General features: G+C 61.3%; 45 protein-coding genes, 1 pseudogene and 4 riboswitches. Of the genes and pseudogenes, 26 read left to right on the top strand and 20 right to left on the bottom strand.

All coding sequences use genetic code 11. The features are described from left to right. Positions 1–109: 109 nt before the first annotated feature. The 6 genes from EG244_RS15750 to EG244_RS15730 form a co-directional block, all read right to left on the bottom strand. Positions 110–1333 carry a type II toxin-antitoxin system HipA family toxin gene (locus EG244_RS15750; protein ID WP_124966136.1) on the bottom strand — a complete coding sequence of 408 codons (1224 nt, stop codon included), beginning with the start codon at positions 1331–1333 and terminating at the stop codon, positions 110–112. Then, the gene (locus EG244_RS15745) at positions 1326–1922 is read right to left on the bottom strand and encodes a helix-turn-helix domain-containing protein (protein WP_124966135.1); all 597 of its coding nucleotides are present in this window, start codon (positions 1920–1922) and stop codon (positions 1326–1328) included. The genes EG244_RS15750 and EG244_RS15745 overlap by 8 nt, the downstream gene beginning before the upstream one ends. A gap of 144 nt (positions 1923–2066) precedes the next feature. Then, the gene (locus EG244_RS15740) at positions 2067–4019 is read right to left on the bottom strand and encodes a type IV secretory system conjugative DNA transfer family protein (protein WP_124966134.1); all 1953 of its coding nucleotides are present in this window, start codon (positions 4017–4019) and stop codon (positions 2067–2069) included. Then, on the bottom strand, positions 4012–5181 hold the full coding sequence (locus EG244_RS21030) for a hypothetical protein (RefSeq protein WP_233589039.1): 1170 nt from the start codon (positions 5179–5181) through the stop codon (positions 4012–4014). Before EG244_RS21030 ends, EG244_RS15740 begins: the two co-directional genes overlap by 8 nt. A 61-nt stretch (positions 5182–5242) precedes the next feature. Beyond that, a complete protein-coding gene (locus EG244_RS21025) occupies positions 5243–6325 on the bottom strand; it encodes a relaxase/mobilization nuclease domain-containing protein (protein ID WP_233589038.1) in 1083 nt (360 codons plus the stop codon). After that, positions 6315–6902 (bottom strand): helix-turn-helix domain-containing protein, encoded by a 588-nt coding sequence (locus EG244_RS15730; RefSeq protein ID WP_124966133.1) that lies wholly within the window; start codon positions 6900–6902, stop codon positions 6315–6317. Before EG244_RS15730 ends, EG244_RS21025 begins: the two co-directional genes overlap by 11 nt. A 447-nt stretch (positions 6903–7349) precedes the next feature. Here EG244_RS15730 and EG244_RS15720 point away from each other — a divergent pair, with 447 nt between their 5' ends. Together EG244_RS15720 and EG244_RS15715 are read left to right on the top strand one after the other, a co-directional pair. Continuing rightward, the gene (locus tag EG244_RS15720; RefSeq protein ID WP_124966131.1) at positions 7350–8069 is read left to right on the top strand and encodes a ParA family protein; all 720 of its coding nucleotides are present in this window, start codon (positions 7350–7352) and stop codon (positions 8067–8069) included. Positions 8070–8076: 7 nt separating this feature from the next. Beyond that, entirely contained in the window at positions 8077–8652 is a 576-nt protein-coding gene (locus EG244_RS15715; RefSeq protein WP_124966130.1) for a hypothetical protein, read from the top strand. 2 nt (positions 8653–8654) lie between these two features. Here the strand turns inward: EG244_RS15715 and EG244_RS15710 are convergent, their stop codons facing one another. The 3 genes from EG244_RS15710 to cobO all read right to left on the bottom strand — a co-directional run bounded on the left by EG244_RS15710 (position 8655) and on the right by cobO (position 12037). Continuing rightward, positions 8655–9341 (bottom strand): helix-turn-helix transcriptional regulator, encoded by a 687-nt coding sequence (locus EG244_RS15710; RefSeq protein ID WP_158617327.1) that lies wholly within the window; start codon positions 9339–9341, stop codon positions 8655–8657. Between the two features lie 609 nt (positions 9342–9950). Then, positions 9951–11411 (bottom strand): cobyric acid synthase, encoded by a 1461-nt coding sequence (locus tag EG244_RS15705; protein WP_124966128.1) that lies wholly within the window; start codon positions 11409–11411, stop codon positions 9951–9953. Next, complete coding sequence (cobO, locus tag EG244_RS15700) at positions 11411–12037, bottom strand: cob(I)yrinic acid a,c-diamide adenosyltransferase (protein WP_124966127.1); 627 nt, start codon at positions 12035–12037, stop codon at positions 11411–11413. The genes EG244_RS15705 and cobO overlap by 1 nt, the downstream gene beginning before the upstream one ends. Before the next feature lie 35 nt (positions 12038–12072). Next, a riboswitch (cobalamin riboswitch) is annotated at positions 12073–12295 on the top strand. A 128-nt stretch (positions 12296–12423) separates the two neighbouring features. On the opposite strand from cobO, the gene EG244_RS15695 reads away from it, so the two are divergent. Genes EG244_RS15695 through cobJ form a run of 7 tightly spaced genes read left to right on the top strand, consistent with a single transcriptional unit; the run spans position 12424 to position 20153 of the window. After that, a complete protein-coding gene (locus EG244_RS15695; protein ID WP_124966126.1) occupies positions 12424–12774 on the top strand; it encodes a DUF1636 family protein in 351 nt (116 codons plus the stop codon). Between the two features lies 1 nt (position 12775). Further along, a complete protein-coding gene (gene cobW, locus EG244_RS15690) occupies positions 12776–13792 on the top strand; it encodes a cobalamin biosynthesis protein CobW (protein WP_124966125.1) in 1017 nt (338 codons plus the stop codon). Further along, positions 13792–16980: a cobaltochelatase subunit CobN gene (cobN, locus tag EG244_RS15685; protein WP_124966124.1), complete on the top strand. Its 3189-nt coding sequence runs from the start codon at positions 13792–13794 to the stop codon at positions 16978–16980. Before cobW ends, cobN begins: the two co-directional genes overlap by 1 nt. After that, the gene (locus EG244_RS15680) at positions 16977–18089 is read left to right on the top strand and encodes a hypothetical protein (protein ID WP_124966123.1); all 1113 of its coding nucleotides are present in this window, start codon (positions 16977–16979) and stop codon (positions 18087–18089) included. Before cobN ends, EG244_RS15680 begins: the two co-directional genes overlap by 4 nt. After that, positions 18073–18702 carry a precorrin-8X methylmutase gene (locus EG244_RS15675; RefSeq protein WP_124966122.1) on the top strand — a complete coding sequence of 210 codons (630 nt, stop codon included), beginning with the start codon at positions 18073–18075 and terminating at the stop codon, positions 18700–18702. Before EG244_RS15680 ends, EG244_RS15675 begins: the two co-directional genes overlap by 17 nt. Before the next feature lie 3 nt (positions 18703–18705). After that, positions 18706–19422 (top strand): precorrin-2 C(20)-methyltransferase, encoded by a 717-nt coding sequence (gene cobI / locus EG244_RS15670; protein ID WP_124966121.1) that lies wholly within the window; start codon positions 18706–18708, stop codon positions 19420–19422. After that, a complete protein-coding gene (cobJ, locus tag EG244_RS15665; RefSeq protein ID WP_124966120.1) occupies positions 19419–20153 on the top strand; it encodes a precorrin-3B C(17)-methyltransferase in 735 nt (244 codons plus the stop codon). The genes cobI and cobJ overlap by 4 nt, the downstream gene beginning before the upstream one ends. Here the strand turns inward: cobJ and EG244_RS15660 are convergent. Next, positions 20132–20875, bottom strand: a complete 744-nt coding sequence (locus EG244_RS15660) for a cobalt-precorrin-6A reductase (protein ID WP_124966119.1) — start codon at positions 20873–20875, stop codon at positions 20132–20134. The two genes, cobJ and EG244_RS15660, sit on opposite strands and share 22 nt — an antisense overlap. On the opposite strand from EG244_RS15660, the gene cbiE reads away from it, so the two are divergent. From cbiE to cobA, 5 genes are read left to right on the top strand one after another with little or no spacing between them, the layout of a single operon-like run. Beyond that, a complete protein-coding gene (gene cbiE, locus EG244_RS15655; protein WP_124966118.1) occupies positions 20874–22052 on the top strand; it encodes a precorrin-6y C5,15-methyltransferase (decarboxylating) subunit CbiE in 1179 nt (392 codons plus the stop codon). The two genes, EG244_RS15660 and cbiE, sit on opposite strands and share 2 nt — an antisense overlap. Beyond that, on the top strand, positions 22049–22441 hold the full coding sequence (locus EG244_RS15650) for a cobalamin biosynthesis protein (protein WP_124966117.1): 393 nt from the start codon (positions 22049–22051) through the stop codon (positions 22439–22441). The genes cbiE and EG244_RS15650 overlap by 4 nt, the downstream gene beginning before the upstream one ends. Beyond that, positions 22438–23211, top strand: coding sequence for a precorrin-4 C(11)-methyltransferase (gene cobM, locus EG244_RS15645; RefSeq protein WP_124966116.1), 774 nt, complete (start codon positions 22438–22440; stop codon positions 23209–23211). The genes EG244_RS15650 and cobM overlap by 4 nt, the downstream gene beginning before the upstream one ends. Continuing rightward, positions 23208–24515 carry a cobyrinate a,c-diamide synthase gene (locus EG244_RS15640; protein ID WP_124966115.1) on the top strand — a complete coding sequence of 436 codons (1308 nt, stop codon included), beginning with the start codon at positions 23208–23210 and terminating at the stop codon, positions 24513–24515. Before cobM ends, EG244_RS15640 begins: the two co-directional genes overlap by 4 nt. After that, positions 24512–25243, top strand: a complete 732-nt coding sequence (cobA, locus tag EG244_RS15635; RefSeq protein ID WP_407644053.1) for a uroporphyrinogen-III C-methyltransferase — start codon at positions 24512–24514, stop codon at positions 25241–25243. The genes EG244_RS15640 and cobA overlap by 4 nt, the downstream gene beginning before the upstream one ends. Here cobA and cobF read toward each other — a convergent pair. Then, positions 25219–25977 carry a precorrin-6A synthase (deacetylating) gene (gene cobF, locus EG244_RS15630; protein ID WP_124966114.1) on the bottom strand — a complete coding sequence of 253 codons (759 nt, stop codon included), beginning with the start codon at positions 25975–25977 and terminating at the stop codon, positions 25219–25221. The genes cobA and cobF overlap by 25 nt on opposite strands. A 144-nt stretch (positions 25978–26121) precedes the next feature. Then, positions 26122–26322, top strand: a riboswitch (cobalamin riboswitch). Between the two features lie 128 nt (positions 26323–26450). On the opposite strand from cobF, the gene EG244_RS15625 reads away from it, so the two are divergent. Genes EG244_RS15625 through EG244_RS20455 form a run of 5 tightly spaced genes read left to right on the top strand, consistent with a single transcriptional unit; the run spans position 26451 to position 31800 of the window. Then, on the top strand, positions 26451–28322 hold the full coding sequence (locus EG244_RS15625; RefSeq protein WP_158617326.1) for a TonB-dependent receptor plug domain-containing protein: 1872 nt from the start codon (positions 26451–26453) through the stop codon (positions 28320–28322). Positions 28323–28324: 2 nt separating this feature from the next. Continuing rightward, a complete protein-coding gene (locus EG244_RS15620; RefSeq protein ID WP_233589037.1) occupies positions 28325–29164 on the top strand; it encodes an ABC transporter substrate-binding protein in 840 nt (279 codons plus the stop codon). Beyond that, on the top strand, positions 29161–30141 hold the full coding sequence (locus EG244_RS15615; protein ID WP_124966111.1) for a FecCD family ABC transporter permease: 981 nt from the start codon (positions 29161–29163) through the stop codon (positions 30139–30141). The genes EG244_RS15620 and EG244_RS15615 overlap by 4 nt, the downstream gene beginning before the upstream one ends. Further along, positions 30138–30854: an ABC transporter ATP-binding protein gene (locus EG244_RS15610; protein ID WP_124966110.1), complete on the top strand. Its 717-nt coding sequence runs from the start codon at positions 30138–30140 to the stop codon at positions 30852–30854. Before EG244_RS15615 ends, EG244_RS15610 begins: the two co-directional genes overlap by 4 nt. 4 nt (positions 30855–30858) lie before the next feature. Then, positions 30859–31800, top strand: coding sequence for a DUF6925 family protein (locus EG244_RS20455; RefSeq protein WP_158617325.1), 942 nt, complete (start codon positions 30859–30861; stop codon positions 31798–31800). Here the strand turns inward: EG244_RS20455 and cobD are convergent. Both cobD and EG244_RS15595 read right to left on the bottom strand, forming a co-directional pair. After that, entirely contained in the window at positions 31774–32745 is a 972-nt protein-coding gene (cobD, locus tag EG244_RS15600; protein ID WP_124966108.1) for a threonine-phosphate decarboxylase CobD, read from the bottom strand. The two genes, EG244_RS20455 and cobD, sit on opposite strands and share 27 nt — an antisense overlap. Then, a complete protein-coding gene (locus tag EG244_RS15595; RefSeq protein WP_124966105.1) occupies positions 32738–33532 on the bottom strand; it encodes a propanediol utilization protein in 795 nt (264 codons plus the stop codon). The genes cobD and EG244_RS15595 overlap by 8 nt, the downstream gene beginning before the upstream one ends. A gap of 347 nt (positions 33533–33879) precedes the next feature. Between EG244_RS15595 and cbiB the strand changes: the two genes are divergently transcribed. Then, a complete protein-coding gene (cbiB, locus tag EG244_RS15590) occupies positions 33880–34848 on the top strand; it encodes an adenosylcobinamide-phosphate synthase CbiB (RefSeq protein WP_124966104.1) in 969 nt (322 codons plus the stop codon). Here cbiB and EG244_RS20280 read toward each other — a convergent pair. The 4 genes from EG244_RS20280 to repA all read right to left on the bottom strand — a co-directional run bounded on the left by EG244_RS20280 (position 34772) and on the right by repA (position 39161). After that, complete coding sequence (locus EG244_RS20280) at positions 34772–35179, bottom strand: hypothetical protein (protein ID WP_148097636.1); 408 nt, start codon at positions 35177–35179, stop codon at positions 34772–34774. The two genes, cbiB and EG244_RS20280, sit on opposite strands and share 77 nt — an antisense overlap. 314 nt (positions 35180–35493) lie before the next feature. Continuing rightward, a riboswitch (cobalamin riboswitch) is annotated at positions 35494–35691 on the bottom strand. Further along, positions 35685–36800, bottom strand: a complete 1116-nt coding sequence (locus tag EG244_RS15585) for a helix-turn-helix domain-containing protein (RefSeq protein WP_124966102.1) — start codon at positions 36798–36800, stop codon at positions 35685–35687. Its footprint overlaps the riboswitch before it by 7 nt. 211 nt (positions 36801–37011) lie before the next feature. Continuing rightward, the gene (repB, locus tag EG244_RS15580) at positions 37012–37962 is read right to left on the bottom strand and encodes a plasmid partitioning protein RepB (RefSeq protein WP_124966100.1); all 951 of its coding nucleotides are present in this window, start codon (positions 37960–37962) and stop codon (positions 37012–37014) included. After that, entirely contained in the window at positions 37962–39161 is a 1200-nt protein-coding gene (gene repA, locus EG244_RS15575) for a plasmid partitioning protein RepA (RefSeq protein WP_124966098.1), read from the bottom strand. Before repA ends, repB begins: the two co-directional genes overlap by 1 nt. Before the next feature lie 475 nt (positions 39162–39636). After that, positions 39637–39833: riboswitch (cobalamin riboswitch) on the top strand. Between the two features lie 120 nt (positions 39834–39953). On the opposite strand from repA, the gene EG244_RS15570 reads away from it, so the two are divergent. The 5 genes from EG244_RS15570 to EG244_RS15550 all read left to right on the top strand — a co-directional run bounded on the left by EG244_RS15570 (position 39954) and on the right by EG244_RS15550 (position 43998). Next, positions 39954–40964 (top strand): ABC transporter substrate-binding protein, encoded by a 1011-nt coding sequence (locus EG244_RS15570; protein ID WP_124966096.1) that lies wholly within the window; start codon positions 39954–39956, stop codon positions 40962–40964. Next, the gene (locus EG244_RS15565) at positions 40965–42023 is read left to right on the top strand and encodes a FecCD family ABC transporter permease (RefSeq protein WP_124966093.1); all 1059 of its coding nucleotides are present in this window, start codon (positions 40965–40967) and stop codon (positions 42021–42023) included. It abuts the gene before it with no gap. Beyond that, a complete protein-coding gene (locus EG244_RS15560; RefSeq protein ID WP_124966091.1) occupies positions 42020–42799 on the top strand; it encodes an ABC transporter ATP-binding protein in 780 nt (259 codons plus the stop codon). The genes EG244_RS15565 and EG244_RS15560 overlap by 4 nt, the downstream gene beginning before the upstream one ends. Before the next feature lie 72 nt (positions 42800–42871). Continuing rightward, complete coding sequence (locus EG244_RS15555) at positions 42872–43225, top strand: pseudoazurin (protein WP_325050394.1); 354 nt, start codon at positions 42872–42874, stop codon at positions 43223–43225. Next, positions 43222–43998: a class I SAM-dependent methyltransferase gene (locus tag EG244_RS15550; protein ID WP_124966087.1), complete on the top strand. Its 777-nt coding sequence runs from the start codon at positions 43222–43224 to the stop codon at positions 43996–43998. The genes EG244_RS15555 and EG244_RS15550 overlap by 4 nt, the downstream gene beginning before the upstream one ends. Before the next feature lie 168 nt (positions 43999–44166). Here the strand turns inward: EG244_RS15550 and EG244_RS15545 are convergent. Then, a pseudogene (locus EG244_RS15545) lies at positions 44167–45311 on the bottom strand (IS3 family transposase). 124 nt (positions 45312–45435) lie between these two features. Next, positions 45436–47451, bottom strand: a complete 2016-nt coding sequence (locus EG244_RS15540; RefSeq protein WP_124966086.1) for a TonB-dependent receptor domain-containing protein — start codon at positions 47449–47451, stop codon at positions 45436–45438. Positions 47452–47658: 207 nt separating this feature from the next. Here EG244_RS15540 and EG244_RS15535 point away from each other — a divergent pair, with 207 nt between their 5' ends. After that, on the top strand, positions 47659–48597 hold the full coding sequence (locus EG244_RS15535) for a helix-turn-helix transcriptional regulator (protein WP_124966084.1): 939 nt from the start codon (positions 47659–47661) through the stop codon (positions 48595–48597). A 23-nt stretch (positions 48598–48620) separates the two neighbouring features. Here the strand turns inward: EG244_RS15535 and EG244_RS21020 are convergent. Continuing rightward, positions 48621–48938 (bottom strand): hypothetical protein (locus EG244_RS21020; RefSeq protein ID WP_233589036.1); only part of this gene is annotated, 318 nt, incomplete at its 5' end.

The raw sequence follows: 48938 nt of genomic DNA, 5'->3' as shown, positions 1-48938 counted from the left end.
TTCCACACAGCCTCGGCCGGCAACAGCCCCTGCACACTGCATATCCTCTCTGTCATCCTGCTTACAACGCTGTTTCGCCGCGCGGAGCTTAGCTTCCTCCAGCCGGGCGCTAACGGCCTTCCGCAATCGGCAAGGTCTCCAGATGAGCATCAATAGTCTCGGCCACATCTTTTGACATTGGAAGATCTGCTTTTGTCGATCTCCAGGCCTGAAAGAAGAGCTCGACGGTCTCTTGCGCCGCATCCAGGACAAGGCGGCGCGGCAAAGAAGCCTTCGCCGCAAGGTGCTCGAGTTCATCCACAGTATAGTCCGCGAAATCCTTGGACCGGCTAAAGTTCAGGGCCGATCTGTCGCCTGGGATGTAGGGGATTGTTGATACAAAATCATAGGCGGGCGCCAGCCGGGCGCGTTTGCCGTCCGGATAGATGAGGGACCAATTTTTCAGGTGCATATCGCCGTTGCCGATCAGCGTGTTAAAGGTGAGGCGGCGGATAAACTCAGCGATATCGGCGCCCTCGGTCTCGGCCGCGATGACACGCGCAATATTCGCGGCACTGGCCCGCTTATACTTGTCCTCCGCGAAGACCCCAAAGATCTGCGCAAAATCTTCGATATGAACCCGCTCGCCATCCGCCGCGCGATCAAAGCGCTCAATGGTGAAGGCCTTGTCACCCAATCGTTCAATTCCGGCCGGCAGGTTCGCGATTTGATCGACGTCGACCAGGCCGATCGCTGGCACATCGATCCCCACCTGCCTTGCCAGCGCCATCATAGAATATTCATTCTCCGGCACACCGCGGTATTCGGCAGAAGGCAGCTTAACGATGTGATCGCCGCCGACACCGTGAGCCGGAATGGTCAGTCCTCCGGCTTTGTCGCCCACGGCAGAGAACTTGAGTTGAACGCCCGCAAGAGAAAAACGTAAAACGTCACCATAATCTGGCGCCTGCTGATCGGGTGCAGGCGGCAGAAGCGGCCAGGCATCTCCCTCAGCCGGCTCGATCCGGACAGCACCCGGCAGATCACGCCCAAGCACCCACATCAGGAAAAACTCCCGATCCGGATGAATATCAACCGTTCGCGCGAGGTACCGGCGAAGATGTCCCTCGGGCAGCAGGTTTGAGAAAAACGGCATCAACTTCATTTTATAAGGCCGATGGTCGGTGATCAGATCACCATGAATGTCCTTGAAGCTCAGGCTCAGGACGGACCGGTCAGCATTGTTGATGTAGTCTTCTGTGAAGCTGAAGACGCTCTTCTCCCCCCCCAGCCAGGTGAGTGTCCCGACGTTCTCATTGCCCAGGCTGACTTTCAGCACGGAGACCTCAGGCATCGTCTTCCCCATCCAGTGTCCAGGCAGCACGCGGCTTATGATCCGGGTCAGCACCTTCAGGCATCACCCTGTCAGATTTAGCTGCCTTTTCCAGCTCATGCAGAGCTTTTTCAAAAGCCTCATGCAGCTGGCCTGCATCTTCTACCTTCTTCAGTGCTCTGCCTGCGCGTTGCAGCGCATCAACAGCCGTCGCCGCCCCCCCCTGCTGCGCCAGTTCGGACAAAGCTTTTCTCAAGCGTTGATTCAAAGGAACCTCAGGAAACCTGCGCTGCAAATCCCGCAGGGTCTCTTCCAGCCTTCGGCGCAGTTTCGCCTGACGTCCGTTCAACTCAGAATGCGCCCCGGAGATTTGCCGGCTCAGAGATTTAACTGCTGGCAAAGCCTTACGTGGCACCAGTTCCAGCTCAAGGTCGAGCGCATGAGCGAGTGTAGTCAAGGTGCTGAGGCGTGGATCCACAGTGCCAGCTTCAATTCGCGAGATCTGCGCCTGAACAAGTCCTGTTATCTCACTCAGCTCGCGCTGAGAGAGCCCCTTGGCAAGGCGCGCCTGCTTCAGGCGATCGGACAGGTTTTGAAGGACGAAGGCCATCTTGATGCTTTATAAGCAATTACGTTGATATTTTTATACACGCAAATATATCAAAGTAAATTCATAAATTTAATGTATCATCATATATCAAATCACATATTGATGCATATTAACATATCGAAACTGTCATAGGTTACAGCGACATCATCCCCGTGCATGCTGCGCCAGGATCTCTGACGTTTTCAGCACGGCCCCCTTCAGCGCCAGCAGATCTGCGTCTTTCCCTGAGCCTTTGGGCAGTTCTAACCGGATCGGGACCGGCACATTTGCCAGCCCTTCCCTGCGCGCAGGGAGACGCGGCCTCCTCGCTGGAGCCGCCTCCTGCGCGGGCACCGGTGCTGCAGGCACGCCCCTCATCCCGCCGGCGCGACGCAGCTCGCTTAAATCGCGGGCCAGCCGTGTGACCTGAGCCTCGGTGTCCTTCAGCCGCCTCTCAACCTGCAGCTGCTGCGCATCCGGCCAGGGCAGCGGCCCGCTTTGCGCCGCATGCAGGGCGCTCAGCTTTGGGTCCTCATAGTATTTGATCCGCCGCGCCCGAACCGGCATCTGCGCATCGACCACAAGGATGACCTCATCAAGACTGAGGCGGCGGGCCTCATCTTCGCTGAGCAGCGGGGTCTCCTCTGTCCGTTCCGAGACGCTGCGCCCCTCGAACGGATTGCGCCCGACTGCGCGTGACCGGGTCACCACGCGCCTCGTGGTTTTGCCCACCGCCTGTGAGAGTTCTTCGATGGTCTTTTGATCTGAGGGCGTGAGGTAGAGCTTCACCCCTGCGCCGCCCTGCAGCGAGCGGCGGGTGTTCTCCCCGTAGATCTCATCGAGCGCCGGAATGGTCTGAGTGACGATCGCCAGATTACCGCCAAAGGAGCGCAGGGTTTTGATGCTTTCCGCCACGATCGGCATTTTGCCCAGCCGGTCGAACTCATCGAGCATGATCATCACCGGCCAGGGCTCATCGGCCCCCGGCTCCGCCGCCTGCAGCGAGGCAATCAGATCCGAGAAGAAGAGCCGGATCAGCGGTGCCAATGGCCGGATCATCTCACTCTCCACCACCAGATAGATCGCATGCGGCAGCCGGCGAATGTCGCGGAAGGAGAAGTCTGAGCGTGCGGTTGCCGCATCAATCGCCCGGTTGTCCCAGGTATCGAGCCCCGAGGTCATCAGCAGCGACAGATAGGAGGTCAGGGTGTCATTATTGGTCGAAGCCATCCGCTCAAAGATCAGCTTTGCGGAAGGGTTCTTCACCTCTTCAGCCCGGAGCAGATATTCCTTCTGCTTGTCGCCGCCTGAAGCCGTGATGCGGTAGATCTCGCCGATCGTCGGCACGCCGCGCTCAAAGGCCAGGAGCCCTGCCGCAACAAAGAGATCAATTCCACCGGCTAAAAGCCCGCTCAGCTTTTCATTGTCGGTCTGCAGAAACAGCTTGGCGGTGAGTTTCAACTCCATCTGCTGACGGTCGGGGTTTTGGATCTCAGCAATGCGCTGCAACGGGTTGTAGCGGTGGGTTGGCTTGTCCCAATCCGTGGGAGCAAAGCGGAACACCCGATCGCCCATGGTCTGGCGATGCCGCGCGGTTTCGCGGAAATTCTCGCCCTTCACATCCAGCACCACCGCCGAGCCGCGATAGGTCAGCAGATTGGGGATTACAAAGCCCACGCCCTTACCGCGCCCGGTCGGCGCTACCACCAGCGCATGCGGGAAACTCCTCGAGACGATGAAGGCGCGCCGAGATTTCGGCGTGCCCATCTTCCCCAGCAAAAAGCCCGACCCCACCGCTGCAAAGAACCCATTGCCGCGCATCTCCGCCCGGCTTTGCCAGTGGGTGGTGCCAAAGCGCGTCAGCGCATCGCCAAGCATGGTCGCACTCAGCAAGAGCGCGATCAGCGCGCCGCCTCCGATCAGGCTGAAGCCCCAGAGCTGTTCGCCGGGGCTGCCGGACAGCAAAATCTGCCCATAGTGCAATGCCAGCCAGAGATCCGCATCGGCCATCGCAATGCCCTGCCGGATGGCAAAGGCCCCGGTGGCGAGCACGAAGCCAATGAGCGCGCCGAGGAGCGTCAGGCTGGTGCCGGCGAGCAGCAGACGCAGCTTATCCATGCCGCGGGCCTTTCGAGCTGTGCTCCTGCCTCACGCTCTGCGCTTCCACATGCCGCAGCTCAGTGAGCTCATTCAGTACCCGGTCCAGTGCGCCAGGCTCCGCATCGCCCGGGTTGGCCTGCAGATAGCTCTTCGCAAGTGCCAGTTGCTCGCGCGGATGATCGGTGATGGCAAAAAGCGCATCCGGATCCCCGGCCCGCAGGTTCTGCAGGCTGGTGGCGCCAATCCGCGCCTCAATCTGCCCGGTCAGCCGCGCGTCTTCCGCGCGCGTCAGGGGCTGGCCCGGGCCCTCCCAGGCTTCACGCAGCACCTGCGCGAGCTCAGGGGCATCGCGTTCAAGCATCACGGCCTCGGCCCAGGCGGCGCGGACACCCTCCTCGATCTCAGAGCTGCGCTCGCTGATCCAGGCCCGTGAGGCGCCTTCGGCCCGCAACTCGTTGATCTCTGTTGTCACTGCCGCCTTCAGGAGATCCGCGGGCATTTCAGTTTTCAGCTTCTCAAGATCCCGACGTTCCTCCGTAATCGGGCCCAGCTCCTCAGTCGGGTGCCGCAGCGCCAGCGCCAGATCCCCGGCATGGAGCGCGCGATCTTCCGGCTGCACGGCCGCTTTCGGCGCCGAGATCAGATCCGTCGAGCGTTCCCAAAGCAGTGAAGCGAGATCCGCGTGCTGCGGCGAGCGGGCCGCCAATGTGTCAAAGGCAGCTCTCGCCTCCCCAACCTGCACCTCACCTGCTCTGCGCACCTCCGGGTCATCGGAGAAGGGGTAGTTGAAGTCAGTGCGTTCCAGCCTTTGCGCGAAGTCGCGCAGCTCTGCGCGTTCTTCCGGGCTGTAAACATCGGCAGCCGCTTCCGCTACGGTCCCGGCACTCCGCTCTGAAGCTTCGCTCCCGTCGCTGAGCTTAAACAGTTGCGCCTCGCTCAGCACCTCGCCCAGCCGGTCATGCACAGCCTCAAGCTTTCCGAGCGCAGCCTCACGTCCCGCAGGCTCCCGCAGATTGAACCCGCTGTGATCGGCGATGGCTTTGAGATCCTGCGACAGCCATTGCTCTTCCAGCGCCGCTGAGCCCGCCCCTTCCTGCACCCGCGCCAGCACCGCCTCAGAATCAATCCCGCTGCCCTGCAGCGCAGCGCTCAGTTTTTCCCGCAACTCCGGTGCTTCCATCTCTTCACGGACCGTCTCCGCCAAATTGGGCGCGGCATAAATACCATCCCGCGAGGGCGCCTCATGCAGGCGGTCTGAGCGATCGCCAAGGGGGCAGATGCGAAACCTCGCGCAGCACTTCCGAGAGCTTGCGTTCAATCACCGGCCGCTCACCAACAGACGCACGCTCAATCGCCGCCTCGATGCCACGGATGTTTTCGCTGAAAGACGCAAGCAACTCATCAAAGGCGGTCTCATGCTCACTCATATAAAGAACTCCGTCGGGGACCACCTGGCCCCCGTTTGTCAAAAGAACGGCCGCCCGGCTCAGAGCCTCGGCCACATCGGTGAAGTTTGAGGCAGAGGCTTCGGCAGCGAGGCCCTGATAAATCCGCGCGTGTCCGGCGATCTCAGCCAGCGCCCGGGCCCGATCAGCGCCCTGACGGTCGCGCTCGGCCGGCTCTGCCTTCGCCGCTCGTGCCGCGCGATACGCGCCATCGCTGCCCTGCCGCGTCATCACTCCACGCTCGAGCCGCCGGGTCGCCTCCAGCCGCAGCCCGTGGCGGTCGGCGGCCTCCACCATCGCGGTCCGGAAGGCCTCATAGCTGAAGTGGTGATCGCGGCTCAGACGAAACATCTCGCCGTCCGGGCTGCGGCGGTTCACCACGATATGCGCATGCGGATGGGCGCGGTCTTCATGGATGGCGGCGATATAATCAAAACGCGCGCCCTCCCCCTCGAAGAAGCGCTCACAGACCTCTTCGGTGATGGCCTGCACTTCGGCACTGCGCGTCCCGATCGGGAACGCCATCAACAGATGACAGGTATGGCCAAGCTTCGGGCTGTGACGCGCGTTCCAGCCATTCTCAAAGCGCCGCGCCAGCCGATCGATCTCACCCGGGCTCAGCACACGCTTACCGTCATGTGTCCCGCGGCTGTCGAGGATCAGGCTGGATTTGCTGGTGAGATAGCTCAGCTGTGCCCGGAGCTGCGCACCGGTGTGACAGCCACCCTGACGGATCGCCTTGAAGATCGCCGGCGTCGCCCCCCGCGCCGCACGAATCTTCTGGCCATGCCGCCCGAGCGTCCCCGTGGATCCGCCGATCCGGCTCCAGCCACGCTCAAAGAACGGTGCTGCGGGCAGCGCCCGTCCGTTACCGCGCATCCTGGTCGCCCGCGTTCAGCAGCGGCTGCAGAGCGTCATCAAGCTCGAGATCGAGCCGCAGGCGGCGACCAGGCATCAGCGCACGGAACTGATCGGCAGTCTCAAAGAACAGACCTGCAAGCGCGCGCAGTGCCGCCCGATCGGAGAGATCGAGAGTGCTCACCTCCCCTCGCAGCCGCGCCTCATTCAGCCGCCGGGCGATCTGGTTCACATTGCTGCCCAGCCGATTCAGCGCAGCACTCTGGCGGCTCAGCGCAGCACTCAGTTCCGGATCCGGCGCCAGCAGACCCGCGGCGGCACCCATCATCCGCCGGAGTGCCGCAGAGCGATGGGCAATCTGCAGCCGTCCGAGCAGCGCATCGAATGCGAAAAGCTCGTCGCGGCTGACCCGCAGCGTCAACACTTCGCTGCGGCTGCCGTTCGCGACACGGGTCGCCCTGCCCTGGCGCAGCACATTGCAGATCGTCCGCTCCGAGACCCCGAGACGCGCGGCAATGCTGCGCACCGACTGGCCAGCGGCACGGTCACGCGGGATCCGGAGGCGTTCGGCATCACTCAATCGGCGGGTCACTGGCATGTGAAGTATACGTTCCTATTTCTTGCCAGTTTCGTAGAGACCCGCCGTCTCCCCCTGCAAGGCGGAGACGGCTCAAAGGGTCTCTACTCCTTATGAAACCGCCCCCCGGGGGCGGTTTCCACGCGCTCTGCCAAATGCGCCACGTCCTTTGGCGAATGCGTCCCGCCCTCTGCCTTCCGCACCAGGTCTTCTGCACCCTGCAGCACGCTGTCTGCGCAATGCCTAACGCCGCCTGCCTCCTGCTTGCCGCGTTCCGCCTCACGTGCCCTGTGACATGTGGCCTGTCCTTTGGGATCTGCATTCTGCCAAGTGACGCCCGTCTGTTGTCTTCTGGCCCCTGCCATCTGCGCAACGCCCTCTGTTATCCGTCAACTGTTTGACGCCCTCGCAGGAAGCCGGTAGCAGCCGTTGGTATGATCAGACATTTCTACACTTTTGAAATCATTCATGCCGAACAGTAAACTGCGCGTTCTCGGGCTGATGGCCCGCAAAGGCGGCTCAGGCAAAACCACGCTCTGCCGCGCTCTGACCAGCGCCGCCGTTGCGGCAGGGCGGCGCGTGCTGCTGATTGATACGGACCCGACCGCTGCACTCAGCGGCTGGCACCTGCGCGCGGAAATGAAAGGCTTTGGATCCGCCCTGCTCGCCCTGCGCCCGGCGGAAACCGTTGCGCAGGTGGCAGAGGTCATCGATGAAGCCTGGAGCGAGGACAGCGCCGATCTGATCTTCGTCGACACCGCTGGCGGCGGAGCAGAGTGGTCAGACGCGGTTGCCGTACTCTGCGATCACCTCATCACATCGGTGATGCTCTCAGAGACTGACTTTGACGTCGGCACCCAAACAGTGATTTGGTACCAGGACCTCCGCAAGCGGGTCGATGATCCTGACAGCCTGCCCCGGCATCGTGTGGTGCTGACCATGGTCGAACCGCGGCCCACAAGGGCCGATGCACAGCAGATCGCTGAGGCCATGAGCCGTTTCCCCGTCGTAGAAACGATGATGATGCGTCGTAACATTTATAAAGAGATGGACCGCCTTGGACTGCTGCAACCGATCGGTCTTGCGCGTCAGACTGATCCCAATCCGCTCCTGAAGCCTCATGTCCGGCCGGTATTTGAAGCGCTGGAAGAGGCCATGGATATCCTCAACGACATCCTGACGAGCTGAGACAGTTATGCGTAAACGTATCCCGCAAATTACCCGCAGTGACGCCGCATGGTCGAGCGGTCTGAGCATAAGAGAGATGGCGGGTGCCGGGATCAAGCCACCATCGGCTCCGACAACTGATACGGCGCATGGCTGTTCCTCCGGAGTGCAGCCAACTGATACACCAATATCTGCAGGCCCGGCATCTCACGAGCGGCAAAGCCCCATCACACACACGATCCAGATCGACATCCGCGTCACCGCACTGGCTCGCCAGCATGCCGCGATAACAGCAAGTGGCATAGCGCCCCCACAGATCATTCGCGCCGCCTTGCGCAAAGCCGCGAAGAGCTGGCGCCCCCAGGCACTTTACGTCGCGCCAATGGCAGCAGAGCGATGCCGCGAGCGCGCTTGGATGATCCGCACAAGCCTTGCTGTACCTGAAGCGGTGTTTGACCGTATTCAAGCGAAACAGGATCCATTGGGCGTCTGCAGCCGCTGGTCACTTTTGCGCGGACAGCTTGAGCCGCTGGTCTGGCAGGAGATCGACTGGCTGCTGAAACGCATTGACGGCGTCCAAGACCCACATGACGGCCGCGCCTGAGCTCAGCCCTCCGGCGTCTCATCCGGCCCGGGCATGCGGTCTGGCAAAGAGAGGATCAAACCTCTGCGCTGAGCGAGAGAGACCGCGTGTGTCGAGTTCCTCGCCCCGAGCTGGATGCGGATTTTTTCGAGGCGCTTTTTGATCGTCTCACGGCTCAGAGAGAGAGCAACGGCGATCTCCTTTTGCGAGTACCCTCGCGCCAGATCTGACAGGACCCGCACGTCTTCAGCACTCAGAGCAGGCTGCGCCTCAACCGCACTGAGGATGATATCAAGGCTCTCCTCGATAACATCCAGCTCTTCACCAAGAAGCTCGCGATCTGCGCGCGCGCAAAAGAGAAAGCTGAAGGTACCCCGGCTCTCGGGTTCACTCCGGGAAACCCCGCCTCCATAGACCAATCCATAATCAGCTCCACGTCTGAGGATGAATTGCTGAACCGGCGTCAGGCCTTCCGAGCGGATCTCACTCCAGCGGATGCGGCCGCTGTTCAGGCGCGCCCAGATACTGACGGGATCGAACACTGCATATTGGCGCTCCGAATAAAGAGCGACCCAATGTTCGGGAAAAGTTGAGATATGATGCTCCGGCGTCAACCCGCGGACATTCACGACCAGAGAGTAGCCCGCGGTGCCGATTTCCCGCAGACGGGCATCGATCTGCTGCAGGTTTGGAACAATCTTCCAAAGCATTCCACCTCCGTCAGCCGACAGGCACAGAACCACCAAAAGCATACCCAAAAGGGTATCGGCATAGCTCTCGGGTGCCGATTGTGAAAAAGGTGACGGCAGGTTGCATCAAAAGCAACGGTAAAGATTTAAGCGCGGTCGGGTGTCATTTCCGACCACGACACGACCCAGGACGATTAAGATGAATTGCCCCGTAAGATTGCCCGATCAAGGCAGCGCGAACGAAGCGACCCGTGAACTCCTCGAAGCCCGACCCGTTGCCCGGATCAGGGACGAACACACGGGAAAGACGATCGGCCATATCTATGAATGGAATACAGGCAAGCAAGTCAGGATCCTGCTCTAACATCAATGCGGCGACTGGAGAGTGAGCGGCCATATATCTGAATACATACCTCGGCGAAGCGGGCCATTCTGATCTTCTTAAGCGGCAACATGCAGGCCCCTGACCCTCCACGCGCAGGATCCGATCGGGCCCGCCGCTGCCATCCGCAAAGCGCTGCAATCCGCAGATACGGACAAGCTCTGCCCGGGCAAAAACTGCGGCCATGCGCCTCTGTCGAGCCGCCTGGCCCACAGCCGAACTGATGCTCATCACGGCCTTCCGGGAACCTAAGCCTTTGATGTACCCCGCTCCGCCATCTGCAAAAGTGCGTTCATATCAAGATGGGTTTCCAGATGCGCGGCCAGTTCATTAAGCACGGTCTCAACAGTGTCATGATAAGAATAGCCTCGGATCCCGGCGCCGAAGTCCGAGAGCCATGCGGCACGGAAAGCATCGGCGGTAAAAAGCCCGTGAAGATAACTCCCCTGCACCCTTCCATCGGCCGAGCGGGCCCCTTCGGGTAAGCCGTCAACCCTGGCAAAAGGGCGGGCGCAATCGGGGCCGGTGGTGCGACCCAGATGGATCTCATAGCCCTCGACCCTCAGCCCCGTGGTTTCGTGCAGCGCGGTCACGCGCGCGAGGCGCTTGTCCGGCGACATGACGGTTTCCACGTCGAGATACCCCAGGCCTTCCGTACGCCCTGGTGCACCTTCCAACCCCTCCGGGTCATGGATGCTTTTGCCAAGCATCTGATAACCGCCGCATATCCCCAGGATCCGCCCGGCCCGCCGGTGATGCGCCTGCAGATCAATATCCCACCCCTGCGCGCGCAAGAATGCCAGATCGCCGCAGGTTGATTTCGTCCCCGGCAGGATCACCAGATCGGCATCCCCCGGAATGGGTTGCCCGGGCCGGACCATCTCCAGCCGAACCGACGGGTCCATCTTCAACGGGTCCAGATCATCAAAATTGGCAATCCGCGACAGTGCAAGGCAAGCAACTTTCACATTGCCAGTGCCAAAGGCACGCAGATCCAGCGCATCCTCAGCCGGGAGCAGAGCTGCACGGGTAAACCAGGGCACAACCCCCAAACCCTGCCAGCCGGTGCGGTCCGCGATCAGGCGATAGCCGTCGTCAAAGAGGCTCGGATCGCCGCGAAAGCGGTTGACGATAAAGCCGCGGATGCGCGCGCTGTCCTGTGCATCCATCACCACCTGGCTGCCGACCAGCTGTGCAATCACCCCGCCTCGGTCGATATCGCCCACCAGCACCACCGGCACATCCGCGGCGGCGGCAAAGCCCATATTGGCAATGTCATTGGCGCGCAGATTGACCTCAGCCGGGCTGCCCGCGCCTTCGACGATGACCAGATCACACTGGGATTTCAGCCGATTGAAACTCTCCAGCACCGGGGCCAACAGCTGCGGCTTCAACCGCGCATAGTCACGCGCTTTCACCGTGGCCAGTCGTCGCCCCTGCACAATCACCTGCGATCCGACATCGGTTTCCGGCTTCAACAACACCGGATTCATATCAGTATGAGGCGCCACCCCACAGGCCAGGGCCTGAAGCGCCTGGGCGCGGCCGATCTCGCCGCCATCTTCCGTCACCGCAGCATTGTTGGACATATTCTGCGGCTTGAAGGGCCGCACCGAAAGGCCGCGCAGCTTTGCGGCCCGGCAGATCCCTGCCACCAGCAGCGATTTGCCAACATTTGAGCCGGTGCCCTGGATCATCAGCCCAGCCATCAGAATTCGATCCCGGCCTGCGCCTTAACCCCCGCGCGGAATGGGTGCTTTACCACCGTCATCTCGGTGACCAGATCGGCCAGCTCAATCACTTCTGGCTTTGCATTGCGGCCGGTTAACAGCACGTGGGTCATCGGCGGTTTGTGATCACGCAGGAAGCTGACCACCTCGGCCACATCCAGATAATCATAGCGCAGCGCGATGTTGATCTCATCCAGAAGCACCAGGCGGTTCAGCGGATCAAGGATCATCTCTTTGGCCATTTCCCATCCCCGGCGGGCGGCGGCGATGTCACGGGCAAGGTCCTGGGTTTCCCAGGTGAAGCCCTCCCCCATAGTATGAAACCGGCAAAGATCCGGAAAATGCTGCAACAAAAAATCGCGCTCGCCAGTGGCCATGGCACCTTTGATAAACTGCACCACGGCAACCGGCATACCATGCGAAATCGCCCGCATGACCATGCCAAAAGCTGAAGAAGACTTGCCCTTTCCCGGGCCGGTCAGCACCAGGATCAGGCCTTTCTCGCCGGTTTTCTCTGCCATCATCCGGTCCCGCGCGGCTTTGATTTTCGCCTTTTTTTCGGCGTGGCGGCTCAGGTCTTCTGCGGCGGGCAGATCATCCGTCATCACACATTCCCTTGACAAAATAAGCCTTCTCGTGGCTTGCCTGACGCATCGTTGGTTCCTGCCTATGGCAGGCTAAGAGGGAATGCGAGAGCTGATTTTCGGATCAGAACGCCGCAGCCGCCCCCGCGACCGTGACCGGAGAGGTCATCCGAATTGCCACTGAAGCCGCTTTTGGCTTTGGGAAGGCCGGATGCCCGCTGGGGGGTAAAACCCCCGACATCCGCAAGCCGGGAGACCTGCCAGCGTGTGGAAGCGAGCCTTCGCTTTCACGGACGAATGCGGTCGGGGTGAACCGTGTGCCAGCCATGTCAGGGCAGGTCGCGCCCCGTCATGTCTTCGCACATCTATGCACCTCTCCCGTGTGATCAGGCATGCCGGGAGGGCATATGGCCGAACAAAATCATCTGGTGGTCTGTACCACCTGCCGCCGTGAAGGGGCCGACCCCGAAGCCCTGCGCGACGGTGCACGCCTGTCTCAGGCGCTGACCGTGCGCGGCATTGCCCACGACACCCAGGAATGCTTTTCAGCCTGTAAAGGCAGCTGCGTGGTGGCCCTGCGCGGCAAAGGCCGCTGGACCTATGTGCAGGGCGCGCTGGACCCTGATCAGCATCTGGATGACCTCATTGAAATGACCCGCGCCTATAGCGCCAGCGCGGACGGCATCGTCCCCTGGCGGTCGCGTCCCGAAATCATCCGCAAAAACACCATTGCCCGCATTCCGCCGCTGGAGATCTGATATGTCGCTTGCAAAAACCCCTGTCACCGTCATCACCGGCTTTTTGGGCGCTGGCAAAACCACGCTGATCCGGCATCTGCTGCAAAACCCCGAAGGCCGCCGTCTGGCCGTTCTGGTGAATGAATTCGGCGATGTCGGCGTTGACGGCGATCTGATCCGTGCCTGCGCCGATGCGAATTGCCCCGAAGCCAATATCGTTGAGCTGACCAACGGCTGCATCTGCTGCACCGTGGCCGATGAATTCATCCCCTCCATTGAGCGTCTGCTGGCGATGGACCCGAAACCCGATCATATCGTGATCGAAACCTCGGGGCTGGCGCTGCCGAAACCGCTGCTGAAAGCCTTTGACTGGCCGGATCTGCGCTCGCGTATTACGATTGACGGTGTGGTCGCGGTGGCCGATGCCGAGGCCGTCGCCAATGGTCTTTTCGCCCCCAACCCCGCCAATCCCGGCGACACTGAGGGCGTCGATCACGAAACCCCGCTGTCGGAGGTCTTCGAAGATCAGATTGCCTGCGCCGATCTGGTGCTGCTGTCGAAAGCCGATCTGGCGGGCGAGGCGGGCCTTGCAAAAGCGCGCACAGTGATCGCCGCCGAAGCGCCCCGCCCCCTGCCGATGGTTGCCTTGACCGAGGGCGTCATTGACCCCCGCGTTGTTCTGGGGCTGAACGCCGCCGCCGAAGACAGCCTTGATCAGCGCCCCTCCCATCACGATGGTCATGAAGATCATGACCACGACGATTTTGACACCATCGTTGTGGATCTGCCCGAGCAGGCCGACCCTGAGGTGCTGGCGGCAAAGGTCAAAGCTCTGGCTGAAAGCCATCAGATCCTGCGCGTCAAAGGCCATGTCGCGGTGGAGGGAAAACCCCTGCGCCTGCTGATCCAGGCCGTGGGTGCGCGGGTGCGCCATCAGTTTGACCGCCCCTGGGGGGCCCAGCCGCGCCTGAGCCGTCTGGTGGTGATTGCCGAGCATGACCACATTGACGCCGAAGCCATCCGGGCCGCGCTGATCTGATGCACGTCCTGTTTCGCGAAAGCCACGGCCTGGAAGAGACCGTACTCCCCGAAGATCTGAAGCAAGAGCCTGCGGATCTGGTGGTCCTGTCGTTCTCAGACAGTGATCTTGGGGCTTTCGCGGCAGGATGGCGGCGCGGGCTTGCGGCGCTGCCCAGCCTGCGGCTGGCCAGTCTGTCGCGTCTGCGCCACCCGCTCTCCGTTGATACCTATGTCGATCAGACGCTGATGCATGCCAAAGGCGTGCTGGTGCGCCTGATCGGCGGCAAAAGTTATTGGCCCTACGGCGTGGAAGAGCTGTCGCGCATTGCCCGCGCCCGCGGCATAGCACTGGCCTTTCTGCCCGCAGACGGGCTGCCCGATCCGGTGCTGGAAGCCGCCTCCACCCTGCCGGTGGCAACGCTGCGCCGGCTGACGCAGCTTTGCGATGCGGGGGGCGAAATCGCGGCGCAGGCGGCACTTGCGCAACTGGCGCTGGCCTCGGGGCTTTATGCAGGGCCTGTTCCGGGCTTGAAAACACTGCCGGACTTTGGATTTTGGCACCCGAACCACGGACCTTTGCAGAGCTTTCGTCCGATACCAGGTCAGGACCTGGTCGTTATTCCTTTTTACCGCGCCTGGGCCACAGCAGCCGATACCGAAGCCGTCGCCGCCCTGATCCGCGGATTTGAGGCCGCAGGCCTTGCCGCCATCGGCCTTTTCGTCCCCAGCCTGAAAGACGCGAGTGCTGCTGAATGGCTCAAAGCGGTGCTGGCCGATCTGCGCCCGGCGGCGATTGTGAACACCACCGCCTTTTCGGCCCGCAGCAATGGGGCCTCGCCGCTGGATGCGGCAGATGTGCCGGTGTTTCAAGCCATCCATGCTACCGCACCCCACGCGGCCTGGGCAGGCACAGAGCGGGGCCTTTCGGCAGCCGACCTCGCCATGCATATCGCCCTGCCTGAGGTGGATGGCCGGCTGAACGGCGGCGTGATCTCCTTCAAAGAACTGCAGCAGCCGGACCCGGATCTGCAATATGCCCTGCAGCGCCATTGCCCGGACCCTGAACGCATTGCCGCCCTGGTAAGCCGCGTGACCAACTGGATTTCGCTGCAAAGACCTGACACCCGCCCGGTGGCGCTGGTCCTGTCCACCTATCCTGGCAAGGAGTGGCGTCTGGCCCATGCGGTGGGACTGGATGCGCTGGCCTCGGCGGCCGCCATTTGCGAAGATCTGGGACAGCAGATCAGCGATGATCAGCTGTTGCAGGGCTTACAGCAAAGCCGCCTTGACTGGCCTGACGGATCTTGGGCACGGGCAGTTGCGCTGCTTCCGGATGCCCTGCGCGGGGGCCTTGATCTGCCCGTCACGCCGCCCCGGATCCGGGCATTTTGGCAGGGTAATCTGTTGATTTCCCTGCAACCCGAACGCGGCGATCGCGCCACCCGCGAAGCCAGCTATCATGACCTCAGCGCGCAACCATCGGTCGAGTATATCGCCTTCTATCTGTGGCTGCGGGTGGTGGCACAGGTTCGCGCGCTGATCCATATCGGCGCGCATGGCACGCTGGAATGGCTGCCCGGTAAAGCCGTGGCTCTGTCTGACAGCTGTTGGCCCGAGGCACTGACCGGCGGGTTGCCGGTGATTTACCCCTTTATCGTCAACGACCCCGGCGAAGCCGCCCAGGCCCGCAGGCGTCTGGGAGCCGTCACCCTTGGCCATCTGCCACCGCCGCTGGTTGACGCAGGCCTGCCGCAAAATCTGGCCCGGCTGGAAGCGCTGCTCGATGAATATGCCACCGCCGATGGCCTTGACCCGGCCCGCCGTCTGCGCCTGATCCCCGCCATCCGGCAGGAAGCGCAGCGCGAGGGATTGGAGGCGGATCTTGGCCTTGCCCCGAACGCAAGCCCCGCCGAGGCCATCACCACCATTGACCGTTTCGTCTGCGATCTGAAAGAAAGCCAGTTCGGTGACGGGCTCCATATCTGGGGCCGTGGCACCCCCGACCCCGATGGTCAGCCGCAGGGTGAGGCTGCGTCCCTGCTGGCAGAGCGCCGCTCAATCCCTGATGCGCTGCAGGGGCGATGGATCGCCCCCGGCCCTTCCGGCTCGCCCTGGAAGGGCCGCAGCGATGTGCTGCCCACGGGGCGCAACCTTTACGGTATCGACCCCCGCGCCGTGCCCAGCCGCACGGCCTGGGCTCAGGGGGTGCGGCTGGCCGAAGAGTTCGTCCGCCGCCATTTGCAGGACTACGGCGATTATCCCAAAGCGGTCCTGCTGAACCTCTGGGGGTCCGCCACCATGCGCACCTCGGGCGAGGATTTTGCCATGGCGCTGCATCTGGCGGGATTAAAGCCGCTGTGGGATCCGCAGACCGAGCGGGTGACCGGCTTCGAGATCACCCCCTACACGCTGATGGACCGCCCGCGGATTGACGTGACGCTGCGGGTCTCGGGGCTGTTTCGTGATACCTTCCCCGAGCTTGCCACCCTGTTTGAAGCGGGCTGCGCAGCGCTCGCGGCGCGGGATGAGGCGGCGGATGTGAACCCCTATACCGCAGCCCCCCCCGGGCCGCGCGTCTTTGCCCCCGCACCGGGGCGCTATGGCACCGGCATTGACGAGGCGATGGACCGCGACACGGCCGGACAGGCCTGGCTGCAAAACTCCTGCTACGACGCGCTTGGCAGGCCTGATCCGGCAGCGCTGGAACAGCGAGTGCGCGCGGCAGAAGCTTTTGTACTGTCTCAGGATTTGGCCGAGACGGATCTGCTGCTGGCCATGGATTATGCGGCCCATGAGGGCGGCTTTGCCGCCGCCCGGCATGCCCTTGGGCTGCAGCCGTTAGCCATGCTGCATCTGGATGCCACACGCCCGGACCGCCCCAGGGCCCGCGCCCTTTCGGAAGAGATCGCACGCGTTCTTCGCGCCCGTGCCGCCAGTCCGGTTTGGCTGGCCGGGATGATGCGACATAAATTCCGCGGCGCGGCGGAAATTGCGGCGACACTGGAGCATATGGCCGCCTTTGCCCGCCTGGCTGATGCCGTGCCTGCCCATCTCTTCGAGCTTTATCGCAGCGCCACCCTTGGCACCCCCGAAGTGGCGCAGTTCCTGCGCGACGAGAACCCCGCGGCCCTTGCCCGCATGGAAGCGATTTTTGTCGAATTCGACCCGCATGACCTGCGGCGCAACAGCAGGGGCCCGCGCACATGAGCCGCAAAGGCTGGTGCCCTGGCGCTCTGCGCCCGATGCCTGCGGGCGATGGGCTGCTGCTGCGGCTGCGTCCGCGCGGCTCAATGCTTTCGGCGGATCAGCTCGCCGGTCTGGCCGAACTGGCCGCGCGCTATGGCAGCGGGGCGATTGATCTGGGCAGCCGCGCCGCGCTTCAGCTGCGCGGGGTGACGACGGCTGCCCTGCCCGATCTGCATCAGGCCCTGGCCGATCTGGCGCTTTTGGACAGCGACCCCGCCGCGGAAGCACGGCGCAATATCATCACCACTCCGCTGTGGCAGGCCGGTGATGCGACGGCGGATCTGATCACGCTGCTGGAAGACTGCCTGCAACACGCCCCCGATCTGCCGCCGAAATTCGGCTTCGCGCTCGATACCGGCAGCGCGGCCTGTCTGCAGCTGGCCTCGGCTGATCTGCGGATTGAGCAAAGCGATGTGGGCCTAATCCTGCGCCCCGATGGTTCTCCGATGGGCCAGATTTTCCAGCCCGGCGACCTGCCCGAACTGCTGCGCAAGCTGTTGCATTGGTTTGTGAAAACCGACTGCCCGCGCATGGCTTTGGCGCTGCGCAACGGCCATGCGCCCCCCTTGCGTCAGGATGCGCCCCCGCGCCCGCAACCTGCCATGGCGGATCTTTTGCGGGCATCGGGTCTTTTGTTTGCCCCCTTTGGCGCAGCGTCCTCGCAGGCCTTCCGCGAGCTTGGGGGCCAGAGCCTGCGGCTGACGCCCTGGCGCGCGGTGCGCCCCGACAGCCCGCCACCCGGCACCCGGCACTGGCTGCAAAACCCAGATGATGCCCGCCTGCGGGTGGACGCCTGCCCCGGCGCGCCCCATTGCAGCGCGGCCAGCGTCACCACGCGGGATCTGGCCGTGCGGCTCGCATCCCTGGTGCCACCGGGACGCCGTCTGCACCTGTCGGGCTGCGCCAAAGGCTGCGCCCGCGCCACCCCCGCCGATGTGACCCTGACGGGGCGGGACGGGCACTTTGATCTGATCCTGCAGGGCCGGGCCGGGGATGCGCCCGCGCAGACCTGCCTTGCCCCCCACACCCTTGCCGCAGCCACAGGAGGGCATTTTGCGCCACCAGTATGAAACCGATGGCGCCGCCATCTACCGCGCCTCCTTTGCCACCATCCGCGACGAGGCGGATCTGGCGCGCTTTACCCCCGAAGAAGAGATCGTCGCGGTGCGGATGATCCATGCGGCGGGCCTCGTGTCCATCGCACCGCAGATCCAGTTTGCCCCGGGCTTTGCCATCGCGGCCCGCGCGGCGCTGGAGGCCGGTGCCCCTATCCTTTGCGATGCGAAGATGGTCTCGGAAGGCATCACCCGCGCGCGCCTGCCCGCGAATAACGAGGTGATATGCACCCTGCGTGACCCCCGGGTGCCGGACCTTGCACAGGCAATCGGAAATACCCGCTCTGCTGCGGCGATTGAGCTGTGGCGCCCGCATCTGGCGGGCGCGGTCGTGGCCATCGGCAATGCCCCGACCGCCCTTTTTCATCTGCTGAACCTGCTTGATGACCCGGAATTTCCGCGCCCTGCGGCCATTATCGGCTGCCCCGTGGGGTTCATCGGGGCGGCGGAATCAAAGGACGCACTGCGGGCCGACAATCCGCTGCCCTGGTGCATCACCGAAGGGCGCATCGGCGGATCGGCGATCACCGTGGCGGCAGTCAATGCCCTTGCGGCAGGACAGGAGTAAGACATGACCGGCAAAATCATCTGCATCGGTCTGGGCCCGGGCGATCCTGAGCTGATGAGCGTCAAATCCCACCGCATCCTGACCTCAGCCCGTCAGGTGGCCTGGTTTCGAAAAGCGGGCCGCGCAGGTCAGGCGCGGCGGATGGTGCAGGGCCTGATCCCGGAAGGCGCGCGGGAACTGCCGATGGATTACCCCGTGACCACGGAAATCCCACTCAGCGATCCGCGCTATAACGCGCTTTTCTCGGCTTTCTATGATGACTGGACCACGCGTCTCAGCGAACTGGCCCGTAACGGGGATGTGGTGGTGCTCTGCGAAGGCGACCCCTTCTTCTACGGGTCGTTCATGCATCTTTATACCCGCCTGCCGCGCGATCTGGTTGAGGTTGTGCCAGGCATTCCGGGCATGGTGGGCTGCTGGACGGCCAGTGGCCAGCCCATCACCTGGGGCGATGATATTCTGACGGTGCTTCCGGCAACCCTGCCCGAAGAGGCGCTGGCCGGCAGGCTGGCCGAGACCGACGCCGCCGTGGTGATGAAGATCGGGCGCAATCTGCCAAAGCTGGTCAGCGCGCTGAAATCCGCAGGCAAATATGAGCGCGCGGTTTTGGTCGAATATGGCACCATGCCAGACCAGCGCCTGCGCCCGCTGTCTGAGGTGACGGGCGAGGTGCCCTATTTCTCGATCGTGTTGATCCACGGCCAGGGCCGCCGGCCATGAGCGGTACCCTGGTGATCGCGGGGCTTGGCCCCGGTGATGAGGCCCTGGTGACACCCGAGGTCAGCATTGCGCTGGCCCGGGCCAGTGATGTCATCGGCTATATCCCCTATGTTGCGCGTATTGCGTCGCGCCCCGGCCTGCGGCTGCACCCCAGCGACAACCGGGTTGAGCTGGACCGCGCCCGCCACGCGCTGGAACTGGCCGCAGGTGGCGCAGATGTAGTGGTAGTCTCCTCCGGCGATCCGGGGGTTTTTGCCATGGCCTCAGCCGTGTTCGAGGCGCTGGAGGATGGCCCGCCCGCCTGGGCCGGGCTGCAGATTGAGGTAATGCCAGGCATAACCGCCATGCTGGCAGCGGCCGCCGCGGCAGGTGCGCCCCTTGGCCATGATTTCTGCGCCATCAACCTGTCGGATAACCTCAAACCCTTTGATCTGGTGCTCAAACGCATTCGCCTGGCGCTTGAGGGCGATTTTGCTATGGCCTTTTACAACCCGCGGTCAAAGTCGCGGCCACATCAGTTTGCGGAAGTTCTGGACACGCTGCGGCAGGGGGCCGGGCCTGAACGGCTGGTGATCTTTGCTCGTGCCGTCTCCACGCCGGAACAGGCGATCAAGGTGGTGCCGCTGGCACAGGCAGAGCCTGAGATGGCCGATATGCGCACGGTGGTGATTGTCGGGGCGTCGAACACCCGACGGGTCGGGCGCTATACTTATACCCCGAGGCGCGTATGAAGCCAGGCCATCACGCCATGGAGACCGCCAATCACCTGCCGCGCGGGCACCGCGGGGCGGGCGATCATCACCACCTCCAGCCCCAGCTGGCGGGCAGCGTCGATTTTCGCCTGCGCACCCGCGCCGCCTGCGTTTTTGGCCACCAAAATTTCGGTACGGTGACCGCGCATCAGGGCCAGATCATCCGCCAGCGAAAACGGGCCGCGGGCCACTTCGATCCGCGCCCTGGGCAGCGGAAAATCCGCCTGCGGCACATCCACCACCCGCAGCAGGAAATCATGCTGCGACAGATGGGCGAAAGCTGCCAGATGCAGACGCCCGATGGCCAGAAACACCCGGGCCGCAGGGCGCTGAAGTGCCTGGACGGCCCCGGAGATATCCGCAACCTCCTGCCAGGAATCGCCCGGTTGGGGCTGCCAGGCAGGGCGCTCAAAGGCACGAAGCGGCACGCCGCTCAGGGCTGCGGCCTCAACGGCATTGGCGCTGATCCGGGCGGCAAAGGGGTGCGTGGCATCGACAATCTGCCCGATGTTTTCAGCCCGCAGATATTCGGCCAGCCCCGCCACCCCGCCAAAGCCGCCTACCCGCACCGGGACCGGCTGGGCGCGCGGCTGATCCACGCGGCCCGCATAAGAAAGCACCGCAGGCAGCCCCTGGCGGGCCAGTTCTGCGACCAGGGCGCTGGCCTCGGTAGTGCCGCCAAGAACAAGAGTGCGTTTCATGACTGACTGGCTTTCACTGATCGGGATTGGCGAGGACGGCGCTCCGGGCCTCTGTGCCGCAGCACAGACCGCCCTGGCAAGGGCCGACGTGGTCTTTGGCGGCACGCGACATCTGGCGATGATTGAACATGGGGATAAACGCCCCTGGCCCGTGCCTTTTTCGCCCGAAAGCCTGCTGGCGCTGCGCGGCAGGGCGCGGGTGGCGGCGCTGGTCTCGGGGGATCCGTTCTGGCATGGCGCGGGCGGCACCCTGGCAAAGGACCTGCGCCCCGAGGAATGGCGCTGCTATCCGCAGCCTTCGGTGTTTTCGCTGGCAGCCGCCCGCCTTGGCTGGCGGCTGGAAGAGGTGACCTGCCTTGGCCTGCATGCGGCGCCCCTTACGCGGCTGAAGCGCGATCTGCAGCCGGGACAGCGGCTGATCGTGACGCTGCGCGACGGTAAAGCCCCGGCCGAGCTGGCAGCCTATCTCGCAACCCACGGATTTGGCACCGCCGATCTGTGGGTCATGGAGCGCCTGGGCGGCCCAGACGAACGCATCACCCGACTGCTGGCCGGGGATGCGGTGGCACCGACTGCAGCCCCCGTGGCCTGCGCGATTGAGCTGCGGGACGGTCCGGCCATCCCTCTGGCGAGCGGGCGTGACGACGTGCTTTTCGAGCATGATGGCCAGATCACCAAACGCCCCATCCGGGCACTGGCGCTTTCGGCGCTGGCCCCGCGGGCGGGCGAGCTGTTGTGGGATCTGGGCAGCGGTTCAGGCTCGGTCGCGGTCGAATGGCTGCTGGCCCATCCGAAAAACCGCGCGATTGGTGTGGAGCGTGACCCTGTGCGTGCCGCGCGGGCGCTGTCCAATATCGCCGCTTTTTGCCCAGGCGCCGGCGATGTCCTGGTAGGGGAAAACCTTGCCCATATCGCCGCTCTGCCCGACCCGGACGCGGTTTTTGTCGGCGGCGGTTTTGACCACGCCCTGCTTGACGCCCTTTGGGCGCGACTGCCGGTCGGATGTCGTCTGGTGGTCCATGGGGTGACGCTGGAAACCGAAAGTATGCTGGCAAAGGCCCATGGCCGGTTTGGCGGCAGCCTGTTGCGCATTGAGCTGTCCGAGGCCGCCCCCCTTGGCCGTCTGCGCGGCTGGAAAGCGAGCTACCCGGTCGTGCAGTGGCAGGTGGTGCGATGAGGGTGGTTCTCGGCCTTGGCCTGCGCGAACACGCCGATCTGGCGGGGTTTTATGATCTGACCGCCAGGCTTTCCGCCCCGCAGGACTGCGCAATCGCCGTGCCGGAGTTTCGCCGCCATCTGCCGCTGATCGCCGTACTGCGCGGCCTTGGGCGACAGTTGACGCTGATCCCACGCACCACATTGTCCGGCGTGCCAACCATGAGCCAAAGCGCCCGCAGTCTTGCCGCCTATGGCACCGGATCCGTGGCCGAGGCCTGCGCCCTGATCGCCTGCCCGGGCGGGGTGATTTTGCAGCCCGCGCGCCGATCCTTTGACAACCGGCTGACCGGCGCGCTGGCGCAGGCACCCTTTGACGCCCCGATTATCAATGAAAGGCCCCATCCATGACGGTTCACTTTATTGGGGCGGGCCCGGGAGCGCCGGATCTGCTGACGCTGCGCGGGCGCGATCTGATCGCGGCCTCGCCGGTCTGCCTTTATGCAGGCTCACTGATCCCCGAGGCGATCCTGGCCCACTGCCCGCCCGGCGCGCGGATTGTGAACACCGCCCCCCTCGATCTCGACCAGATCATCGCCGAAATCGCCGCCGCCCATGCGGCGGGGCTGGATGTGGCACGGCTGCATTCGGGCGATCTCTCGGTCTGGTCGGCAATGGGCGAACAGCTGCGCCGACTGCGCGCGCTGGATATTCCCTGTGACGTGACGCCGGGGGTGCCCTCGTTTGCTGCCTCGGCCGCCACTTTGGGCTGCGAGCTAACCCTGCCGGGCGTGGCACAAAGCGTCATCCTGACCCGCACATCGGGCCGCGCCTCGGCCATGCCCGAAGGCGAGACCCTGGCGGCCTTTGCCGCAACGGGGGCGACGCTGGCCATTCATCTGTCGATCCATAAGCTGGACGAGACAGCGGCGGAACTGGCGCAGCACTATGGTCCTGACTGCCCGGTGGCAGTGATCTGGCGGGCAAGCTGGCCCGATGAGCGGGTGATACGCGCCACACTGGCCGATATCGCCACGGCCGTAGGCAATACAATGGAACGGACTGCCCTGATCCTGGTGGGCCAGGCGCTTGGGCGGGAAGATTTTGGCGAAAGCTGCCTTTATTCAACCTCTTACGACCGCCGCTTTCGCGCAGGCCGCGCTGATGCGGTGAAGGGATGAGCGGGCGGACGCTGCCCGGACTGGTGATTTCAGCGCCACGTTCCGGGGCGGGGAAAACCACCGTTATGTTGGGCCTTTTGCGCTGCCTGCGCGAGGATGGTCTGCGCGTGCAGCCCTATAAATGCGGACCCGATTACATTGACCCCGCCTTTCACCGCGCGGCCTGCGGGGTGGCCTCGCGCAATCTCGACAGCTGGGCCATGCCGCGGGCCTTGCTGGCCGAACAGCTGGACCAGCCGGGCGATATTGCCCTGACGGAGGGCTCGATGGGGCTCTTTGACGGGGTGGCGACACCAGGGGCCTCGGGGACCGGTGCCAGCGCCGATATTGCAGCGCAAACCGGCTGGCCGGTTGTGGTGGTCCTTGATGTCTCCGGCCATGCGCAGACCGTGGCGGCCCTGGCGCTTGGGCTGAAACACTACCGCCAGGACATCACCTTAGCAGGGGTTATTCTGAACCGGGTGGCATCTGCGCGTCATGAGCGCCTGTGCCGCCTGGCGCTGGAAGCCGCGGGCATCACCGTCTTCGGAGCCCTGCCGCGCCGCGGGGATCTGGCCCTGCCCGAGCGGCACCTTGGACTGGTGCAGGCAGCAGAACATCCCGATCTGGAACGCGCCATCCGCGGCTATGCGGCCTTTCTGCGCGCCCATGTCGATCTGGTGGCACTGAAAAGCGCAGCCCGTGGCGGAACTCCTGTGGGGGGAAGACTTGCACCGCAGCCGCCCGCACAGCGCATCGCCTTCGCGCAGGACGCCGCTTTTTCCTTTGCCTACCCGCATCTTCTGGCTGCCTGGCGCACTGCCGGAGCCGAACTGCTGCCGTTTTCTCCGCTGTCAGACGAAGCCCCGCCTCAGGCTGATCTGTGCTGGCTGCCAGGCGGCTATCCCGAACTGCACGCCGGGCGGCTGGCGACCAGCCAGCGGTTTTTGCAGGGCCTGCGAGAGTTTGCGAAAACCGCGCCCGTCCACGGCGAATGCGGCGGCTATATGGTGCTGGGCGAAAGCCTGACGGATGCGCAGGGCGTCGTGCATCCTATGGCAGGGCTTCTGGGCCTGCGGACCAGCTATGCGCAGCGCCGGATGCATCTTGGCTACCGCCGCGCCACCCTGCTGACTCCGGTGCTGCACTATCCGGCCGGACAATCGCTGCGCGGGCATGAGTTTCACTATTCCACCATCCTGGCGCAGCCCGACGCGCCCCTTGCCGCAGTAACCGATGCCGATGGCGGCGCAGTCCCGGAAACCGGATCCCGTCGGGGCACGATATCGGGCACCTTCTTTCATCTGATCGCGGAAGACCAATGAAGACTATCCCCTTGCCCGTCAGTTTTGTCTCCTCAGGGCCTGGTGACCCGGAACTGCTGACCGTTAAAGCCGTGAAACGCCTGCAGGCGGCGGATGTGGTGCTTTATGATGATCTCTCGGCGGGGGCTATTCTGGAACTGGCGCGCCCGGAAGCAGATCTGATTTCGGTGGGGAAACGCGCAGGCCGCACCTCACCGCGGCAGGATCATGTGAGCCGTCTGCTGGTGGATCACGCCCGCACCGGGGCAAAAGTTGTACGGCTGAAATCCGGCGACAGCGGCATTTTCGGGCGTCTTGAGGAGGAGATCACCGCGCTGTCAGCGGCGGGACTGCGTTACGAGATTATCCCCGGCGTCACCGCCCCTTCGGCAGCGGCGGCCGCTTTTGGCATTCCGCTGACGCGGCGGCTGACCGCGCGGCGGGTGCAGTTTGTGACCGGGCATGACGTCACCGGCACCTTGCCCGAGGGCTTGAACTGGGCCGCCCTGGCAGATCCACAAGCGGTGACCGCCGTTTATATGGCGCGGGCCACCTTTCCGGATTTCGCGGCAAAACTGCTGGCGGCGGGTCTGCCACCGCAGACCCCTGCCCTGCTGGCCTCGGGCGTTTCAACCGCGGCTGAGAGCTTTATCCCCGGCACCCTCGCCAGCCTGAGCATACTCTGCCGCGATCAGCCGCGCGATCCCGCCCCCGGGCTGATCCTTTACGGCGCGCTGACGGCGCGCTGACGCCGCAACAGATAGGTGTCCATAATCCAGCCGCGCGCCGCACGGGCCTGCGCGCGGCGCACCTCGATGCGCGGGCCTGCCTCAGACAGGAGGCCATGATCAAGGATCTGGCCTGGCATACCCAGATAGGCCCCCCACCAGATGCTGACCCCTTCGGGGTCAAGGTCGCGAAAGGCACAGTCGCCATCCAGCATGACCACAAGCGTGTCTACCCCCGCAGGCCAGCCCGAATTGCGCAGATGCCGGCCCGTAGTGACCAGAAACGGTTCTGCCAACGCATTGAGCGGCACGGCATGGGCCGCCGTCAGCAGCTGGATGGAGGTCAGACCGGGCACCACGCTGAGGCTAAACTCCAGCTGCCCGCGCAGGCGTTCGGCGATCCTCAGGGTGCTGTCAAAAAGCGAAGGATCGCCCCAGACCAGCAGCACCACGCGCAAACCCGGCTGCAGCGACCCAAGCGCATGCAGCCAGGCCGCGGCAATCGCATCATGCCAGAGATTCACGCGCTCTTTATAATCCGCGATGTCAGTATCACGCACCGGCATGTCAAAGCCGATCACCCGCCCGGGACTAAAGGTTTCGCACAGGGTCAGGCGCAGTTGCGCCAGTTCCTCTTTATCCTCCCCCTTTTGCGGAATCAGGATAACTTCGGCCTGTGATATTGCCTCAATAGCGGCGGCAGTCAGATGGGCGGGATGTCCCGCAGCGATCCCCACAAGTTTCAAATCCATCACACAGCCCTTCCTGACCTGAAGGGCACCTAATGCGCCATCCCGCCCGGGTTCAAGACCAAAGCGTTTGCGACACAGTCTTGCGCCAAGTGGCAGCTTCAGGAAAGAAAACGCTACTAATCCCTTGACAGAATGGGCTGCTGCGACGCAGAAAAAACGCGTCGTGGTGCTGTGTAATGCAGCATTATAGGAACTCGGGTGCGCCGCTTATGCGGCAATTCCCGGACTGCCCCCGCAACTGTAGGTGGTGAGCGACGGCCAGAGTCCACTGTGCCCAACCGGCATGGGAAGGCGGCCTCAGCGCTGTGACCCACAAGTCAGGAGACTGGCCACGACGCTCACCCATTCCCGACGCGGGGCGCGTTTCGGGGAGCGGCACTCCCGCAGCGGTGACATCAAACTGACCTGTGGGGGCAGCCCTGCAGGCCGAAATGTCATGCTGGCTCCTTGAAGGGGCCTTATCAGGGGATGATCCGATGCGATCCTCGTCTTTGTCTGTTCTGACCCTCAGCCTCGTGCTGCCGGCTGTTTCTGTGCCCGCTTTTGCCCAAACTGAAACCGCACTGGATCCGGTGGTACTGTCGGGCGGTCTGGCCCCGATCCGGGCGGCGGATTACGGCCGCGCATTCAGTATTCTGACCGCTGAAGAGATCGAGAAACGCGGTATCACGAATGTGCAGGATGCACTGCGCGCGCTGCCGGGTGTCTCGGTCAATGGCGCCGGTCGCGAAATGGGGCAGGTGCGCATTCGCGGGGGTGAGGGGGATCATACCCTGGTGCTGATTGACGGCGTTCCGGCGGCGGGTGGCTCGCGCGAATATATGTTTGCCGGACTGGAAACCAATAACATTGAGCGCATAGAAGTGTTGCGCGGCCCGCAATCTGCCTTCTTCGGCTCGAATGCCTCCTCGGGCGTGATCAACATCATCACCCGCAAGGCCGAAGGGACTGGCTATGGCGGCCAGCTGGAACTGGGCAATGGTCATAACGCCAGTGTCTACACGCAGGCACGCGGCAAAAACAGCGGGCTGCGTCTGAGCTTTGGTGAGCTGAAAGACAATGGCCACGACCTGTCAGGCAGCAACGGCGAAAAAGATGGCATGTCGCGCCAGTGGGCACAATTGAGCGGAGACTGGCAGGCAACCGAACGGCTGTCCTTCTCTGTGCTGGCACGATGGGCCGATGAAGTTCACGAAAACGACCCTGAGCCTGGCACCGGAACCAATTTCACCAATATCCTGCGTGATGATCCCGATGCCGGCAGCTTCCGCCAGGAACATGCGCTTACCTTTGGCGCCCGTTTTGGCCGCAATGAAGAGCGTATTGTTCATCACCTTTCGGTCAGCAATGTAATCAGCAAAAGCCGTTGGTATACCAATATCGTTGCCGACCGTGCTGAAACGAAATCACTGAAGTACCGCGCGGAAATCGGACTTGACGGCAATGTCGCCAGCGCCGGTCACGTGATCAACCTGCTGGCAGAGCGTCAGCTGGAAAACTTTGTCGGCGCATATCAGTCTTTGACCAAGCGTCAGCAAAGCTCTTTCGCTGCGGAGTACCGGGGGGATCTGCAGGATAACCTGTCGGTGCAGGTCGGTCTGCGCCATGATCTGCACACCGTTTACGATAATTTCACCAGCTGGAATATCGCTGCTTCCTATCAAGTCAATGATCAGATCCGGCTGCACAGCTCGGCGGGGCGCGCACGCGTTCTGCCAACCTGGGGTGAGCTTTACTCAGTCTCCACCAGCTTTGTGGGCAATCCCAATCTGAAGCCCGAAATCAACAACAGCATTGATCTGGGTCTGGAATTCAGCACCACAGACGGGCGCGGTGTATTCGATATCACCCTGTTTAAAGAAGAGTTGCGCAATGAGATTTATAGCGTGTGGAACGGGTCTTCGTCGACACCGACGAACCGTTCTGCTCCGAGTAAGCGTCAGGGCGTCGAATTTTCAGGTACCTGGGCGGCACATGACCAGCTCACATTCGGAGCCAATTACACCTGGCTCGACGCTCAGGAGTGGAACGGCAGACCGGAAACTCGCCGTCCCAGGCACGAACTGGGGCTGAACGCGACCTGGGCTTCACAGGATAGCCGTCTGACACTGAACGGTAACCTGCGGCTTGTATCCGGAAACTGGGATACTGCCTGGCTGTCGACGGGCAGCGTGACCGCGAAGATGCCGAGCTACGCGGTGGTAAACGTCGCTGCCAACTACAGGCTGCGCGACAACATCACGCTGACTGGGCGTGTGAACAACCTCTTCGACAAAGATTATGCGGATGCCTGGGACTACAAGTCCCCTGAGCGTAACATCTGGGTAGGCGTCAAGGCAGACTTCTGATCATGCGCCTGCGGGCCGTTTTGCTTGCGGGCCTCTGGCTCGCAGGCGCAGCGTCGGGCGCGGCCGCCGATCCGGCACAGCGGGTTGTGTCAATGAACCTGTGTACCGATCAACTGGCCATGCTTCTGGCAGCGCCTGGGCAGCTGATCTCGGTCAGCTACCTGGCGCGGGATGCACGTTCTTCTGCCATGGCAGAGGTGGCGCAAAACTTTGACATCAACCACGGCCTCGCTGAAGAGATTGCTTTCCTGCGCCCCGATCTGGTGCTGGCGGGGCGCTACACCACGCGGGTCACCGTCGATATGCTGCAGCGGCTTGGTTACCGGGTTGAGGTTTTTCAGCCCGAAAACACCCTTGATGACATCCGCACCAATCTTTTGCAGATGGGCCGGGCCCTTGGCCGGGAGGCTGAGGCAGAGCGTATGGCAGAAGAAATGCAACAAACCCTCCTGAGCCTGCGTGAGGCGGCGGATGATAAGCCCGGCCCGGAAACCGCGGTCTATTATTCCTCAGGCTATACGGCAGGGGCCCGCAGTCTGGGACATGACATTGTCACGACCGCCGGGCTGCAGAATATTGCGCCAAAACTCGGGCTGGGCGCCAGCGGGATTTTACCTCTCGAAGCCCTGATCCTGTCGGATGCCGATATGGTCATCCGCGGGGCCAGCTACCAGGGCTACAGCCGCTCGGAAGAGATGCTGCGCCACCCTGCCCTTGAGAGAATGCTGGCAGCGCCGCGCCTGACGGCCGAAACCCGACCCGAATGGACCTGCGGTACGCCGCTGACGCTTAGCGCCATTCACGATTTACGCGCCGCTGCCGGACTGGAGCCGCTGGAATGAAACTGATACTTGCCCTTGCGACACTCTGCGCAGGGCTGACGCTGATGTCGCTTTTTGTCGGCTCCGGCAATGTAGCTCTGCGCGAAACAATATGGGCCTATTTCGGAGCCGGAGACCCGCTGGTCGTTCTGGTCATGCAGGAATTGCGCCTGCCCCGTGCGGCCCTGGCCCTGCTGATCGGTGCGGCTCTTGGTTTTGCCGGGGCCGCGATGCAGGGATTTCTGCGAAACCCGCTGGCCGATCCCGGCATTGTGGGAACTTCGGCCTTTGCAGCCCTTGGAGCCGTAATCGCACTTCAGACCGGCATCGTTGCGCTTTTCCCCATGGCTTTGCCGCTGATGGCCCTCGGCGGCGCGCTGATTTCCGTGCTGGCGCTGCTGGCACTTGCAGGCCGTGGCGCGCGAACCACCACCTTGATCCTGTCGGGCGTAGCGCTGTCTTCTGCCGCAGCGGCGCTGGTAAGTCTGGTGCTGAACCTCTCGCCCAATCCTTTTGCCGCCAATGAGATTACCTTTTGGATGATGGGGTCACTGGCGGACCGCTCATTCCGGCATGTCAGTGTCGCTCTGCCCATTCTGCTGCTGGGTGCGATGCTGATCTGGCGGTCGCGTAAAGGCCTTGATGCGCTGTCTTTTGGCGAAGAGACTGCCCTTTCTATGGGGGTGAATGTGCGCCGGTTGCGGCTGCAGCTGATCCTTGGCACCGCCTGTCTTTCCGGCGCAGCCACAGCGGTGGCCGGCATGATCGGCTTTGTGGGACTGGTGATCCCGCATCTGCTGCGGCGCGTCACCGGGGGAATGCCCTCACGTCTGCTGTTACCCGCGGCACTTGGCTCGGGCGCGCTGATCCTGGCAGCCGATATAGCGGTGCGGATTATCTTGCCGGGCCGCGACCTGAAGCTTGGGGTGCTGACTGCGCTTTTGGGCACACCAGTGTTTTTGCACATGGTCTGGAAATCCCGGGGACGTGACACATGAAGTCACTGTTATCAATTGAAAATATGTCTGTTCCGGGGCGGATTTCCAATGCCTCGCTGCAGATTTTCCCCGGCGAGTTTGTGGGTTTGATCGGGCCGAACGGCGCCGGCAAGACCACGCTTTTGCGCGCGGCCATGGGGATGATCCCGGCGAGTGGTACAAGCTCGCTGCTGGCGCATAAGATCAACGTTCGCCCGCGCCACGTTGCCTATCTGGCGCAGGAGCGGGAAGTCGTCTGGCCGATTTCGGTGCGCGAGGTTGTAGCCCTTGGCCGCCGTGCTCACCCGGATTCCGGCGGAGATGATCAGGCGCGCGCCGATGCCATTCTGCAGAGAATGGCGCTTGATGACTTTGCCACACGCCAGATCCCGGATCTGTCGGGGGGCGAACGCGCACGCGTTTTGCTGGCCCGCGCGCTGGCTCAGGGGGCGCCATTATTGCTGGCGGATGAGCCCTGCGCCGCGCTTGATCCGATCCAGTCGATCCGCACGGCAAAGCTGCTGCACGCCGAGGCCGGGAACGGGCGAGCCGCCCTTGCAACCCTGCATGACCTGCCGCTGGCAGCCCGCTGGTGCACGCGCCTTCTGGTGATTGAGCGGGGTGTGATCGTCGCCGATGGCGCACCTGATCAGATCCTTACCCCGGAGCTTTGCCGCCGGGTTTTCGACATAAGTCTGACCCGCCATGGCCAGTCCTGGCTTCTTGAGGAGTAGTCCTGTGAAAGATCTTTTGCAGCAATGGCTTGATGATGAAATCACCGGCTGGTCGATGGGCAGCTTCGGCGCGATCAGCGAATTTATCCGCTGGCCCGGCGATGCCCCGGCCCGCGCCACTGACCATGGTATGGGGTGGTATACGCCCCGGGGCGGAATTCGGATTGACCGCCCCGATGGCGTCACAGCTCTTGCCTGGGATATGCCTTCAACAAAGTCTGAGCGTTTTTTCCGCCACGTGGAATTTTTGCTTCCCGAGGCTGAAGCACTGATGCCCCAGCCTGAGGGGTTTACGGAGCTTGGCCCCGATACCGGGGCAATACGTCCGGAAGACCGGGACATGATCCTGTTTGACTGTGGCCTGCAACAAAAGAACGTCCGCTTCTGCGTGCGAACCCGCGACGCAGAACTGATCGCAGAAATGCGCCGCTGCGAGGGCATGGGAAATTTCGCACCGGGCAATACTGCAGCTGCCATGATCTTTGCCCGCCATCCGCACCGCATTTCCATAACGGCGATCGGCCGGGTTGAAGTTTACCAAAAAATCGGCGGCCCCGATACCGATTGGAAAAGCCCTGACGGCCCGCATACCCATCTGTTGCCAAAACTGCTGGCTGCCGGACGGACCCATTCAGCTAATACGCCGATCCCGCCCGGCTTCCTACCAGTTGCCAGTCTGCATCCGGCCTCGCCCTTCTCACTGCCCGACGGAACGAAGCGTCCGTTCTGCCGCCAAACCTGGGCGCATTATTGCGATCTGATGGAGGCGCACAGATCGACCGAGGCGCGAGAGTTGCGCGCAGCCCTTGCCCGCGGCGCCACTCTCCCTGCCGGAGAGATCATCGATGCAGATGAGATCACCGATGACACCCCCCTGCCCCAGAGCCGCCATCTTCGCCACACTGCCCGTGTCTGGGAATTAGAGCGAAAGATGACCCAGGTCTGATGCGCGCACCGCCTGCTGCAGGCGTGGCAGATCGGCCAGTGCCGGGACGCCGAGCCGCAGCAGGCGATTGCTCCAAGGGAAGCGCCTAGTCCAGATATGCTGTGCGGCGAGTACAGCCTGAATCGCCCCGGCGTCCCCGACATCGTAAAGCGCAAACAGATCGCAGCCGCCGATTTTCACCCAGGGCAGCATAGCATCCATTTGTGCCGCTGCGGACGCCAGGTCGGTCTTTGCCGCGTCTGTCCACATCTGATCACGCATTGCGGTGATCCCCACCGCAATCGCCGCACCCGAGACCGGCCATGGCCCCACGGCATGCGCCATCTGCGCGCAAAGGTCCGGATCGCCAAGCGCAAAACCCAGCCGCACCCCAGCAAGCCCGAAGAACTTTCCAAACGATCTCAAGATGATCAAGCCCTTGACCCCGGCTTGAGGGGCCAGGCTTTGCTCAGGCGTCATATCCATGAAGCTTTCGTCCACCACCAACAGACCAACCCGACCCACAAGGTCAGCAAGCGCAGCGCATGACCAACGGCGGCCGTCCGGGTTGTTGGGATTTACGACGATTGCCACGTCGGCCCCTACCAGACCCTCAAGGCTGTCGACTGCGGTTACCTGCCAACCCGCCACCTGAAACACAGCCGAATATTCATTATAGGTCGGGCTGATCATCCGCATCTGATCGCCCTTGCGCAATCCGGGCAACAGTTGGATGGCTGACTGTGCCCCTGCCAGTGGAACAACATCTGCCGGAGTGTCAAAATACGCTTTTGCTGCTGCCCGCAGGGCCGCCATATCAGCCCGGGTTGGCAGGTCCGTCCAGACCCTTTGGTTCAAAGCCGGAACCGGATACGCGGTGCGATTGATCCCTGTCGACAGGTCGAGCCACGGGCCCGCGCCCCAGGTCACAATTGCGCGGTCAAGATCGCCGCCGTGGTCACGCATGATGCTCTCCGATGAGAAAACTATGGACATATGTGAAATTGACCGCGGTCAACTCCTGCAAAAGCGGTGTGGGGTCGACTTCGGGCAGCATCAGGAAGCCACGAGCCGAGCCTGTATGAGCGATGGAAACGCCCAATGCGCCATGGCGCTCTGCAATGGCATAAAGGCGTTCAAACCCGTACTTTCCCCGCAGTGCCATACTGCGCTGGCTGCAACGGGTCACCAATGCGCCGATCTGTGCAGCACTTTGGCAGGCAGCGGGCCATGCAGCGATCAGATCCGCGATATCCGGAAAATTCAGGTCAAGGGGATCGGTGCGTTCTCCGGGCCCCTCGAAACCGCCAACAATGCGCAGCCCAGGGAGTGGAGGCAGATGTGCCAGAACACGCCCTTCCCGCGATGCCCAGAGCACCCTCTCCGGCGCAGGCAGGTGCAACGGGTCGCTGGCTCCCTCCAGCGCCAGAGCAAGCGCGCTAAAGTCTTCGAAAGTCTGCTTCGGACTGAAGGCCCGGTATATGGCCAGAAGCGCCGCAGTTGATGCGCCAGCCCCTGCCCCGATCGGCATGGCCGTGCGCAGGCGAAATGGTTCAGCTTCGGTTCGCCCGCAATGCTGCAAAGCTGCAGTGATAAACTCTGTCGGCAGGAAGTGCTCGGGAGCCGGCGCCGGCTGCAACTCCAGGTACAAATCCGGGCTGGGCAGTGTAATCAATGCAAGCGAACCATCCGATCCGACCCGCCCCTGCAACAACTCGCCCAGATGTCCATAAACTCTGACAGTTGCATTCATGCTAAACAGTCCTCGCCTGGCATAGAGATATCCGATGGCGACCGAAAAACAGGACGGAGACTGGTTTGGAAGCATTCCCAGTGCTGGTAAACGCGCCTTCTGCAACGCACGGTATATTCCGGAAAATGCTCTGCTCTTACGCCATTCACAGTAGCGAATTGACCGCGGTCAATTCTCAAATTACTGCCAAACGGTGCCCGTTGCAGCGCCTCATAGAAATGAAATCCTATTGGCATTACAATGCCTTCGTCATTAAAAAGGTCGGTATGGGCAGGATGAGCTGCAAGCCCTGAAACCCGCTCATTATTTGCACCCTGCAGCAAAACCCACCTCCTGGAGTCCACCGTATGAGCGCGATCTCTGAGAATCTTTTGGGACTTATTCTTGCCCTTAGCCTGGACCTTCTGCTGGGCTGGCCGGCATGGCTCTATCGGCGGATCGGCCACCCGGTGGGATGGCTGGCTGCGCCGGTGACAATGCTGGAGACCCTGCTCAACAAACCTTGTTTCAGCGATGCGAGACGCTTCGTATCGGGAACAGCTTTGACCCTGGCTGGTATTGCATCGGCAGGCCTGATCTGGGCCGGTCTGACCGGCCTTACAGGTTACCTTCCCCTGACTCCGGTCTGGCTGGCCATCCTGTTTTGGCCATTCATTGCGGCCCGCTCGATGTATGATCACATCGAGGCTGTGGCCATTCCGCTGGAAAAACGCGATCTGTCGAGGGCCCGCAACGCTGTCTCGATGATCGTCGGGCGGGATCCAAGCCAGCTGGATCAGGCTGGTGTCAGCCGTGCTGCGCTTGAAAGCCTTGGTGAGAATACTTCTGATGGAATCATCGCGCCCATCTTCTGGGGAGTTCTCTTTGGGCCTGCGGGTATGGCCGCCTACAAGGCCATCAACACATTTGACAGCATGATCGCTCATCGCAATAGCCGGTTTGAATGGTTTGGGAAGTCTGCCGCACGCATCGATGATGTTGCAAATCTGCTTCCTGCACGCCTTACGGGACTGCTCTACGCGCTTACGGCAGGCCGCCGCGTAAAATCCATATTGAACGTCATGTGGCGTGACGCGGGATCCCACCGGTCTCCCAACGCAGGATGGCCCGAGAGTGCCCTGGCTGCCGCACTGAATGTCAGGCTGTCCGGACCGCGGGTCTATGACGGTGTGGTCTCTCCGGAACCCTGGCTGAACGGGGAGGGTCCTGACCCTGACGGAACCAGCCTGCGCAGGGGTCTTATGCATTATCGGCGACTTCTCGCCCTGACGGCGGGATGCCTTCTCGGTCTGACTGCGCTTGCCCATATGCTTTGATCTCGCTGGCAGCTTCGGCAAGCTCAAGGAACTCAGAGAGCCTCCACCCCAGGATCGAGTAACGTTTCCCGTGTTGTTCGCAGGCTATGCGCAATGTGGGCAGTGGCTTTAGCTCTGCAATAGAAACAGCCGGAAGCTTCAAGAGTTTCGGCGCCTCACTCACGGCAATGGGTTTGAAGATAGAAGCTTGCAGCTGCTTGAATGCGGCTCTGCCTGCAGCCTGAGTTTCCTCAGACAAATGTTCCCAGGCCAGCCCGAATTGTTGCCCGCTTTCGTAGAAATTGACCGCGGTCAATTCCAGATTCTTGATACGGTTGAGACGTCGTTTCACATGGGCGAACCTGCGAGGCAGGACTACGGAAAAGATTACCGGTAACTTTACCCGTAGTATGAGCCCATTGTCTGATAGTGTCAGCAGCATAGAACAGGCGCCTTCACTGATTAGTTTCGGAAGCTGATGTACGTTATTGCGGAGCATTTGCGGCATCGATCGGCCCTTTCAATGGTCATGTTTACCATCTGACGGGTCACGCCTTCTCTCTTCGGCCAACCAGGGCCATGACAATTTAACCCTACAAGCAGCGCTGTAGGATCGCGATTGCCACCTCTGCGGAACGTCCGCTCCTTTGGCACGCCCCGCGCCACGGATGGGTGATCGACGTAACAGGTCTCCTGACTTGCGGGTCACAGCACCGGGCCAGCCTTCCCATGTCCGGATGACACAGTGGCATATTGGCAGGCGCTCTCCGCTTACAGTTGCGGGGGCAGTCCAGGATTTGTCCGGGGACGCACCTGAGTTCCCTTTAAAGCCGCTCTCACGGCATCACGTCATAAATTTACTGCACTTGTCGGTGGAAACTTGTCAAGGAAGTCAAATGACCGGGGCTTGTTTGTTGTGCAGATTTTATAGCACTCCGCAGATAGCCAGTCGGTGAGGGGATTTCATTGATCTTCAATGCCATACGGTTAAGAATTTCCAAAAGTGTAAGCACCGGAATTTCGTATAGGGCCTTTGCCAGCGTTGAATGTTGCAGGCCGAGCATTTGCCCAAAAAGACAGGCTGTTTTCTGTGCTTCTGTCTTTGAAGATGGAGGCGGGAAAAAGGTACTGAGCTCTGTAAACTGCTCCCAATTTTCCATCTGTGTTCTAACAGCAGCCTGTTTAGTTTTTATTGTATTAGATTCTGGATTAATGAGACGGTCAGAATGTCCGGCAGAGACGGACACTTCCAGGGGCTCTTCAGCGATTTTCTGTGCTGATGCTTCAATCATTTCTGTCGCTTTGTGGATCGCCACTGTGACTTCCGTCAGCGTAAGTGATGCGCGACGGGCCAGCCGTGTGAAGTGACACAGAAGTTCAGCTATATCATTGCAGATATCCAGATCCAGAATCCGGGCACAGAGGTGTCGCAGCTTGGCGCGAAGTCCGCGTAATTCCTGGTCCTGCTCCCGCCGCAACTGGGCGGATCCGATGATATCAGTCGCGCGCAGAAAAAGCGGTGTCAGGTCCAGCCCGAAAGCTCCGATCACCTGACCGCCACGCATCAGTGGAAAACGTTTACCATTTGCGCTGTCACGGCGTAGCAGCAGGCCTTGCTTTTCCAGCGTGTCGATGTGGCGGCGCAGCTGGCGATCTGTGATGCCTTTCGCACGGAAGCACAGGGTTTCATTGCTGGCATAGACCGTCAGCAGCATTTTATGCGTTACAAGTCCGTTTTGACCGGCAGGGCAGGGGAGGCAGCTGAGCAATGCGTCAAGCGTTACCAGTACGCCCGGTGATAGCCCCAACTCACGCCGACAGGTATTGACCGCGGCCATGATGTCCCGTCGCGCAACCGGTTCAAATATCGGCTGGGCAATAATTTCTCCGCAGCCGACGTAGGCCGTGGCAGCTAAGGGCACAGCATGCTGCACCAGCCCGGCAAAATCTGCCGGTTTTGTGATCTTGTTCATGACTGTTCAGACCGCAAAGAGCGACCGATCACCGAAATCGATGTTGCATGAGCTAAATTTTCGGGGTACCGAGTAAGTGCATAAGTTACAGGGGACCCTTCGGGAGCACATCGCTTTCGGGGGGTTTCTTTTTGCCGTGTCCGCTCCTTTTGACTGGTTGCGAAATTAATTCAAAATTGACCAGCGGTCAAAAAAGGTCGCATTTCGGACCTTATTTGACGCGGCTTGTCGCTTTGGCTTTCCCTTGATCACGCAGATAGTCTTCCAGGATCTGGTCAAGCCGATCATCAAGATAGGCCGTAAACCCCGTCAGTGATTTATCCGCGCAGCGAATTGCCAGTTTCTTAGGGCTGCGTTCGATGGTCAGCTTTTCGCGCAACACCCGTTTGGCGCTCGCCGTCTGAGCACCCGCGGGGCGTTTGGTCAACGCAGTCAGCACAGCCTGCAGCCGCTCGTTGCTTGCGCGATCAGCCGGGACCATGGCAAGCAGGGCTGCCTCAGTCAGGTCGGGCTGTGCAGACAGCACCTCGCGCAACTGCATCCAGGGGCGACGGCCGGAATCATGGGCCGGACCAATGGCCGCGATCAGAGTGGCGGGCACCGCCTCGGCAATACCAAGCATCCGGCTGAGGGTTGTCTTGTCGATGGCCAGCACGTCGCAGACTTCATCCCGCGAAAAGCTGTGGTTTAGCAATTGCTCGGCATAGACGGCCTGTTCAATGAAGCTGCGCTGCAGACGGGCTGCGTTTTCAAGGCCCTGCGAGATCAGCGCCTCGCGGTCATCCATCTCGCTGATATAGGCCTGAACGTCGATGCCGAGCTGGCGGCAGGCTTCAATCCGGCGACGCCCGTAGACAACCTCATAGGGCAGGGGGCCGCCGCGCACCCGGCGCAAAAGCACCGGCAGCCGCTGTCCCGATGCTTTGATCGAGGCGACCAGATCCTCCAGCTCGTCCTGGATGTCAAAACGGTCCCGGATGGCGCTGCCTGCAATCTCTGACGGGCTGATCGCCCGGGCAGCGCCGGCCGCCAGCTGGTCAAGCCCGCGCTGTACATCCAGCACACCTGACAGGCGACGCGGCTTCAGATCGGCCTCGGCTTTCGCGGCTTCGCGGCCCTCACGAACGGCTTTCAGGCTCGATGCCAGCAAATCTTTACGCATCAGTTACGCCCCCAATTTGACTGCAGCATCTGGAAGATCTCTTCTGAGACCTCATGAACGGATTGGATTGCCCGTTCATAAGTTTTCCGGTTGCGCATATCTGCCAGTTCAACTTCCAGCACCGTCTGCTGCGAGACCCCGGCCTCACTGATCGCCGAGGATTTCAGGAAGGCCGATTTCATGACGGCATCGCCAAAGAGGTCGCGGATAAATCCGGCAAATTCCACTTGCGTGGTAATATTGGTGTCGAACCGGCTGAGCAGGAAGCGGAAGTTGTCAAAGAGCCCCACGCCCGCGCTTTCATTCAGAACCTCGGTCAATGAGGCCGCCATGTTCAGAAACTGTGCCGCTGAGGCCAGATCGACCCGTTCGGGGATCAGCGTCATAATGATATTGCGCGCGGCACAAATCGCCGAGAGCGTTACATAGCCCAGCTGCGGCGGGCAATCGAGCACGACCACATCATAGTCATCCTCGACCATCTTCAGCGCGGAGCGGATCCGGTCAAAGAAGACCGGTGTCTCGCCCCGGCTCAGGGCTGCGGGGGTCTCATGTTCAAATTCCGCGACCTGAATGCCCCCGGGCACAAGGTCCAGATTGGGGAAATAGGTCTTGCGGATGATCTCGGTGATCGGCTTCGGGCCCTCGCCGGTTTCCCGGTCGCGGTAGCGGATCACGTCGTAAAGCGAGCCGCCGGTGAAAAAATCAAGCTCGGGCTGATAGCCAAAGAAGGTGGTCAGCGAGGCCTGCGGATCGCAGTCGATTGCCAGCACCCGCAAGCCGCGCAGGCTCAGCTCCTGCGCAGTATGGATCGCGGTTGAGGTTTTCCCGCTGCCGCCCTTAAAGTTAACAAAGGCCAGCACCTGTAGGGTGTCGACTGCCGGATCACGCCGCCCGGGCCGGAACTGATCCGGGTTTTTCGCCGTTTCGGCAAGGCGTTTGCGGATCTCCGCCAGCTCAGATGCGGCATAGCGACGTCGGCCGCCTGGGCTGGTTTCCACGTCGGGAATGCGGCCCTCATGATGGGCTTTGCGCAGGTAACCATCGGCAACGCCCAGATAGTAACTGGCTTCACCGGCAGAGAATGTGCGAAGTGACTTCACATCATGGGGCGCAAAAGAGCTTTCAGACAGCGCTTTCAGCGCGGTCGTCAGGTCCCTTGCGAAGGACATGAGGTGGTCATGCAGCGCCTGCGTCATTCGTTCACTCTGCTCATCTCGCTCTCGGAACGGTATCCCGCCCCTTTATTAATTTATTGCGTTCAGTCTATGCACAGCGGATCATCGCTTGGCAAGCTGAACATAGGCCGATTGGAACGGTTTGAGGGATTTTTTTAGACTTGAGCGTTCCTTGATTGAAGGGGAGCATTCAGGCAAAAATATAACATATTGAAAAATATGTAATAAATGCAGTTATCGCAAGAGATCGGCTGAAGGCCAGAACGCCTGCGCACTGGATCTGATGGTAAAGCGTCTGATTGGGTGATGCCGTTTCGTAACGGTATTGCGCTACGATTCGTGTTTGGACGTGCCTGGCCGGATCGGGATTCGGACACGATGATAACAGCCTTTTAGCAGAGGATGATGGGGCAGGGCGCAGGGGACTGCGATCTGCCTCCGGCTGTGGGTGGCCGCGCATTACCTTCATACCCTCTTGCCGGGGCTGCGGACCTCAGTTAGCCAGAAGTGCCGGTTTCCGAGAGGAAATAACAGGGAATCCAAAACACAGGCTCTGCCTGCTGAAAATGGAACTGCCCCCGCAACTGTAGGCGGTGAGCTCCGCATCCGATGACCACTGAGAGCGATCTTGGGAAGGGGGATGCAGGGCGATGACCCGTCAGTCAGGAGACCTACCGGCTGAATGCAACCACGAGCTGACGGGGTGTCGGGGAGGAGAGAACATGACCTATATCCGAGGGCCACGTGCCCGCGGCAGCAGGGCGTGGCGTTTTCTGCCATCCCCTCTTCGGCTCTGCTTTGGAGCCTGTTTCCATGTCTTTCAAAACGCTTTTTTACACTACCGCTTTGGCCCTGGCCGCAACGGCCACCAGCCTTCGGGCTGAGGTCACACAATACCCGCTGACCATTGAGAACTGTGGCTTTTCGCAGATCTTCGATGCAGCGCCCAAGAATGTCGTCAGCATTGGCCAGCAGGGGACCGAGATCCTTTATGCGCTGGATCTGGGGGACCGGGTGTCCGGCACTGCACTGTGGTTCACCGAGATCCTGCCCGAATACAAAGAGCAAAACGATAAGGTTGAGCGCATCTCTGACAATATGCCCGGCTTTGAGGCGGTGATTGCCAAACGGCCTGAACTTGCCTTTACCCAGTACGAATGGATGATCGGCGCACAGGGCGTGGTGGGCACCCGCCCGCAGTTTCATGATCTGGGCGTGAAAACCTATATCATGCCCACTGACTGCGATGGCAAAGACAACCTTGTCGGCTCGGACGGGACCAGGACCGAGGCTTTTGGCATCGGGAGCCTCTACAAAACCATCACCGAACTGGGTCAGATCTTTGATCGTCAGCAGGCAGCTGCTGAACTGGTGGAACAGTTGAAAGCGCGCGAAGCTGCGGCCATTGCCAAAGCGGCTGATCTGAATGTGGATCAGATGAGTGCCGCGATCTGGTTTTCGTCGGCTGAGATGGAGCTTGATCCCTATATGGCGGGCCGCAGCGGGGCTGCGGGCGATATGATCCGTGCGATTGGTTTGACCAATGTCGTCACGTCGGACGAAGAATGGCCCACCGTCGGCTGGGAAACCATTGCAAAGGCAAACCCGACATGGCTGATCCTGGCGGAAATGGATCGTCGCCGCTTCCCGGCGGATGATGTTGAAAAGAAACTGGAGTTTCTTAATTCTGACCCGGTGGCCAGCCAGCTTGAGGCGGTCAAATCAGGCCGGATCATTGTGATCAATTCACAAGAAATGGAAGCCTCTCTGCGCCGCGTCACCGGCATTGAGAAGGTCGTCGCCGCAATCGCCAAGGCGGAGTAAATGAGTGCGCTCCACGCTCCGGGCGGTGGGGTGCTGGCCAAACTGACAGCGCGGTTTGCGCTGTCAGTTCTGGTTCTCGCTCTGGCGCTTTTGGCGGGCACGGCCATTGGCGAGACACGTATCCCCTTTGAGACGGTGCTGAGCGCGCTGGCAAATCGACTGTACGGCGCGGGCTATCCGATTGATAAGATTGATGAAGGGATCATCTGGGCTTACCGCCTGCCGCGTGCGGTCACTGCGGCCTGTTGCGGGGCGGCCCTCGCGCTTTCGGGAGTGGTGCTGCAAAGCCTTTTGCGCAATCCATTGGCCGAGCCCTATCTGATGGGGATTTCGGCGGGTGCCTCAACCGGGGCGGTATTGGTCACCGTGGCTGGTGTTGGCGGTGGCATGGTGTCGATGTCCTTTGGTGCGCTGATGGGCGGCATCACGGCCTTTGGCCTTGTGGCGGGGCTGGCGGCAGCCTCGGGGGCCGGGTCGGGCATGAAGGCCAGCGGCCAGATCATCCTGGCGGGCATCGCGGGCAGCCAGATGTTCAATGCCATGACCTCCTTTATCATCACGAAATCCGCCAATTCAGAGCAGGCGCGGGGCATCATGTTCTGGCTCCTGGGCAATCTTTCGGGCGTTCGCTGGGATGATTTGTGGCTGGCAGTTCCGGTGGCGCTGATCGGCCTCGTCATTTGCCTGTTGCACATGCGGGTGCTGGACGCCTTTGGTTTTGGTGCGGAATCCGCGGCCTCGCTGGGGGTGAATCTTGGGCGGACCCAGGTGCTGCTGATCGGTACGGCCTCGGCGATGACTGCACTGATGGTGTCGATCGTTGGCGCGGTGGGCTTTGTGGGCCTGGTGGTGCCACATGCGGCCCGGCTGATGTTTGGCACCCGGCATTATCACCTGATCCCTGCTTCGGCGCTTTTGGGGGCAGTCTTCCTTATCGGGTCGGATATCCTGTCGCGTACGCTGATCTCGGGGCAGGTGCTGCCCATCGGGGTCATCACCTCGCTGATCGGTGCGCCGTGCTTTGCGATCCTTTTGTTACGGATGAGGCGCCAGAAATGAATGTACCCATTTTGCAGGCCCGGCATCTGACGCGCAGCATTCGCGGCCGTGCCGTGGTCAGGGACGTGTCTTTTGAGCTGCACCCTGGTGAAAATCTTGGGCTTATCGGCCCGAACGGCTCGGGAAAATCCAGTCTTTTGCGACTGTTGGCTGGCCTCCAGCGTCCAGACAGCGGCGAGGTCATGCTGAAGGGAGACCGCCTTTCCCGGCTGCCGCGCCGCCAGATCGCGCGCACTCTGGCCTTTGTTGCGCAGTCACAGGAGGCCAGCGAGCGGCTGACCGTGCGCCAGTCGGTGGCGCTTGGCCGCACGCCCTGGTTGACGGTTCTGTCGCCCTGGGGACCGGCAGATGAGGCTGCGGTGCAAAAGGCGCTGTCGGCTGTCGGCCTGCAGGGATTTGAAGGCCGCGACTGGGAAAGCCTGTCCGGGGGGGAGCGTCAGCGCGCCCATATTGCCCGTGCGCTCGCCCAGGAACCGGAGCTGATGATCCTTGATGAGCCGTCAAACCACCTGGATATCCATCACCAGATGGCGGTCCTCGATCTGATTGCGGGGCTGGATGTCACCACCATTCTTGCAGTGCATGACCTGAACCACGCGATGCGCTGTGACCGCATCGTCTGTCTGCTCCAGGGGCAGCTTGTTGCGCTTGGTACGCCGCAGGATGTTCTGACCCCGCAGCTTCTGCGCGAGGTCTTTCAAATTCACGCCCGGCAGCTGACCGACCCGCGGGACGGTCAGCTGATCTGGCGTTTTGACTCATTAGAAAAGGTATAATCCATGCGCAGTCTTGCTGTTGCTCTGGCTCTGATGGCCGCTCCCGCTCTTGCCGAAGTGCATGAGGTGAAAATGCTCAACCGCAGCGATACGGGTTCCATGATTTATGAACCGGACTTTTTGCGCATCGCACCAGGTGACACGGTCGTTTTTCGTGTGACCCATCCCAGCCATAACGCGGCAACTATCGCAGGGATGATCCCCAACGGAGCTGCGAAGCTATTGGGCAAAATTGATCAGGAAATTGAGATGACCCTCAATGTGCCGGGCACCTATGGCATCAAATGCAGCCCGCATTTTTCAATGGGGATGGTGATGATGATTGAGGTGGGTGACGGTGAGCCTGATGTCGCCGCATTGCCTGCCGATCTGCCGCCCATGGCGGCCGAGCGCTTTCGGGCCATCATCGGGCGGGCCGTGCAGTGAGCAGGCGCAACCACGATCTTTCTGAGGAAATCCGCGCCTACTGGGGCCGCAGAGCGGAGAGTTTTGATCAAAGCTTTGCTCATGCCATCGCAGAAGGTGCGGAGTTTTTGGCCTGGGCGCAGGAGATCGGACGGCTTTTGCCTCCGCCCCCTGCGCGCGTGCTGGAGCTCGGCTGCGGCACGGGTGAGGTCACGCGGGTGATCCTTTCCCTCGGCCATCAGGTAACGGGCCTTGATTTTACGCCGGAGATGCTGGAACGCGCGCGGGTCAAACATGCGGGAAATGCGCAGGTGAGATTTTATCTCGCCGATGCGCAGAACACGATGGAGCCCGATGGGTCATATGATGCGGTGATCGCCCGTCATTTAACCTGGACCCTGACGGATCCCAGGGCTGCCTATAGTGATTGGCTGCGTGTGCTGCGACCTGGTGGCAGGGTCGTTTTGTTTGACGGTGACTGGGCGCGTGAAAACAGGCTCACGCGCACCTTGTCACCGGTTATTCGCTGGCTTGGGCGCAACCTGCCGCCCGATCCTGTGGACGAAGAAATGACGAAACGCCATAACGCCATCATGGCGTCCTTGCCTTACGGTGGGGGGCTGTCGGCAGATCGTCTTGTCTCAGACCTGCAGGATGCGGGTTTTGTGGAAGTTAGCGTGCACAGTCATGCCCGGGTAACGCGCGGCATGGGAAAGAACGCGCCGCTGGCCCGTCGACTCGGGCTGCGCAGGTGGCAGCGGTTTATAGTGTCGGCCTCAGCACCATACTCATAAACAATGTTGCCTGTCTGCCTCATGGCTGTTGCATCCGCGGCCTTCGCCACTGCCAGCCTATGTGGTTGCAGCGACCCGGGGACTGAACTGGCCCCCATTTCGACCGAGAGGTGGTCCGGGAATTTGGACCAGTTTGCCGCTCAGCTAAGCTCGAGCATGGTTTTGATGTCAGGCGGCGGCGTTCAGGTTCTGGTCGGAGGTATCATAGGCCTCGGCTGGCGTCAGCAACCCATGTGATGAGTGCGGGGGTTTTTCATTGTAACAGCTGATCCAAGCCCTGATCCCCTTGAGTGCCTCTGAGCCTGTCTCGAATGCATTCAGGCAGACGCATTCGTATTTGAGCGACCGCCACAGCCTTTCAATCATCCGGTTGTCGATCCAGCGCCTGCGCCCATCCATGGAAATCTTCACCCTGGCCTCCAGCAGCACCTCGGTGAACTCGGTGCTGGTTAATTGCGAGCCTTGATCTGAGTTGAATAATTAGGGTCGGCCATATCTGGCCAGTGCCTCGACGCAAAAGCTGGCATCCATGGAGTTGGACAATCTCCAGTTCAGCACCTTTCGGCTGTGCAAGTCCATGATGGCGACCAGATACAGAAAACCTCGGCGCATGGGGTGAGGAGGATCAGAAAGCGATCCAGTGGACCGCTTTCCCGACGCAAAGCTGATATCGGTGCACCAAACCTGATTGGGACGGGTGATGGTCAATCCTTTCAGAAGATATGGATAAATCTTATGCGCCGGGTGCTTCCTGCTGGTCTTCGGCTCCTGACAGATCGGCACCAGACGTATCAATCGCATCAGCCGGCGGACCCGATGTCGTCCGCATTGGTGCCCCTCGCGCTGCATGTGACGAGCCATTTGCGGCACCCCATACCACGGCGTCTCTAGAAACTGGCGATCGATGATGTCCATGAAGGCCAGGTTCTCGGCGCTTTCGCCGCAGGGTTGGTAGTAGAGGCCCGACCGCGCCAGAGACAGCAGGCTGCACTGCCGCCGGACACTCAGATCGGGATGATCCTGCTTCCCGCTTTTTGCCTCCAGTGCCGAGAATGAGACTGGAGGCTGCCGATAAAAACTCCCGCTCGATGACCAGCTGGCCGATCTTCGCATGCAGAGATCTGCGGCTCGGCGGAGGAGGTGCCGCCAAAGGCTGTGGCCATGTTTTCGATTACGGTCCGCTTCCAGCCGCTGATCATGGTCGGGTGGATATCGTATTTCCTGGCCAACTCGGCCGTCGTCAGTTCCTCGCGGATCGCTTCAAGGGCCACCTTCGCCTTGAACTCTGCAGAATAGCGCTTGCGTTTCGTCATTTCGGACCGGTTCCGCCTCAGGCGCAAAAGCTTAACTCCTGGTCCGAATTCGTGCGACCACCTCTTCCCCGAACAGCCGTGAAAGCCGAACCAGCCCTGCACTCAGGACTGGTTCGGTGGTGTGTCAGAACTTCAGGCTGGCTTTCAACGTCATGGTACGACCGGGTGCGTAAACCGGATCAAGACGGTTGGTGCTGCCAAAGCCGGAACGCTCAGAATAGCGTTGGTCGAAGAGGTTATCGACGCCGAGGCGAACGGCGAGGCCTTTGTGGGAGGAAGGCGTCCATTCTGCATAGGCATTTACAAAGTTATAGCCATCCAGTGCGTTATAGACCGTCGTGCCTTTACTGGTCTCGCTCAGGCTGCCTGCCCAGCTCGCGCTCGCGCCGATGCTCATATCCCAATCGGCAATCCGGTGATCGATGTACAGTGTCGCCTGTTTGCCCACAGGAGCGAAGAACTCACCATTTGAAGGGGCCAGATCGATGCCCCCTTCCGTCACATCTGCCTTGGTATAGGTTGCGCCGATTTTCGTCGCACCGAAATCATAGGCCGCATTCAGCGTGACGCCTTTGGAACGGAACTCCTCGGGTTTGTTGGTCAGGACAGTGGCCGATTTCACCGCGCCATAGTCGAACAGGTTTCGCACGCGGGTGTCGAACAAAGTCACGCCCGCCTGCCAGCTGTCGCCGCCGAAGTTCGCGCCGATCTTGTAATTTTTTGACTGGCCGGGTTGCAAATCAGGTGAGCTTTGGAAGTTTTTAACACGTGCGTGCAGATAGCCGTAGTCACCTACCACATATCCCAGCCAGGTGTCCGAGGCACCTGCGAAGATCTCAACAGTGTCATTCAGACGATAGGCCAGCGTTGCATTCAGGCTGGTGCCGGTATCTGAGAAACGTTTGCCATTCCAGTCGTCAAACCGATGGCGATCGAGGCGTGCGCCCGTCGACAGGCTGATCCCATTTTCAAACTCGAAGCGTCCCTGCGCAAACAGACCGATCTGCTGTGTCGTGAAATCACGATAGCGCGTGTAGTTGGATTGTGCGGCGGTTGCGTAGTTGTCGACCGAATAGTCATGGCTGTTGAAGTCCAGACCAGCGGTGATCCGACCGTAGCCGAGGTCAAACGTGTTCTGGACCTTACCGCCAAACTGCTGCTCGCTGAAGGTTGCGTCACCCGCAAAATCGGTCGAGTAATTGTCGCGCCAATATTTGAAGTCGCTCAGATAGAGCGAAACTTCTGGATTCCAGAATTCCGTGCTTTCAGTGGTGGTATAGGACAGTTTCAGAGAGCCGTTGCTTACCTTCAGCGGGTGCAGGGTGCGGCTGCCGGGATTGCCCAGATTGGGCCGTTGCAGGCGATCAGAATTGTCGCGGCTGCGTTGGTAGCCCAGCTCAAAACGGTGACCTTCGGCTTCAAAACCAAATTTGGCCAGTGCGTTACGCCCTGCAGCCTGGGTGCCTGGCGAAACGACGCCATCGCCGTCTTTGTAATCTTTGCCATCTGCCCCATTGACCATGACCAGCCAGTCAAAACCTTTATAGCGCCCGTAATTAGCAAAGCTCAGCGAGGTGCCACGGCCATTGGTGCCGAAGGCAACTCCCACACGGCTGCCAATGTCTTTCCCCGCGTCCAGCAGGTCATGTGCGTTGACGGTTTCATAGCGCAACGAGCCTGCCCCTGCGCCAAAACCGGCATCCGCAGCAGCGGCACCGGCTTCAACTTTGACCGCTTTCAGAAATGCCGGATCAACGACATTTGAGCCGGTATGGTGCCAGGCGGTTGCGCCTTGCGGGACCCCATCCACGCTGGTGGCGAGCAAAGACTGCTCGATACCCAGCACGCTCACCCGCTTGGCTGCCCCACCGCCCCCGGAGACTGAAATGCTCGATTCACGGCTGAAAAGATCCGAGACATCATCGGGTTTCAGCCGGTCAAGATCGTCAGCGTTGACCTCAGTGCCGCCGGTGGCCTCGACGTTATCCTGCCCGCCGGAGACCAGTTGAATGATGCTCAGGAGCGTCTCACCTTCGCCTTCTGTCTGTTCTTGTGCCTGGAGCGCGGTTGACAGCGCCAGCACTGAGGCGCTGGTCAGCGCAAGCAGACAAAGATTGGCACGAGGAGAAGGCAATGACATGATGATCCTGTCTGTGATACGCGCATAAGAGATTGAAGTCAGAGGGCTTCCTTCAATCTCTTATGATTGTTGAGTAAATTACACTGATAATATAACCTTCTCGACGCCATGCTCCATGAGATGCTGTTTTGCCTGCGCGACATTTTTATTTCGTCGGGCGCCAGCGCTTACTGACTGGCAGACTTGTGCAGCATCAGGGGTGCCCCAATGACGGTGTTCCATTATCCAGGCAATTTTCGCGTGGGTGTTCGTCACGAACAAATAATGAAGGACACCCCTTCACGACGGGTGATCGACGAAGATCGTATACTTCTGATGGTGCTGATGAACGGTCACCAACGGCTCGTCTTTGAGGGTAAAGCCTTCACTTTATCCACCTTGTCGCCGGCAGAGGCAGGCCCGAAAGCAATCATACTTCACCTGCGAGGGGGCAAGGCCGTTGAGTATCTTGAAAGTTACGGCGCGCCTTTAAACAAAATCAGCGTTTCTTTCGATGCGGACTGGCTGGCGCAGGCCGGCAGCATGGTGGAAGAGCCGTCAAGCCCTGAGCTCCACAGAGTGCCGGTCGCAACCCTTCCGGATAAAATGATGCAGAAGGTCTGGACGCCGGACGATCGGATGCGGGCAACGGCTGAAGCGATCTCAGCGCTCTACTCCAGTTTTATGGGTGGCGGCCAGTCGCGCAATGCGCTGAACCTGCGGCTGATGTCCTGCGGTATCGATCTGGTGCGTTCTGCCCTGTCGTACACCGGCATCTTACGCGACACAGAGGTAACGTCATCTTCGCGGGCCTCTGCCGATCCACGCCTGCAGCGGATAACGGCCTATATCGCGAGCAATCTGAACAAGGACGGCTGGGGACCGGCAGAGATGGCCGAGGCCTGTGGGTTAAGCCTGCGCAGCCTGCAGCGCCTCTGCCTCAATGCCTTGAATTGCAGCCCCAGCAGTTTCATCCGCAACCAACGTATGGATGCGGCACTGGCGGCGCTCACGCACGGGGGAGCGAGCATACAGCAGGCGGCGCATATAGCCGGCTACTCCAATACCTCAAATTTTGCGACCGCATTCAAACGCAGGTTTGAAATCACTCCGGGCAATGCGCATGAGGCATCAAAAAGGTCCTGTGCCCGGAGTGAGGTGTCATGACGGCTCAGGTGTCGCCGGCATTGTCAGGTTTGCCATCTGCGATCGAAGCGGGTCGTTTCGACGGGTGATATTTTCCCATGACCTTCGGCCTGAAGGGTATCATTACCCCGCACTGTGATTGGCTGTGCCTTCTGCTCGTACTTCCGCTGCGGCTCAGCCTGCGCGCCGCCCAGGACCTTCTGGCCGGGCGCGGGATCAGGGTGAGCCATGAGACGATCCGTGTCTGATGCCGTGAACTGGCCCCCCTTTCGACCGGACACGTAAGCACCATTTTGAAGGCTTAGGGATATGCCTACCAGGGTGCTGAAATAGTCCTGAGTGCAGGACCACTTTCTTTCAGC

The sequence above is a fragment of the Falsigemmobacter faecalis genome, assembly GCF_003863335.1.
Taxonomy (GTDB): Bacteria; Pseudomonadota; Alphaproteobacteria; order Rhodobacterales; family Rhodobacteraceae; genus Wagnerdoeblera; species Wagnerdoeblera faecalis.
The sequence above is the reverse complement of the archived record's forward strand: the minus strand, read 5'-3'. Positions and strand labels throughout refer to the sequence as shown.

Bases quoted from the DNA above. Each gene is read 5' to 3' on its own strand.
- EG244_RS15615 (WP_124966111.1), top strand. From the start codon at position 29,161: ATGAAACTGATACTTGCCCTTGCGACACTCTGCGCAGGGCTGACGCTG.
- EG244_RS15750 (WP_124966136.1), bottom strand. From the start codon at position 1,333: ATGCCTGAGGTCTCCGTGCTGAAAGTCAGCCTGGGCAATGAGAACGTC.
- repB (WP_124966100.1), bottom strand. From the start codon at position 37,962: ATGCGTAAAGATTTGCTGGCATCGAGCCTGAAAGCCGTTCGTGAGGGC.
- EG244_RS15535 (WP_124966084.1), top strand. From the start codon at position 47,659: ATGACGGTGTTCCATTATCCAGGCAATTTTCGCGTGGGTGTTCGTCAC.
- EG244_RS15705 (WP_124966128.1), bottom strand. From the start codon at position 11,411: ATGGCTGGGCTGATGATCCAGGGCACCGGCTCAAATGTTGGCAAATCG.
- EG244_RS15625 (WP_158617326.1), top strand. From the start codon at position 26,451: ATGCGATCCTCGTCTTTGTCTGTTCTGACCCTCAGCCTCGTGCTGCCG.
- EG244_RS21025 (WP_233589038.1), bottom strand. From the start codon at position 6,325: ATGCGCGGTAACGGACGGGCGCTGCCCGCAGCACCGTTCTTTGAGCGT.
- EG244_RS15620 (WP_233589037.1), top strand. From the start codon at position 28,325: ATGCGCCTGCGGGCCGTTTTGCTTGCGGGCCTCTGGCTCGCAGGCGCA.
- EG244_RS15650 (WP_124966117.1), top strand. From the start codon at position 22,049: ATGAGGGTGGTTCTCGGCCTTGGCCTGCGCGAACACGCCGATCTGGCG.
- EG244_RS15555 (WP_325050394.1), top strand. From the start codon at position 42,872: ATGCTCAACCGCAGCGATACGGGTTCCATGATTTATGAACCGGACTTT.
- EG244_RS15560 (WP_124966091.1), top strand. From the start codon at position 42,020: ATGAATGTACCCATTTTGCAGGCCCGGCATCTGACGCGCAGCATTCGC.
- repA (WP_124966098.1), bottom strand. From the start codon at position 39,161: ATGACGCAGGCGCTGCATGACCACCTCATGTCCTTCGCAAGGGACCTG.
- EG244_RS15720 (WP_124966131.1), top strand. From the start codon at position 7,350: ATGCCGAACAGTAAACTGCGCGTTCTCGGGCTGATGGCCCGCAAAGGC.
- cobA (WP_407644053.1), top strand. From the start codon at position 24,512: ATGAAGACTATCCCCTTGCCCGTCAGTTTTGTCTCCTCAGGGCCTGGT.
- EG244_RS15595 (WP_124966105.1), bottom strand. From the start codon at position 33,532: ATGAATGCAACTGTCAGAGTTTATGGACATCTGGGCGAGTTGTTGCAG.
- EG244_RS15695 (WP_124966126.1), top strand. From the start codon at position 12,424: ATGGCCGAACAAAATCATCTGGTGGTCTGTACCACCTGCCGCCGTGAA.
- EG244_RS15710 (WP_158617327.1), bottom strand. From the start codon at position 9,341: ATGCTTTGGAAGATTGTTCCAAACCTGCAGCAGATCGATGCCCGTCTG.
- cbiE (WP_124966118.1), top strand. From the start codon at position 20,874: ATGACTGACTGGCTTTCACTGATCGGGATTGGCGAGGACGGCGCTCCG.
- EG244_RS15540 (WP_124966086.1), bottom strand. From the start codon at position 47,451: ATGTCATTGCCTTCTCCTCGTGCCAATCTTTGTCTGCTTGCGCTGACC.
- EG244_RS15715 (WP_124966130.1), top strand. From the start codon at position 8,077: ATGCGTAAACGTATCCCGCAAATTACCCGCAGTGACGCCGCATGGTCG.
- EG244_RS15680 (WP_124966123.1), top strand. From the start codon at position 16,977: ATGAGCCGCAAAGGCTGGTGCCCTGGCGCTCTGCGCCCGATGCCTGCG.
- EG244_RS15745 (WP_124966135.1), bottom strand. From the start codon at position 1,922: ATGGCCTTCGTCCTTCAAAACCTGTCCGATCGCCTGAAGCAGGCGCGC.
- cbiB (WP_124966104.1), top strand. From the start codon at position 33,880: ATGAGCGCGATCTCTGAGAATCTTTTGGGACTTATTCTTGCCCTTAGC.
- EG244_RS15730 (WP_124966133.1), bottom strand. From the start codon at position 6,902: ATGCCAGTGACCCGCCGATTGAGTGATGCCGAACGCCTCCGGATCCCG.
- EG244_RS15640 (WP_124966115.1), top strand. From the start codon at position 23,208: ATGAGCGGGCGGACGCTGCCCGGACTGGTGATTTCAGCGCCACGTTCC.
- EG244_RS15610 (WP_124966110.1), top strand. From the start codon at position 30,138: ATGAAGTCACTGTTATCAATTGAAAATATGTCTGTTCCGGGGCGGATT.
- cobW (WP_124966125.1), top strand. From the start codon at position 12,776: ATGTCGCTTGCAAAAACCCCTGTCACCGTCATCACCGGCTTTTTGGGC.
- cobD (WP_124966108.1), bottom strand. From the start codon at position 32,745: ATGCGTGACCACGGCGGCGATCTTGACCGCGCAATTGTGACCTGGGGC.
- EG244_RS15660 (WP_124966119.1), bottom strand. From the start codon at position 20,875: ATGAAACGCACTCTTGTTCTTGGCGGCACTACCGAGGCCAGCGCCCTG.
- cobM (WP_124966116.1), top strand. From the start codon at position 22,438: ATGACGGTTCACTTTATTGGGGCGGGCCCGGGAGCGCCGGATCTGCTG.
- EG244_RS15565 (WP_124966093.1), top strand. From the start codon at position 40,965: ATGAGTGCGCTCCACGCTCCGGGCGGTGGGGTGCTGGCCAAACTGACA.
- cobN (WP_124966124.1), top strand. From the start codon at position 13,792: ATGCACGTCCTGTTTCGCGAAAGCCACGGCCTGGAAGAGACCGTACTC.
- EG244_RS15585 (WP_124966102.1), bottom strand. From the start codon at position 36,800: ATGAACAAGATCACAAAACCGGCAGATTTTGCCGGGCTGGTGCAGCAT.
- EG244_RS15740 (WP_124966134.1), bottom strand. From the start codon at position 4,019: ATGGATAAGCTGCGTCTGCTGCTCGCCGGCACCAGCCTGACGCTCCTC.
- cobO (WP_124966127.1), bottom strand. From the start codon at position 12,037: ATGACGGATGATCTGCCCGCCGCAGAAGACCTGAGCCGCCACGCCGAA.
- cobI (WP_124966121.1), top strand. From the start codon at position 18,706: ATGACCGGCAAAATCATCTGCATCGGTCTGGGCCCGGGCGATCCTGAG.
- EG244_RS15570 (WP_124966096.1), top strand. From the start codon at position 39,954: ATGTCTTTCAAAACGCTTTTTTACACTACCGCTTTGGCCCTGGCCGCA.
- cobJ (WP_124966120.1), top strand. From the start codon at position 19,419: ATGAGCGGTACCCTGGTGATCGCGGGGCTTGGCCCCGGTGATGAGGCC.
- EG244_RS21030 (WP_233589039.1), bottom strand. From the start codon at position 5,181: ATGGAAGCACCGGAGTTGCGGGAAAAACTGAGCGCTGCGCTGCAGGGC.